General features: G+C 70.2%; 55 protein-coding genes, 1 tRNA gene, 1 pseudogene and 1 riboswitch (1 of these 58 cut by a window edge). Of the genes and pseudogenes, 36 read left to right on the forward strand and 21 right to left on the reverse strand.

What is annotated here, in order from left to right:
* From H483_RS33205 to H483_RS33250, 10 genes are all read left to right on the forward strand, one after another.
* Positions 1-1,446 (forward strand): CTP synthase (locus tag H483_RS33205; protein WP_017837667.1); only part of this gene is annotated, 1,446 nt, incomplete at its 5' end.
* Between the two features lie 6 nt (positions 1,447-1,452).
* The gene (locus tag H483_RS33210) at positions 1,453-2,022 is read left to right on the forward strand and encodes an NUDIX hydrolase (RefSeq protein WP_017837668.1); all 570 of its coding nucleotides are present in this window, start codon (positions 1,453-1,455) and stop codon (positions 2,020-2,022) included.
* A 54-nt stretch (positions 2,023-2,076) separates the two neighbouring features.
* Entirely contained in the window at positions 2,077-3,027 is a 951-nt protein-coding gene (locus H483_RS33215) for a site-specific tyrosine recombinase XerD (RefSeq protein WP_017837669.1), read from the forward strand.
* A 75-nt stretch (positions 3,028-3,102) separates the two neighbouring features.
* Entirely contained in the window at positions 3,103-3,978 is an 876-nt protein-coding gene (locus H483_RS33220) for a ParA family protein (protein ID WP_017837670.1), read from the forward strand.
* Positions 3,975-4,868: a ScpA family protein gene (locus H483_RS33225; RefSeq protein ID WP_081615214.1), complete on the forward strand. Its 894-nt coding sequence runs from the start codon at positions 3,975-3,977 to the stop codon at positions 4,866-4,868. Before H483_RS33220 ends, H483_RS33225 begins: the two co-directional genes overlap by 4 nt.
* Positions 4,859-5,584: an SMC-Scp complex subunit ScpB gene (gene scpB / locus H483_RS33230; protein ID WP_031265045.1), complete on the forward strand. Its 726-nt coding sequence runs from the start codon at positions 4,859-4,861 to the stop codon at positions 5,582-5,584. Before H483_RS33225 ends, scpB begins: the two co-directional genes overlap by 10 nt.
* 7 nt (positions 5,585-5,591) lie before the next feature.
* Positions 5,592-6,350 carry a pseudouridine synthase gene (locus H483_RS33235; RefSeq protein WP_017837673.1) on the forward strand — a complete coding sequence of 253 codons (759 nt, stop codon included), beginning with the start codon at positions 5,592-5,594 and terminating at the stop codon, positions 6,348-6,350.
* On the forward strand, positions 6,347-7,090 hold the full coding sequence (cmk, locus tag H483_RS33240) for a (d)CMP kinase (RefSeq protein ID WP_017837674.1): 744 nt from the start codon (positions 6,347-6,349) through the stop codon (positions 7,088-7,090). Before H483_RS33235 ends, cmk begins: the two co-directional genes overlap by 4 nt.
* Positions 7,087-8,544: a ribosome biogenesis GTPase Der gene (gene der / locus H483_RS33245; RefSeq protein ID WP_017837675.1), complete on the forward strand. Its 1,458-nt coding sequence runs from the start codon at positions 7,087-7,089 to the stop codon at positions 8,542-8,544. Before cmk ends, der begins: the two co-directional genes overlap by 4 nt.
* A gap of 68 nt (positions 8,545-8,612) precedes the next feature.
* Positions 8,613-8,686 (forward strand) — tRNA-Pro (locus tag H483_RS33250).
* Positions 8,687-8,777: 91 nt separating this feature from the next.
* Here H483_RS33250 and H483_RS33255 read toward each other — a convergent pair.
* A complete protein-coding gene (locus tag H483_RS33255; protein WP_081615215.1) occupies positions 8,778-9,500 on the reverse strand; it encodes a hypothetical protein in 723 nt (240 codons plus the stop codon).
* Positions 9,501-9,730: 230 nt separating this feature from the next.
* Here H483_RS33255 and H483_RS33260 point away from each other — a divergent pair, with 230 nt between their 5' ends.
* A complete protein-coding gene (locus H483_RS33260) occupies positions 9,731-10,870 on the forward strand; it encodes an ATP-binding protein (RefSeq protein ID WP_017837677.1) in 1,140 nt (379 codons plus the stop codon).
* Between the two features lie 36 nt (positions 10,871-10,906).
* Here the strand turns inward: H483_RS33260 and H483_RS33265 are convergent, their stop codons facing one another.
* Positions 10,907-11,593 (reverse strand): HEAT repeat domain-containing protein, encoded by a 687-nt coding sequence (locus H483_RS33265; RefSeq protein ID WP_017837678.1) that lies wholly within the window; start codon positions 11,591-11,593, stop codon positions 10,907-10,909.
* Positions 11,594-11,721: 128 nt separating this feature from the next.
* Positions 11,722-12,306, reverse strand: a complete 585-nt coding sequence (locus tag H483_RS33270) for a TetR/AcrR family transcriptional regulator (protein ID WP_017837679.1) — start codon at positions 12,304-12,306, stop codon at positions 11,722-11,724.
* A 123-nt stretch (positions 12,307-12,429) separates the two neighbouring features.
* Between H483_RS33270 and H483_RS33275 the strand changes: the two are divergent.
* From H483_RS33275 to H483_RS33330, 13 genes and pseudogenes are all read left to right on the forward strand, one after another.
* A pseudogene (locus tag H483_RS33275) lies at positions 12,430-12,816 on the forward strand (DUF1304 domain-containing protein).
* Positions 12,817-12,873: 57 nt separating this feature from the next.
* Complete coding sequence (locus tag H483_RS33280; protein WP_017837682.1) at positions 12,874-13,917, forward strand: NADP-dependent oxidoreductase; 1,044 nt, start codon at positions 12,874-12,876, stop codon at positions 13,915-13,917.
* Positions 13,918-14,007: 90 nt separating this feature from the next.
* Complete coding sequence (locus H483_RS33285) at positions 14,008-15,156, forward strand: hypothetical protein (RefSeq protein ID WP_017837683.1); 1,149 nt, start codon at positions 14,008-14,010, stop codon at positions 15,154-15,156.
* An 89-nt stretch (positions 15,157-15,245) separates the two neighbouring features.
* Positions 15,246-17,543, forward strand: coding sequence for an accessory Sec system translocase SecA2 (gene secA2, locus H483_RS33290; protein WP_017837684.1), 2,298 nt, complete (start codon positions 15,246-15,248; stop codon positions 17,541-17,543).
* Positions 17,540-18,304, forward strand: coding sequence for a CDP-alcohol phosphatidyltransferase family protein (locus H483_RS33295; protein ID WP_017837685.1), 765 nt, complete (start codon positions 17,540-17,542; stop codon positions 18,302-18,304). The genes secA2 and H483_RS33295 overlap by 4 nt, the downstream gene beginning before the upstream one ends.
* Before the next feature lie 9 nt (positions 18,305-18,313).
* Complete coding sequence (gene gcvH / locus H483_RS33300; RefSeq protein WP_193746889.1) at positions 18,314-18,757, forward strand: glycine cleavage system protein GcvH; 444 nt, start codon at positions 18,314-18,316, stop codon at positions 18,755-18,757.
* 121 nt (positions 18,758-18,878) lie between these two features.
* Positions 18,879-19,298 (forward strand): FHA domain-containing protein, encoded by a 420-nt coding sequence (locus H483_RS33305; RefSeq protein WP_031265046.1) that lies wholly within the window; start codon positions 18,879-18,881, stop codon positions 19,296-19,298.
* Positions 19,295-20,029 (forward strand): MerR family transcriptional regulator, encoded by a 735-nt coding sequence (locus tag H483_RS33310; RefSeq protein WP_017837688.1) that lies wholly within the window; start codon positions 19,295-19,297, stop codon positions 20,027-20,029. Before H483_RS33305 ends, H483_RS33310 begins: the two co-directional genes overlap by 4 nt.
* Positions 20,030-20,099: 70 nt before the next feature.
* Positions 20,100-20,600 (forward strand): bifunctional nuclease family protein, encoded by a 501-nt coding sequence (locus H483_RS33315; RefSeq protein WP_042329984.1) that lies wholly within the window; start codon positions 20,100-20,102, stop codon positions 20,598-20,600.
* A gap of 290 nt (positions 20,601-20,890) precedes the next feature.
* On the forward strand, positions 20,891-21,493 hold the full coding sequence (locus tag H483_RS33320; RefSeq protein WP_031265047.1) for a MerR family transcriptional regulator: 603 nt from the start codon (positions 20,891-20,893) through the stop codon (positions 21,491-21,493).
* A 34-nt stretch (positions 21,494-21,527) separates the two neighbouring features.
* Positions 21,528-21,624, forward strand: a riboswitch (glycine riboswitch).
* 175 nt (positions 21,625-21,799) lie between these two features.
* Positions 21,800-24,694, forward strand: a complete 2,895-nt coding sequence (gene gcvP / locus H483_RS33325; RefSeq protein ID WP_017837691.1) for an aminomethyl-transferring glycine dehydrogenase — start codon at positions 21,800-21,802, stop codon at positions 24,692-24,694.
* 71 nt (positions 24,695-24,765) lie between these two features.
* Positions 24,766-25,593 carry a hypothetical protein gene (locus H483_RS0119875; protein WP_017837692.1) on the forward strand — a complete coding sequence of 276 codons (828 nt, stop codon included), beginning with the start codon at positions 24,766-24,768 and terminating at the stop codon, positions 25,591-25,593.
* 28 nt (positions 25,594-25,621) lie between these two features.
* On the forward strand, positions 25,622-26,473 hold the full coding sequence (locus H483_RS33330) for an alpha/beta fold hydrolase (protein ID WP_017837693.1): 852 nt from the start codon (positions 25,622-25,624) through the stop codon (positions 26,471-26,473).
* Here the strand turns inward: H483_RS33330 and H483_RS33335 are convergent.
* Positions 26,448-28,028 carry a fatty acyl-CoA synthetase gene (locus H483_RS33335; RefSeq protein WP_017837694.1) on the reverse strand — a complete coding sequence of 527 codons (1,581 nt, stop codon included), beginning with the start codon at positions 28,026-28,028 and terminating at the stop codon, positions 26,448-26,450. The two genes, H483_RS33330 and H483_RS33335, sit on opposite strands and share 26 nt — an antisense overlap.
* A 407-nt stretch (positions 28,029-28,435) precedes the next feature.
* On the opposite strand from H483_RS33335, the gene H483_RS33340 reads away from it, so the two are divergent.
* Positions 28,436-28,780, forward strand: a complete 345-nt coding sequence (locus tag H483_RS33340) for a YchJ family protein (RefSeq protein ID WP_017837695.1) — start codon at positions 28,436-28,438, stop codon at positions 28,778-28,780.
* On the opposite strand, the gene H483_RS33345 is transcribed toward H483_RS33340, so the two are convergent.
* The 7 genes from H483_RS33345 to H483_RS33375 all read right to left on the reverse strand — a co-directional run bounded on the left by H483_RS33345 (position 28,777) and on the right by H483_RS33375 (position 36,042).
* On the reverse strand, positions 28,777-29,319 hold the full coding sequence (locus H483_RS33345) for a hypothetical protein (RefSeq protein ID WP_017837696.1): 543 nt from the start codon (positions 29,317-29,319) through the stop codon (positions 28,777-28,779). The genes H483_RS33340 and H483_RS33345 overlap by 4 nt on opposite strands.
* Before the next feature lie 57 nt (positions 29,320-29,376).
* Positions 29,377-30,330 (reverse strand): hypothetical protein, encoded by a 954-nt coding sequence (locus tag H483_RS33350; protein ID WP_017837697.1) that lies wholly within the window; start codon positions 30,328-30,330, stop codon positions 29,377-29,379.
* Between the two features lie 63 nt (positions 30,331-30,393).
* Positions 30,394-31,221: an NUDIX hydrolase gene (locus H483_RS33355; RefSeq protein ID WP_017837698.1), complete on the reverse strand. Its 828-nt coding sequence runs from the start codon at positions 31,219-31,221 to the stop codon at positions 30,394-30,396.
* A gap of 61 nt (positions 31,222-31,282) precedes the next feature.
* Positions 31,283-31,909, reverse strand: coding sequence for a TetR/AcrR family transcriptional regulator (locus H483_RS33360; RefSeq protein WP_017837699.1), 627 nt, complete (start codon positions 31,907-31,909; stop codon positions 31,283-31,285).
* The gene (locus H483_RS33365; protein WP_017837700.1) at positions 31,906-32,364 is read right to left on the reverse strand and encodes a DUF3817 domain-containing protein; all 459 of its coding nucleotides are present in this window, start codon (positions 32,362-32,364) and stop codon (positions 31,906-31,908) included. The genes H483_RS33360 and H483_RS33365 overlap by 4 nt, the downstream gene beginning before the upstream one ends.
* Positions 32,365-32,518: 154 nt before the next feature.
* The gene (locus H483_RS33370) at positions 32,519-35,065 is read right to left on the reverse strand and encodes an RNA helicase (RefSeq protein WP_017837701.1); all 2,547 of its coding nucleotides are present in this window, start codon (positions 35,063-35,065) and stop codon (positions 32,519-32,521) included.
* 41 nt (positions 35,066-35,106) lie between these two features.
* On the reverse strand, positions 35,107-36,042 hold the full coding sequence (locus H483_RS33375; protein WP_017837702.1) for a PAC2 family protein: 936 nt from the start codon (positions 36,040-36,042) through the stop codon (positions 35,107-35,109).
* Between the two features lie 265 nt (positions 36,043-36,307).
* Between H483_RS33375 and H483_RS33380 the strand changes: the two genes are divergently transcribed.
* Positions 36,308-37,375, forward strand: coding sequence for a DUF4192 domain-containing protein (locus H483_RS33380; RefSeq protein WP_017837703.1), 1,068 nt, complete (start codon positions 36,308-36,310; stop codon positions 37,373-37,375).
* A gap of 16 nt (positions 37,376-37,391) precedes the next feature.
* On the opposite strand, the gene galE is transcribed toward H483_RS33380, so the two are convergent.
* Both galE and H483_RS33390 read right to left on the reverse strand, forming a co-directional pair.
* The gene (gene galE / locus H483_RS33385) at positions 37,392-38,378 is read right to left on the reverse strand and encodes a UDP-glucose 4-epimerase GalE (protein ID WP_017837704.1); all 987 of its coding nucleotides are present in this window, start codon (positions 38,376-38,378) and stop codon (positions 37,392-37,394) included.
* The gene (locus H483_RS33390; RefSeq protein WP_017837705.1) at positions 38,375-39,064 is read right to left on the reverse strand and encodes a metal-dependent transcriptional regulator; all 690 of its coding nucleotides are present in this window, start codon (positions 39,062-39,064) and stop codon (positions 38,375-38,377) included. The genes galE and H483_RS33390 overlap by 4 nt, the downstream gene beginning before the upstream one ends.
* A 225-nt stretch (positions 39,065-39,289) precedes the next feature.
* Here H483_RS33390 and H483_RS33395 point away from each other — a divergent pair, with 225 nt between their 5' ends.
* Both H483_RS33395 and H483_RS33400 read left to right on the forward strand, forming a co-directional pair.
* Positions 39,290-40,522, forward strand: coding sequence for an acetoin utilization protein AcuC (locus H483_RS33395; RefSeq protein ID WP_017837706.1), 1,233 nt, complete (start codon positions 39,290-39,292; stop codon positions 40,520-40,522).
* A gap of 59 nt (positions 40,523-40,581) precedes the next feature.
* A complete protein-coding gene (locus tag H483_RS33400) occupies positions 40,582-43,353 on the forward strand; it encodes a GNAT family N-acetyltransferase (RefSeq protein ID WP_017837707.1) in 2,772 nt (923 codons plus the stop codon).
* Between the two features lie 140 nt (positions 43,354-43,493).
* Here H483_RS33400 and H483_RS33405 read toward each other — a convergent pair whose 3' ends face one another.
* From H483_RS33405 to H483_RS38830, 4 genes are all read right to left on the reverse strand, one after another.
* Positions 43,494-44,462 carry a sigma-70 family RNA polymerase sigma factor gene (locus H483_RS33405; RefSeq protein ID WP_017837708.1) on the reverse strand — a complete coding sequence of 323 codons (969 nt, stop codon included), beginning with the start codon at positions 44,460-44,462 and terminating at the stop codon, positions 43,494-43,496.
* 140 nt (positions 44,463-44,602) lie between these two features.
* Positions 44,603-45,091: a D-aminoacyl-tRNA deacylase gene (dtd, locus tag H483_RS33410; protein WP_031265051.1), complete on the reverse strand. Its 489-nt coding sequence runs from the start codon at positions 45,089-45,091 to the stop codon at positions 44,603-44,605.
* The gene (locus H483_RS33415) at positions 45,088-46,704 is read right to left on the reverse strand and encodes a methyltransferase (RefSeq protein WP_017837710.1); all 1,617 of its coding nucleotides are present in this window, start codon (positions 46,702-46,704) and stop codon (positions 45,088-45,090) included. The genes dtd and H483_RS33415 overlap by 4 nt, the downstream gene beginning before the upstream one ends.
* The gene (locus H483_RS38830; RefSeq protein ID WP_017837711.1) at positions 46,701-47,219 is read right to left on the reverse strand and encodes a DUF3099 domain-containing protein; all 519 of its coding nucleotides are present in this window, start codon (positions 47,217-47,219) and stop codon (positions 46,701-46,703) included. Before H483_RS38830 ends, H483_RS33415 begins: the two co-directional genes overlap by 4 nt.
* A 57-nt stretch (positions 47,220-47,276) precedes the next feature.
* Here H483_RS38830 and H483_RS33425 point away from each other — a divergent pair, with 57 nt between their 5' ends.
* Together H483_RS33425 and H483_RS33430 are read left to right on the forward strand one after the other, a co-directional pair.
* Positions 47,277-47,522, forward strand: a complete 246-nt coding sequence (locus tag H483_RS33425; protein WP_017837712.1) for a DUF3039 domain-containing protein — start codon at positions 47,277-47,279, stop codon at positions 47,520-47,522.
* A complete protein-coding gene (locus H483_RS33430) occupies positions 47,512-49,359 on the forward strand; it encodes a DEAD/DEAH box helicase (protein WP_371204660.1) in 1,848 nt (615 codons plus the stop codon). The genes H483_RS33425 and H483_RS33430 overlap by 11 nt, the downstream gene beginning before the upstream one ends.
* An 82-nt stretch (positions 49,360-49,441) precedes the next feature.
* Here H483_RS33430 and H483_RS33435 read toward each other — a convergent pair whose 3' ends face one another.
* Positions 49,442-50,827, reverse strand: coding sequence for an RNA polymerase sigma factor (locus H483_RS33435; protein ID WP_017837714.1), 1,386 nt, complete (start codon positions 50,825-50,827; stop codon positions 49,442-49,444).
* A gap of 181 nt (positions 50,828-51,008) precedes the next feature.
* A complete protein-coding gene (gene ppgK / locus H483_RS33440) occupies positions 51,009-51,854 on the reverse strand; it encodes a polyphosphate--glucose phosphotransferase (RefSeq protein ID WP_017837715.1) in 846 nt (281 codons plus the stop codon).
* A gap of 157 nt (positions 51,855-52,011) precedes the next feature.
* On the opposite strand from ppgK, the gene H483_RS33445 reads away from it, so the two are divergent.
* Entirely contained in the window at positions 52,012-52,899 is an 888-nt protein-coding gene (locus H483_RS33445; RefSeq protein ID WP_017837716.1) for an inositol monophosphatase family protein, read from the forward strand.
* Here the strand turns inward: H483_RS33445 and cei are convergent.
* On the reverse strand, positions 52,889-53,527 hold the full coding sequence (gene cei / locus H483_RS33450) for an envelope integrity protein Cei (RefSeq protein ID WP_017837717.1): 639 nt from the start codon (positions 53,525-53,527) through the stop codon (positions 52,889-52,891). The genes H483_RS33445 and cei overlap by 11 nt on opposite strands.
* 206 nt (positions 53,528-53,733) lie before the next feature.
* Between cei and H483_RS33455 the strand changes: the two genes are divergently transcribed.
* Complete coding sequence (locus tag H483_RS33455) at positions 53,734-54,036, forward strand: DUF4193 domain-containing protein (RefSeq protein WP_017837718.1); 303 nt, start codon at positions 53,734-53,736, stop codon at positions 54,034-54,036.
* A gap of 4 nt (positions 54,037-54,040) precedes the next feature.
* Here H483_RS33455 and H483_RS33460 read toward each other — a convergent pair whose 3' ends face one another.
* Entirely contained in the window at positions 54,041-54,547 is a 507-nt protein-coding gene (locus H483_RS33460) for a DUF3093 domain-containing protein (protein ID WP_052308385.1), read from the reverse strand.
* A gap of 53 nt (positions 54,548-54,600) precedes the next feature.
* Between H483_RS33460 and dut the strand changes: the two genes are divergently transcribed.
* The 4 genes from dut to H483_RS33480 all read left to right on the forward strand — a co-directional run.
* On the forward strand, positions 54,601-55,080 hold the full coding sequence (gene dut / locus H483_RS33465) for a dUTP diphosphatase (protein ID WP_017837720.1): 480 nt from the start codon (positions 54,601-54,603) through the stop codon (positions 55,078-55,080).
* A 79-nt stretch (positions 55,081-55,159) separates the two neighbouring features.
* The gene (locus H483_RS33470; RefSeq protein WP_017837721.1) at positions 55,160-56,035 is read left to right on the forward strand and encodes a DUF3710 domain-containing protein; all 876 of its coding nucleotides are present in this window, start codon (positions 55,160-55,162) and stop codon (positions 56,033-56,035) included.
* Between the two features lie 27 nt (positions 56,036-56,062).
* Positions 56,063-56,461, forward strand: a complete 399-nt coding sequence (locus H483_RS33475) for an OB-fold nucleic acid binding domain-containing protein (protein ID WP_017837722.1) — start codon at positions 56,063-56,065, stop codon at positions 56,459-56,461.
* Positions 56,462-56,583: 122 nt separating this feature from the next.
* Positions 56,584-56,889: the 5' portion of a DUF3159 domain-containing protein gene (locus tag H483_RS33480; protein WP_042329992.1), read on the forward strand. It continues 294 nt past the right edge of the window; 306 of the gene's 600 nt are visible here — the first part of the coding sequence; the start codon lies at positions 56,584-56,586; the stop codon falls past the right edge of the window.

Consider the following 56,889-nt stretch of genomic DNA (forward strand, 5'->3'; position numbering starts at 1 on the left):
CAGGTGATCCCGCACATCACCGACGCGATCAAGGAGCGCATCATCGCGATGGGCGCTCCCGACGAGCAGGGGCGCCGCCCGGACGTCGTGATCACCGAGGTCGGTGGCACCGTCGGCGACATCGAGTCGCAGCCCTTCCTGGAGGCCTGTCGGCAGGTCCGCCACGAGGTCGGTCGCGAGAACATCTTCTTCCTCCACGTGTCGCTGGTTCCGTATCTCGCACCCTCGGGCGAGCTCAAGACCAAGCCCACCCAGCACTCCGTGGCGGCGCTCCGGTCCATCGGCATCGTCCCCGACGGCCTGGTCCTGCGCTGCGACCGCGAGGTGCCGGACGGACTGAAGTCCAAGATCGCGCTCATGTGCGACGTGGACCTCGAGGGCGTCGTCTCGACCCCCGACGCGCCCAGCATCTACGACATCCCCAAGGTCCTCTTCGGCGAGCACCTCGACACCCACGTCATCCGCAAGCTCAATCTCCCCTTCCGGGACGTCGACTGGACCGTGTGGGGCGAGCTGCTCAGGCGGGTGCATGAGCCCCGCGAGGAGGTCGAGATCGCCCTGGTCGGCAAGTACATCGACCTGCCCGACGCCTACCTCTCGGTGACCGAGGCCCTGCGCGCGGGTGGCTTCGCCCACCGGGCGCGGGTCAACATCCGGTGGGTGGAATCCGACGCCTGCGCCACCGAGGCCGGCGCGCGGGAGGCCCTCCGGGGAGTCGACGGCATGCTGATCCCCGGCGGCTTCGGCATCAGGGGGATCGAGGGCAAGCTCGGCGCGATCTCGTGGTCCCGCAGGAACGGGATCCCCTTGCTGGGCCTGTGCCTGGGACTGCAGTGCTCGGTGATCGAGGCGGCCCGGTCGGTGGGACTCGAGGGCGCGTCCTCGACGGAGTTCGAGCCCGACACCGAGCACCCGGTGATCTCCACGATGGCGGACCAGGTCGACGCCGTGGCGGGCAACGCCGACCTGGGGGGCACCATGCGCCTGGGCGCGTACCCGGCGGTTCTGAGCAAGGGGTCGCTGGTCGCCGAGGCGTACGGCGCCACCGAGATCTCCGAACGGCACCGGCACCGGTTCGAGGTCAACAACGCCTACCGGGACAGGGTCGCCGAGTCCGGTCTGCGGTTCTCGGGCACCTCGCCCGATGGTCACCTGGTGGAGTTCGTCGAGTACCCGCGGGAGCAGCACCCGTTCTTCGTCGCCACGCAGGCTCATCCGGAGTACAAGTCGCGGCCCACCCGCCCGCACCCGTTGTTCGTCGCCTTCATCAAGGCGGCCCTGGACTACGAGAACGAGATGCGGCTGCCGGTCGAGCCGTGGCGGGCCGACCAGTCGGGGGAGTCCGCTCCGGCGACCGTCGCCGCGCCGGACGCCGGGACGTCCAGCGTGCGCGTCGATGACGTTGCCGCCGAACTGACCTCCGACGTGCGCGCCGACGGGAGCTGATCACCGGTGGCCGACTTCGGCGCCCCCGGGTCGCACGACTACCGAACCGTCGCCAGCCGGGAGGTCTTCGACGGCCGGATAGTCCGGTTGCGTGTGGACACCCTCACCATGCCGGGCGGGGGGACCGCCCAGCGTGAGATCTGCGGGCATGACGACGCGGTCGCGGTGATCGCGCTCGACGACGCCGATCAGATCACGCTGGTCCGTCAGTACCGCCACGCGGTGGGGGAGCGACTCTGGGAGCTGCCGGCGGGGCTGTGCGACGTCGAGGGGGAGCAGCCCGTGGAGACCGCACAGCGTGAGCTGGTCGAGGAGACCGGGTTGGAGGCGCGGTTCTGGGAGCCTGTCATCTCGATCGTCCCGTCACCGGGTTTCTGTACCGAGCGCGTCCACGTGTTCCTGGCCAGGGAGCTGAGTGAGGTGGATCGTCCGGAGGCCCATCACGAGGAGGCGGACATGGAGGTCACTCGGATCCCGTTCACCGACGCCGTGGACGCCGTGCTGGACGGGCGCATCGTCAACGGCATCGCCGTCGCCGGCATCCTCGCCGCACGGGCGACACTCGCCGGGCGCTGACCGGGCGTCAGCGATGAGGCCGGCCGTCCCCCCGATGACGCTGTCCGTCCCGCGATGACACCTCACGACGGCGCCGCGGTCCAGATCCGCGGTTACCTCGACCACCTCGCCGTCGAACAGGGGGCCTCCGCCCACACCCTCGCCGCCTACCGGCGTGACCTGGAGAAGTACCGGCGCTACCTGTCGGAGGCGGGGATCGGGGATCTCGGGGCCGTGACCGAATCGCATGTCGAAGAGTTCCGGGCGGGGCTCGCCACCGCTGACCCGGACGTCGGCAGGAGAGCGCTCGCGCCCAGTTCTGTCGCCCGTGCGCTGGCCGCGGTCCGGGGACTGCACCGGTTCGCTACGAGGGACGGTGTGACCCGTGTCGACGCCGCGGCCGCCGTGACCCCGCCGCGGCCGCCGCGGCGACTTCCCAAGGCGCTCCCCGTGGACCGGATCATCGCGGTGATCGAGGCCGCCGGCGCAACCGAGGTGGACACCGATCCCGCCCGCCTGCGGGACCGGGCGATGCTCGAGCTCCTCTACGCGACCGGGGCGCGAGCGGCCGAGCTCGTCGGTCTCGACGTGGACGATCTCGACGGTCTGGACCGCCCGGACGGGGGCACGGTGATCCTGCGCGGGAAGGGGGGCAAGGAGCGGGTGGTCCCCGTGGGGCGCCCGGCCTGCAACGCGGTCGGCGCCTACCTGGTGCGCGCCCGACCCGCCCTGGCCGTTCGAGGTGGGCCGGCGCTCTTCCTCAACGCCCGCGGCGGGCGCATCACCCGGCAGAGTCTGTGGAACGTGGTCTCGGCGTCCGCCCAGAGGGCGGGCGCCGGGTCTGAGGTCTCCCCGCACTCGTTCCGGCACTCCTTCGCGACCCACCTGCTGGACGGCGGGGCTGACATCCGGGTGGTCCAGGAGCTGTTGGGGCACGCCTCGGTCACCACGACCCAGGTCTACACCCTCGTCACCGTCGAGACGCTCCGCGAGGTCTGGGCCGAGTGTCACCCCCGGGCACGGTAACGTGACCGGGGACCGGCCTGGGCGCAGGCGACGACGCAGCGAGAGGAGACGCGGGTGGCGCAGGACTCTGGGACAATGGATCCCGCACTGTTCTCCCGCGCGGAACTCCTGGGCGCCGACGACCCGGCGGCCGGCGAGGGTTTCTCGGCGATCCCTGAGCCCCAGCCGCTCACCTCCCACGGTCCCGCGGTGGTGCTCTCGATGTGCAACCAGAAGGGCGGGGTGGGCAAGACCACCAGCACGATCAACCTCGCCGCCTCGCTCGCCGAATACGGCCGGAGGGTCCTCGTGGTGGATCTCGACCCCCAGGGTGCGCTGTCGGCGGGTCTGGGCATCCCGCACCACCAGCTGGAGCTGACGGTCTACAACCTGCTGGTGGACACCACCGTGTCGACCGAGGAGGTGCTGGTCCGGACCCGGGTGGAGGGGGTGGACCTGATCCCCGCGAACATCGACCTGTCCGCCGCGGAGATCCAACTGGTCAACGAGGTGGGTCGGGAGCAGGCGCTGGGCCGCGCGCTGTACCCGGTGCTCGACAGGTACGACTATGTGCTGATCGACTGCCAGCCGTCGCTGGGCCTGCTCACCGTCAACGCGTTGGCCTGCTCGGACGGGGTGCTGATCCCGATGGAGTGTGAGTACTTCTCGCTGCGCGGGCTCGCACTGTTGACGGACACCATCGAGAAGGTCCGTGACCGGATCAACCCGCGCCTGCACCTGTCCGGCATCCTCATCACCATGTTCGACCGGCGGACGGTCCACGCCCGCGATGTCCTCGGCCGAGTGGTCGAGGTGTTCGGTGACAAGGTCTTCGACACCCTCGTCACCCGGACGGTCCGGTTCCCGGAGACCACCGTCGCCGGCGAACCCATCACCACGTGGGCGCCCAGATCCGCGGGAGCGCAGGCCTACCGGGCGCTGGCTCGCGAGGTCATCCAGCGCGGTAGATGAGCGCTCCGGTGACCGGTCCGGTGAGTGGCGTCGGGGACACGCCCGAGGACCTGCCCGGGGCCCCCTCCGGGGACGGGGACGGAGACGGGGTCGCCGAGGCCGGGGAACCGCGCGCGTTCACCGTCCACCTGGCCAACTTCACCGGCCCGTTCGACCTGCTCCTGGGACTCATCGACTCGCGCCGCCTCGACGTGACCGAGGTCGCGCTCCACATGGTGACCGACGAGTTCATCGCGCACGCCCGCGAGCTGGGCCGGGAGGCGGGCCTCGAGGAGGTCACCGAGTTCCTCGTGGTGGCGGCCACCCTGCTCGACCTCAAGACGGCGCGGCTCGTGCCGTCCGGTGAGGTCCAGGACCCGGAGGATCTGGCGCTGCTCCAGGCCCGAGATCTGCTCTTCGCGCGGCTCCTGCAGTTCCGGGCGTTCCGCCAGGTGGCCGAGCTGTTCGCCGAGCTGGACAGGACCGCCCGTCACTCCCATCCGCGGACGGCCGGCCCGGACGACGAGTTCCTGGACGTGTTGCCCGAGGTGGAGCTGGGGGTGGATGTGGAGCAGTTCGCCACCATCGCCGCCGTGGCGTTTCGCCCCCGGCCCGTGGAGGAGGTGGGGGTCTCCCACGTCCACACCCCGACCGTCTCCGTCCCCGAGCAGGCCGCCCGCGTCCTGGAGCTGCTGAGATTCCGGGGACGGGGCCAGTGGGTGGACTTCCGGGACCTGGTCTCCGGGTGCGGCGACTCCCTCGTCGTCGTCGCCAGGTTCCTCGCCCTGTTGGAGTTGTACAGGGCGCGCGCGGTCGCGCTCGCCCAGGACGAGGCGCTCGGTGACCTGTCGGTGAGTTGGACGGGTGAGGAGGCCGCCGAGGTGACACGCGGGAGGGACGAATGGATGTGACTGACGACGACGACACGCGCGCGGGCGGCGCGGTGGGAGACGACGGGCTCGACGACGACGAACTCGGCAGCGACACGTCATCGCCGCTGCGGTCCCGACTCGAGGCGCTCCTACTGGTCGTGGACCAACCGACCGCCGAGGGGGCGCTCGCTGAGGCGGCGGACTCGACACCTGCTGAGGTGGCGGCCGAGCTGCGCGGCTGGCGGGACGACCTCACGGCCCGCGGCAGCGGGATCGACCTGAGGCGCACCGAGGAGGGATGGCGCCTCTACACCCGTCGGGAGTTCGCCCCGTACGTAGAGCGGCTGCTCACCGATGGCACCCGGTCGACCCTCACGCGGGCTGCGCTCGAGACGTTGGCGGTGATCGCCTACCGGCAGCCCGTCACCCGGTCACGCGTGGCGGCGGTCCGCGGGGTCAACGTGGACGGGGTCATGCGGACCCTCGTGGCCCGTGGTCTGACCGTGGAATGCGGCACCGACCCGGACACAGGGGGCCTCCTGTATAGGACCACGGAGCTCTTTCTGGAAAGATTGGGGCTGACGTCGCTCGACGAGCTCCCGGACATCGCCCCGTTGCTGCCGGATGTCGACCTGGTCGACGAGATGAGCGACGACCCCGCGGAGGACCCGCGGATACCCCTGGGGCGGCGCAGAACCGCAGCGCCCGACCCCGACCCCGACCTCACCAACGACCACCAGAACGAAGAGATGTGACTTACTCATGACAGAGTCCGCTGGCCGAGACGGCTCACCGGTACGACTCCAGAAGATCCTGGCCCAGGCCGGGATCGCCTCCCGCAGGGCCTCGGAGGACCTCATCGCCCGTGGGCGCGTGGAGGTCAACGGGAAGATCGTGCGCGAGATGGGCGTGAAGGTCGATCCCGCCACGGCCGTGATCAGGGTCGACGGCACCCGGATCGTCCTCGACGACAACCTGGTCTACCTGGCGCTCAACAAGCCCCGCGGGTACCACACCACCATGTCCGACGACATGGGTCGTCCCTGCGTGGGCGACCTGGTCGCCGATCGCGTCGACGCCGGTCAGCGGCTCTTCCACGTGGGTCGCCTGGACGCCGACACCGAGGGGTTGTTGTTGGTGACGAACGACGGCGAACTCGCGCACCGGCTGATGCACCCGTCCTACGAGGTGTCCAAGACCTACATGGCCACCGTGACGGGCGTCGTCGGCAAGGGTGTCGGCAAGACTCTGCGCGAGGGGGTCGAACTCGAGGACGGTCCCGCGAAGGTCGACCAGTTCTCGGTGCTCGACGTCCACGAGGGGCGGTCGCTGGTCAAGGTCGTGCTGCACGAGGGGCGCAAGCACATCGTCCGCCGTCTGCTGAGCGAGGTCGGCCACCCGGTCGAGTCGCTGGTACGGACTCGTTTCGGAGCCGTCGCGCTGGGGGACCAGCGCGCGGGCAGCTTCCGCAAGCTGGGCCGCAAAGAGGTCTCGGATCTCTACGCGGCGGTGGGCCTGTGAGCGCGCCGGCCGGACCGACCGTGCCGGACGGCCCCCGTCGGCGCCGGATCGCGATCGACGGTCCCGCGGGCACCGGAAAGTCCACCCTGGCCCGCCTGCTCGCCGAACGGCTCGGCGGGGCCTACCTCGACACCGGTGCGATGTACCGGGTGGCCACCCTCCAGGTGCTGCGCGCCGGGATCGACCCGGAGGACGCCGCGGCGGTGATCGCCACGTCCGCCGACCTGCCGATGGAGATCGGCACCGACGCGGGATCCGAGCGGATCCTGCTCGCCGGTGAGGACGTGAGCGACGAGATCCGCACCGCCCGCGTCACCGCAGGCGTCTCGGCGGTCTCCGCCGTCCCGGAGGTCCGGGCCAACCTGGTCGGCCTGCAGCGGCGCCTGGCGTCCGGGGGCGGCACCGTCGTCCTCGAGGGCCGCGACATCGGCACGGTGGTGCTCCCCGACGCCGAGGTCAAGGTGTACCTCACCGCGAGCCCGGAGATCCGGGCCCGCCGCCGAACCGACCAGGATCGCCTCGCGGGACGCGACGCCGACTACGACGAGGTGCTGGCAGCGGTGATCGAGCGTGACCGCAAGGACTCCACCCGCGCCGCGAGCCCGCTCCGCCCCGCGGACGACGCGATAGTCCTCGACACCTCAGACCTCACCCTCGACGAGGTGCTCGACCGGTTGGTCGCACTCGCGGAGGGCACCGACGCGTCGCACGGCGACGCCGCAGAAGGGAACACACGATGACCAGCAACGAGGACTTCGACCTGCCCACCGGACCGGTCGAGGAGACCGTCGAGGACGGTTGGAACGACGACACCGACTGGGACGCCGTGGCCGAGGAGTGGGCCGACGAGATCGGCGCCGAACTCGACGGGGTGGAGATCCTGCCCACCGTCGCCATCGTGGGGCGCCCCAACGTGGGCAAGTCCACGCTGGTCAACCGGATCATCGGCCGCCGCGAGGCCGTGGTGGAGGACGTCCCCGGCGTGACCCGGGACCGCGTCTCCTATGAGGCCCTGTGGAACGGCCGCACGTTCATGGTCCAGGACACCGGTGGGTGGGAGCAGGACGCCAAGGGCATGCACCGCTCCATCGCGCAGCAGGCCGAGATCGCGATGGGCACCGCCGACCTCATCGTCTTGGTGTGCGACGGGACCGTGGGCATCACCGCCGCGGACGAGACGGTGGCCAAGAGCCTGCGCCGCTCGAAAACCCCGGTGATCCTGGCGGTCAACAAGGTGGACAGCGAGAAGGCCGAGCTCCAGGCGGCCGAATTCTGGGGGCTGGGGCTCGACCAGCCCTATGCCATCTCCGCCGCGCACGGCCGGGGCACCGCGGACCTGCTCGACGAGATCCTGCGCCAACTCCCGTCCAAGGCCCGGATGCGGGAGACGACCGACGTGCCGCGGCGCGTGGCGCTGGTCGGCAAGCCCAACGTCGGGAAGTCGAGCCTGCTCAACAAGCTCACCGGCGAGGAGAGGTCGGTGGTCGACAACGTCGCCGGCACCACCGTCGATCCCGTGGACTCGCTCGTCGAGCTGGGTGGCAAGACGTGGCGCTTCGTCGACACCGCCGGCCTGCGACGCAAGGTCAACCAGGCCTACGGGCACGAGTACTACGCCTCGCTGCGGACCCGCGGGGCCATCGAGGCCGCCGAGGTCGTGGTGCTGCTGCTGGACGCCTCGGAACCGATCACCGAGCAAGACCTGCGGGTGATCTCCATGGTCGCCGACGCCGGTCGGGCGCTCGTGATCGCCTTCAACAAGTGGGACCTGGTGGACGAGGACCGCCGGTACGACCTGGACAAGGAGATCGACCGGGAACTGTCCAAGATCCTGACCTGGGCCTACCGGGTGAACATCTCGGCCACCACCGGGCGTGCCCTGGCCAAGCTGGTGCCGGCGATGGAGGGCGCACTCGACTCCTGGGACAAGCGCATCCCCACGGGTCCGCTCAACACGTGGATGAGCGAGGTTGTAGCGGCCACCCCGCCGCCGATGCGCGGCGGCAAGCTGCCGCGGATCCGCTTCTGCACCCAGGCCACCACCCGGCCGCCCACGTTCGTGTTCTTCTCCACCGGGTTCCTGGAGGCCGGCTACCGGCGGTTCCTCGAGCGTCGCCTGCGCGAGACCTTCGGTTTCGACGGCTCTCCGGTCCGGGTGAACGTGCGCGTCAAGGAGCGCCGACAGCGCAAGTGACCAGGCGATTGGAGTGCGCCGATAGCCGTGCGCTAGTCTGATCCAGTCGCCGCGAGAGCGGTGGCGGGCGGGCTGTGGCGCAGCTTGGTAGCGCACTTGACTGGGGGTCAAGGGGTCGCAGGTTCAAATCCTGTCAGCCCGACGCAAAGATGACGATCTCAGGGGCGGTTTCCCACTCGGGAGACCGCCCCTGAGTCATGTGCGCCCACGGTTGTTCCGCTCCGACATCGCTCCTAGGCGACGGGCTCCGACGAGTGCGCGATTGGGCTGCGTCCCACGGCGAGCCAGATTCCGGTGACGACAAGCCAGAACGGCATGAGGATCCCGGGGAGTCCGGGGACCCCGGACACCACCACGGCGCCGAGCGTCCCCACACCGAGGATCGCCGCGACCGTCCCGAGGATGCGGGAGACGTCCCGCTCTACCCACGCCATCCAGGCCAGCGCGAGCGCCGAGGCGATGAGCCCGGTCCACGGGATGTACGCGCCGAAGTCGGTCAGCATGTAGTAGACGAACAGTCCCTCCTCGCCGTACGCGCCCGCCTCCGGGCCGAGGTAGTTGGCCAGGGCACCTCGCCACCCGTACCCCAGGATGAGCGCCCCCGCGGACGCGATCAGGCCGATGCTCACGACCCTGGCGGCCGTGGAGCGGGTGAACCGGGTCTCGACGTGTCGGCGCCAGGCTGCGGCGAAGACAATCAGGGCGAAGACGGCGAGCAGGCCCGCCAGGAATCCGATCCGGCCGATCGCGGGATCGAGGCCGATCATGTCGGCCGGGACGACGGCGTGGCTCTCGCCGCGGTTGATCGCCTCCACCTCAGCGTCGGGTCGGAGGTCTGTCGCGACGGTCCCGACCAGCCCGGCCGCACCGGCGAGCACCGCCCAAAGGGGCCATGCGGTGAACCGGCCGGGGTTCGCTGACGCTGTGGGGTTGTCGATAGGGGGCGTGGAACTCATGGAGTGACCTTTCGTGGGTCGGCGGGGCGCGGCGGCCACGAGCGGCAGCGGCGGCCCTAGTCCAATCATTCCCACCTGACCGGCCCCGCGGAAGACCTTCGATGCCTTACCACCGGGGTTGGATGGGGGGGCGTCGGACCGATGGAACCCACGATCTCGGGTCTCTGCAGTCTCCCGAGGAGCAACTGATTTGTGGGTTACGCTGGGCAATTAAAACGAATGGAGACAGAATGACCGGGCTCGTGATCGGTTCGGGCGTCGATGTTCCGGGGGAGCCCGTGACCCTCGACGCCCGTCGCTTCAATCGCCACACCTTCTGGTGCGGGCAGAGCGGTAGCGGGAAGACCTACGCGTTGGGAGTTGTCCTGGAGCAGTTGCTGCTGCACACCGAGCTCCCGATGGTCATCCTGGACCCGAACGCGGACTTCGTCAGGCTGCCCGAGGCCCGCGAGGATGCCAGCGCGGCGGAGGCGGCCCGGCTCGCGGAGCTCGACATCCGGGTGCTGCGCTCATCGGGCGACTCGCCGGGCGACTCGTCAGGCAGCTCGGGGGATGGCTCGGGGAAGAGTCCCGCGGGGCGGCTGCGCGCCCGCTACGTGGACCTGACCCCGGCGTCGAAGGCCGCCCTGCTCCAACTCGATCCGATCGCGGACGCGGAGGAGTACAACGTCTTGTTGCGGGCGGAGGTCCGCGCCGAGAACTTCGACTCGGCGGGCGCGCTCGCGGCGTTCCGGCAGTCGTCCGACCCGGGGGAGGTCCGGCTGTCCTACCGGATGGAGAACCTCCAGGTGCTCGAGTGGGACCTGTGGTCCAGGGGCGCAGGTTCCGTCGTCGACGTGATCGATCAACGACCACGCGCTACGGTGATGGACCTCGGAGGCTTCACTCACCCGGCCGAATCCAAGGTCGCGGCACTAGCGGTCCTGGAGCACCTGTGGACACGGCGCGAGGACCGGAAGCCGATCCTCATCGTGATCGACGAGGCGCACAACATCTGCCCACCAGACCCTCAGACCGATGTCGAGCGTGCCCTCACCCGGCAACTGGTCCAGATCGCCGCGGAGGGCCGCAAGTTCGGCTTGTGGTTGTTGCTCTCCACCCAGCGACCCAACAAGATCCACCCCAACGTGCTCTCCCAGTGCGACAACCTCGGCCTCATGAGGGTCAACTCGCCCAGGGACCTGAAGGAGCTCGCGGGGGTGTTCGGGTTCGCAGGCGAAGACCAGATCCGACGCTCGGCGTCGTTCGCCCAAGGGCAGGCGCTCTTCGCCGGGGGGTTCCTCTCCGAGCCGACGTTCGTGCAGATGGGCCGCCGCATCACCGAGGAGTCGGGCGGGGACGTGGGGGTGCCGCTCCGCGGCGGCAGGTGAGATGACGGACGGCTCCCGTCCCCGGGAGGGCAGCAGTCACAGCAGCGCCGACAGTCGCTTCTTGCGCAGATTCTGCGTGACGATCCACTGGACGTCGGGGTCGTCGGTCGGCAGCTCCTGAAACGCAGTGAGCCCGGGCTCGGGATCCGCTGCCACGGCGACACTCCAGCAGTACCCCAACGCCTGGCGGAGGTTGCGGACCGCGGGGTCTTTGCGCTGCGCCGGCGGCAGCGCCGTGAGGTGGTCCGTGCAGCGCCGGCACACCTCGATGGCGACGGCCGCCGCCGGGGCGGTGCGCAGGAGGCGGGGTTCGCAGATCGCCACCACGGCGACGCGCTGGACATAGGGCTCGGGATCCTCGGCCCACCGCCGGACCAGCTCGATCAGCACCTCGGGTGTGTCGTCTCCGAGGAGCTGCAGGCCGATGGCCACCCCCTCGCGAACCCGCCACCGGTCATCCGTCGCGAGCGCCCGGGCACGCTCCTCGCACTGCGTGGAGCCCGCTCTCACTCCGAGGGCCGCGGCGGCGCACGCCACGGGATACTCGTCGCCGTCGGCCAGCATCGCCTCGATGGCGCGCTCGTCCGCCAGCCTGGCGGCGACAGTGAGTAGCGAGAGGTTGGCGCGTGGCCCGGGGAGGCCGGACCGGGCCGAGAGGTACTCCGGCCACTCGTCCGGTTCCAGAGCGTGGAGATCGTTGCGTGATGACTGAACAGTCCCCATCGGCTGACGGTACGTCCGACGCGGTGCCCCTCGCGGGGGTATGGCGCCGCGTGCCCACCGTTGGGGTGTGGCTCGCCCGTTGACCGTCGTCGGGCGGCCCGGGCGCGTCGGCATGAGGCGCCCCGGCATCAGGTGTGATCGTCGAGGAGCCGGATCGCGGTGTCGATGCACTGCAGCGCGGCCACATTGTCGACGCGGGTGAGCGCGAAGGCCGCGACGATCATCGCGGTGCAGGCGTCGGCGAGCCGGGCGTTGGCATCCGTGTCGTGCGTGGGGCGGTGGGCGAGGACACCGCGGCCGACGGCGGCCCGCAACTCTTCGCGATACGCGGCCACCACCTCGCGCACGGCCGCGTCCCGCGCGATCGGCGAGGTTGCCGAGTTGATGAGCAGGCACCCGTGGGCGAACGCCGGGGAATCGGAGTCGAGGAACGTGCTCCGCAGTCTGCCGAGGTAGTCGACGATCGCGTCGGGCGCGACCGGGGTCTCGGCGAACGGCCGGAGCATCGGACGGACCACCTCGTCGAGATAGCTCTCGACCGCCGCGTCGAAGAGACCGCGCTTGCTGCCGAAGGCGTTGTAGATGCTGGAGCGATTCAACCCGGTGGCGCGTTCGAGGGTCGGGATGGCCGCGTCCTCGTACCCCGATTCCCAGAACACCTCACGCGCAGAGCGAACGGCGGCGGCGGTGTCGAATGCCTGCGTGCGAGCCATGGTCGGCCTCCTCTTGTGAAATGCCCGGTTTGTCAAATGCCAGGTTTGTGAAACGCCCGGTCCAGTATATAGTGGAACGATCAGTTCAGAACTCCCGCCCCATCGATCCGACGAGGTCAGCCCATGCTCATCTTCTCCCTTGTTCTCGCCGCGCTCGCGGCGCTGGTGCACGTCATCATCTTCGCGCTCGAATCGCTGATGTGGACGAGCGCCCGCGCCCGTCGGGTCTTCGGGACGAGCCCCGAGGAGGCGAGGGCTACCGAACAGATGGCCTTCAACCAGGGGTTCTAGAACCTCTTCCTCGCCATCGTCACGGCGGTCGGCATCGGGATCGTCCTGGCCGGCGTCGTGCCCGTGGGGGCCGCGTTGCTGTTCGCCGGTGCCGGTTCCATGGCCGCGGCGGCGCTCGTCCTGTTCTGTTCCGCTCCCGACAAGCGGGGGGCCGCCCTCAAGCAGGGTCTGCTCCCGCTGCTCTCGGCCCTCGCCCTGGCCCTCGCGCTCGCGCTGTAGCAGCCCGCGCCGCTGCCTTCCCGCACCCCGCACGCACCCTCACCAGAAAGCCGAACCATGACCCACGTCAAACACACCGCCACCGACTCCGCAACCAGCACCCAGATCCAGCTCGCCGCCCGCCCCACGGGGTGGCCGACGCACGAGGACTTCCGCACCGCCACCGTCACCTACGGGCCGGTCGGGCCGGGCGAGGTCCGGGTCTCGAACCTCTACGTCTCCGTCGACCCCTACATGCGGGGCCGGATGAACGACGTGCGTAGCTACACCGCCCCGTACGCCGTCGGCGCGACCATCACCGGCGGCGCGGTCGGCCGCGTCACCGCCTCCACCGACCCCGCCGTCCCCGTGGGCAGCGTGGTGCTCCACCAACACGGGTGGTCGGACGTCGTCCAGGCCGACGCCTCGACCTTCACCGTCGTACCCGAGCTGGAGGGAGCCCCGCTCTCGCTGTACCTCGGCATCCTCGGCATGACGGGACTGACCGGGTACGTGGGACTCACCGCGATCGCCGGCCTGAAGCCGGGGGACACGGTCTTCATCTCCGGCGCCGCCGGCGCGGTCGGCACCGCGGCGGGGCAGATCGCGCGACTCCTGGGTGCCGGTCGCGTCATCGGATCCGCGGGATCGCCCGAGAAGGTGCGGCTGCTCACCGAGAAGTACGGCTTCGACGCCGCGCTGAACTACAAGGAGGCGCCGGTGCGCGATCAGCTCGGCGAAGTGGTCCCGGAGGGCGTCGACGTCTACTTCGACAACGTCGGCGGCGACCACCTTCAGGCGGCGCTCGACGTGATGAACGACGGCGGGCGAATCGCGATGTGTGGGGCGATAGCGAGCTACAACGTCGAGGGCAGGACACCCGGCCCGGACAACCTGGCCACCATCATCACTCGGGGACTGACTCTCACGGGCTTCACCCTCGGCCGCTACCTCGACCTGCGCACCGAGTTCACCGACCGGATGACGACCTGGTTCGCCGGCGGAGAGATCGCCTACGACGAGACGGTGGTCGACGGCATCGAGAACACGGTCGACGCGTTCCTCGACATGATGCGCGGGGCCAACACCGGGAAGATGGTCGTGCGGGTCACGTCCGAGTAGCACTGGAGGCGTGCGATCGGCGGAGCGGGCATCATGGAAGCATGATGTCCATCGGCGGTGACCGCCGGCGCAGGGGAGAGGTGCTCGAGTATGACCAGTCGCGATCAGGACGGTGACGGCGAGGACGCCCGCGCCCGCCTGATCCGCCGCGTCGACGACCTGTGCACGGGCAAGGCCTCCACGAGTCGGGGGGAACTCTCCGACCGGGCCGCACTTCTGATCGCCTGCGGACTCGTCGAACCCCGGATCGCGGGGATCGTGCTGGCGCGTCTGCACCGTAACCTGCCCTTTCCCACGATCGGCGGCTTCCACCAGCTGCGGGTGATCGAGGAGCAGCGTCACGACCTCCGGCGTCAGCTGGGGACCCCGTTGCCGTCGGTCCTGAGGATGGCGTTGCGCACCCGGCTCGCGGAACTCGATCGGAAGTACGTCAGCCTGCGCACCGGGTTCACTCGTGGCGCCGGAGTCTTCGCCTATCGGATCAAGGACATCCGCGCGGACCGTAAGCGCGGCGTTCATCTGGACCCCGAGGACCGGGGCCGGCTCTTCGACGCCCTCGCCTCCACCCCGACGATGGCGCCGGTTCCGATGGTGCCCAGGACCATGGTCGAGTTGGGGACCGCCGCCGCGGCCTACGGTCAGCGTGAGATGGGCCGGGTCGTCCTGCCACACCGTGTCCAGGCGGTGGTGGATTCGCTGCCGTCGCTCCCGCGGATCCGTGCGGACAGCCGGCGCCTCCCTGAGATGTACACGGCGCTACTCATGGACGCCGGCGGGATGTACGACCGGCTGATCCGGGCCTACGTGCGCGGGGGGCGGTCCGTCGAGGAGATCCGACTGCAGTTCGACGCGGAGACCGAGCTGATGGGGCTCGCCGGAGATCTGTGCCGCCTGCGCGAGACGGCGTCGACTCCGGGTTTCTCCACCGCTCGGGACGGGTTCACCCTCCTGACCGGGATGGGAGCCGCGATCGACGAGGTCTGGGCGGAGGTCGTGGAGCGAGCGGTCGCCTTCCGCGAACTGGTGGAGTCCGTGGAGAACCGTGCCGAGGCCGCGGTCTCCGAGGCCGCGCGGCTCAACGACATCGCCCGGGAGAACGGGGTGCGGCCCCCGTCCACCGTGCACGCGCCCAGTCCCGCGGACCTCACGGCCGAGCACCTGGCCGCCCGTGCCGGTGACCGGATGCTGTCCACGGAGGCGATGCGGAGGCTGCGCGGGCAGATCGACCCGAATCGCTGACGCGGCGACCGGCGGGGTCGGCCGCCGATCGGCTCGGCCGCTGCGTACGGTGGCATCAACTGTTCGATTGACCGGGAAGGACTCCTCGCGTGGGATTCGCCAACCGCTTCTGGAAGCTGATGGGCTCCACCCAGGGCCGGGACACCTCGCGCGCGCAGAGTGCGGTCGAGGCGTCACACGGGTTCGACGAGTGGGCCTCGGGGGTGGCGGACGGCGATTTCGCGGACGAAGCCCACGGCCTGGAGCTGTTCGGTGAGTCTCCCGAGGACCTCGCCCGGTTCCTGGCTCTGGCCAGGGAGGCCGCGACCCGCGCTGTGGGCCTGAGGCCGTTCGACGTCCAGCTCCAGGGCGCCCTGCGGATGTTCGCGGGCGATGTGGTGGAGATGGCGACCGGTGAGGGCAAGACCCTCGCGGGTGCGGTCGCGGCGGCCGGATACGCCCTCCAGGGCCACACCGTCCACGTCATCTCCGTCAACGACTACCTCGCCGCGCGGGACGCGCGGTGGATGGGGCCGATGTTCGAGCTCCTGGGCCTGACGGTGGGTCACGTGACCGAGTCGTCGACGCGCGAGGAGCGTCGCCGGGCCTACGCCTGCGACATCACCTACGGGTCCGTCTCCGAGATCGGGTTCGATGTGCTGCGGGAGCAGCTGGTCACCGACCCGGCGGATCTCATCGCTCCCACCACGGACGTCGCCCTGGTCGACGAGGCGGACTCGGTGCTCGTCGACGAGGCGCTGGTCCCGCTGGTCCTCGCCGGGTCGACGTCCGGGGAGGCGCCCACGGGGGAGATCCTCTCCGCGGTGCGCAAACTGCGGCCGGGTCGCCACTACGAGACCGATTCCGAGCGGCGCAACATCTTTCTCACCGACGACGGCGCCGAGGCCATCGAGGGGGAACTGGGGATCGGTGACCTCTACGACGCGGAGCACGTGGGCACCACGCTGGTCCAGGTCAACGTGGCACTGCACGCCTGCTTTCTGCTGAGGCGGGATGTGGACTACATCGTCCGTGACGGCCGGGTCCAGCTGATCAACGCCTCGCGCGGTCGCGTCGCCGAGCTGCAGCGGTGGCCGGACGGGTTGCAGGCGGCCGTCGAGGCCAAGGAGGGCGTCGCGGTCTCCGAGGCCGGGCAGATCCTCGACAGCATCACGGTCCAGGCGTTCATCGGGAGGTACGACCGCGTGTGCGGCATGACGGGGACGGCTCTCGCCGCGGGGGCACAGCTCCGGGAGTTCTACTCGTTGGGTGTGTCCCAGATCGACCCCAACACCCCCTGCGTCCGGTTCGACGAGGCCGATCGGACCTACATCGACGGCGACAGCAAGACCCGCGCCGTCGTCGAGCACATCGCCGCCATCCACTCGACCGGCCAACCCGTGCTGGTGGGGACCCATGACGTCGCCGAGTCGGAGGAACTCGCCGCACGCCTGTCCGACAGGGGCGTGGACTGCGTCGTGCTCAACGCCAAGAACGACGAGGAGGAGGCCGCCATCATCGCCGAGGCGGGCGACGTGGGCAACGTCACCGTCTCCACCCAGATGGCCGGCCGGGGCACCGATATCAGACTGGGCGGGTCCGACGAGGCCCGCCGCGACGAGGTCGTCGCACTCGGCGGACTGCACGTGGTGGGGACCGGGCGGCATCGGACGGAGAGGCTCGACAACCAGCTCCGAGGTCGCGCCGGACGTCAGGGAGACCCCGGCAGCTCGGTCTTCTTCGCCGCCATGGACGACCCGGTGGTGACCTCGGCGCTGGAGCCCGAGAAGATCCCCACCGCGCACGACCGGATGAGTGGGCTGCTCAAGGGCAACCGAGGACGCGACGCGGTCGACCACGCGCAGCGGGTCACCGAGGGACAGATGCTCGCGATCCACTCGAACACCTGGCGGTACAGCCGACTACTCGCCGAGCAGCGGTCGATCCTCGCCGAGCGGCGCGCGGCGCTGCTGCTCACCGAGAAGGCGTTCGAGGAGCTGACCTCCCACGATCCCGATCGCAGTGCCGAGCTCGTGGAGGCCCACGGCCGCGACGCCGTGGTGCAGGGGTGCCGCGACATCATGCTGTGGCATCTCGACCGGGGGTGGGCCCGTCACCTGGAGACGATGAACGACGTGCGCGAGTCCATCCACCTACGCGCCCTCGGACGGGAGAACCCCCTGGACGAGTTCCACCGCATCGCGATCGACCACTTCAGGGACCTCGCCTCGGACGCCGTCCGTGAGTCGGAGACGACGTTCGCCGAGATCGAGTTCACCGATTCGGGGGTGGATCTGGTGGCCAACGCGATGGCGCGGCCCACCTCGACGTGGACGTACATGGTCCACGACAACCCGATGGCGGCCGGCGGGAACGTCTTCTCCGGGATGATGTCGACCTTCCGATGAGTGGGGCGCGGGAGGGCAGGCGGGAGACCGATCTGCGGGAATGGCGGACGGGTGAGGGCAAGGTCCTCGGCGCACGCATCCCGCCCCCGCGGGACGGACACCTCTCCGCCGCGGTGCCGCCCGGCCTCGGGTACGAACCGCCGCTCCGCGACCCCGAGGTCAGCGACAGGTTCTGGACGCTCCCCAACGTCATCTCGCTGGCGCGCATCGCTCTGATCCCGGTGCTCGTGATGAGCATCCTGGTCTGGGACGATCCACCCCTGGCACTGTGGCTCCTCGGCGCACTGGTGGTCTCCGACTGGCTCGACGGCAAGATCGCCCGCTTGTGGAACATGCGGTCGACGTGGGGCGAGCGTCTCGACCCCCTCGCGGACCGCCTCCTGGTGGCGGCCGTCCCGGTGGCCTTCGCCGTCGCCGGGTACATCCCCGTCTGGGTGGTGGTGATTCTGCTGGTCAGGGACGCCTTGTTGGTGGGGACCATGCCGGTCTACCGGAGGCGCGGGATCGACCCCGAGGTCACCTACCTGGGCAAAGCGGCCACGTTCGCACTGTTCTGGTCGCTGCCGCTGCTGCTCGCCGGGTACGCGGGGGTCCCCGGAGGGGAGGGGTTGATGATCCTGGGCGAAGCCTGCCTGTACTGGGGCGTGGGCCTCTACTGCTGGAGCGGCGCGATTTACCTGTGGCAGGCCTGGAGGATCGCCCGCTCCGTCCCCCCGCGCCGCGGCCTATCTACTTCAGTGGAGCCGCCCGGCGGTGTGTAATGTCGCCACATGTACACGCCAAGTGAGCCACGCGAGAAGGGCACGTCAGTGAGCGACCAGAACATCCCCGACCAGCTCCGGTACACCGACGAGCACGAGTGGGTCGAGCGGGTGTCCGATACCCGCGTTCGCATCGGCATCACCGAGTACGCGCAGTCCAAGTTGGGGGACATCGTCTTTGTCCAGCTCCCTGACGTGGGCGGGGAGACCGAGTCGGGTGAGCCGTTCGGCGAGGTCGAGTCGCCCAAGAGCGTCTCCGACCTGTACGCCCCGCTCAGTGGGAAGGTCGTCGAGGTGAACACTGCCCTCGAGACCTCACCCGAACTGGTCAACTCGGATCCCTACGGTGAAGGGTGGATCGTCGTCCTCGAGATCCCGGACGTCGACGATCTCGAGACGCAACTCGAGCAGACCCTGGACTCGGACGGGTACTCCAAGATCACGGAGGGCTGAGGGGGAGGGACCGCCCCCGGCCCCGCGGCCGGACGGTCCGACATAGAATCGCAGGCACCGCATGGTGAGCCCCACGCCCGGGCTCGGACGAGGAGAGACGAACGTGACCGAGAACAAGAACATGCCCGAGGCCACCGCCGAGACCACCTCGGTGTTCCGCGCTGAGCTTCTCAACGAGTCCGATCAGCAGGCGGCTCAGTCCGAGCCCGCCGTCACCGGTGTCGAGGGCCTGCCCGAGGGGCAGGCGCTGCTGGTGGTCAAGCGGGGGCCCAACGCGGGCTCGCGGTTCCTCCTGGACCAGTCGACCACGTCGGCCGGCCGGCACCCGGACAGCGACATCTTCCTGGACGACGTCACCGTGAGCCGTCGCCACGCCGAGTTCAGGACCGAGGCCGGCACCTTCACCGTCGTCGACGTGGGATCCCTGAACGGCACGTACGTCAACCGTGAGCCCGTGGACTCGGCATCGCTGTCGAACGGCGACGAGGTGCAGATCGGCAAGTTCCGCCTCGTGTTCCTGACGGGTACGCCCGGGCAGTGACCGCCGCCGGACACGGCGCCGCCGAGGAGAAGCACCTCTCCATCGGTGGCGTCATCGCACTCCTGAGTCCGGATTTCCCGGATCTCACGGTGTCGAAGGTCCGGTTCCTCGAGAACGAAGGCCTGGTCACCCCCGAGCGGACCGCCAGCGGGTACCGGCGGTTCAGTGTCGAGGACCGTGAGCGACTGCGTTATGTGCTCACGGCGCAGCGGGACCGGTACCTGCCGCTCAAGGTGATCCGGGAGGAGTTGGAGGCGCTCGACTCCGCCATCGCGGACGGTTCCACCACTGCCCTGCTCCCGCGGCACGGTGCGGACGGGGTGCCGGGGTCGACCCCGGACGATTTCCGGAGCGACACCGTCCTGCGTCTCACCCGCGAGGACGTTGTGACGCAGTCGGGGGTGGACGCGGAGTTCGTGGGGTCGCTCATCGACGCCGGGCTCATCGTGCCGGGCGCGGGTGGCTTCTTCGACCCGGAGGCGGTCCTGGTCGCGCGGACCGCACACGATCTCGGCGGACACGGTGTGGACGTCCGTCATCTCCGGGGGTTCCGGACCGCCGCTGACCGGCAGACGGGGTTGATCACCCAGATCGCCGGCCCGGTGGCCCGTCAGGGGGACGCGGATGCCCGCGACCGCGCGGCCGAGTTGGCCCGGGAGATCGCGGCGCTGTCTGTGGCGTTGCATTCCACTCTGGTCACCGTCGCCGTCCGTCACGCGTTGGAATCCTGACGCGAGCGCCCGCGGGCGGTTCGGGACTAGGCTGGCAGGCGTGCGAGAGGCGGAGGACATGGGACAGAACATGCGCGAGGTGAGCGTCGTCGGTATCCGTTTCGAGGAACCGGAGTACGCGCCGGTGTTGATCCTGCACGAGAAGGACGGGGGCAGGTACGTGCCGATCTGGATCGGCGCGTCCGAGGCCGCGGCCATCAGTCTCCACCAGCAGGGGGTGCAGCCGGGCAGGCCGCTGACCCATGACCTCGTCGCGACGCTCCTCGACACCTTCTCCCACCCGCTCGAACAGGTGGAGATCGTGGGGGTCTCCGAGGGGACGTTCCTCGCCGAGCTCGTCTTCGAGGGTCGACGGGTGTCCGCTCGCCCGTCGGACGCCGTGGCGGTCGCGCTGAGGACGTCCTCCCCGGTTCTCGTCAGCCGGGAGGTCCTCGACGAGGTCGGCATCTCACTGGTGGAGCAGGGCGAAGAGGAGGTCGAGGCGTTCCGGGAGTTCCTCGACCAGGTGAACCCGGACGACTTCCTCGGCGGGGGCGACGCCCCGCGGGAGCCCGGCGGCCGCACCTCCTGACCATCGCGACCAGGTATTTCGGTTCTCCCAACAGTCACTTCAGCACCAGTTGGCAGGTCGCAGCCATGTCTCAAGTTCAACTTGAGGTTGAGGTTTACCGCGTGTCCTATTGATCGCAGCCCCGAGCGGGCCTAGCGTTGCTCCCAGTGAACTACACCGATGGTGTTCACACGTTCAGGAACCGGGTCCGTCAGGGCCTGGCACCGTGCCGTCGCGACAGCGGAGGCACCCCACAGCTTGAGGGAGCAATCGTGGCCGACCACACCCGGGATCCGGAGTCGTCCTCCATCGTGACGCAGACGGAGGGTCTCTTCGGAGGCGACGTCGAGGCCACCCAGGCCACGTTCGACGAGGTGCAACCGGGACTGTTCCCCGACGACGGGATCCCGGACGGGACGAGTGGGTACCGGGTCCCGATCGCCTGCCAGATCGCCGGCATCACCTACCGGCAGCTCGACTACTGGGCCCGGACCGATCTGGTGGTGCCGTCGATCCGCAACGCCGCCGGGTCCGGGAGCCAGCGCCTGTACTCCTTCAAGGACATCCTCGTCCTCAAGATCGTCAAGCAGCTGCTCGACACCGGCATCTCGCTGCAGAACATCCGCAAGGCCGTGGACCAGATCCGCTCCCGCGGGGTCAAGGACCTGGCCACCATCACCCTGTTCTCCGACGGTCGCACGGTGTTCGAGTGCACCTCCAAGGAGGAGGTGTTCGACCTCCTCCAGGGTGGGCAGGGGGTCTTCGGTATCGGGATCGGCGGCGCGATGCGGGAACTCGCCGGGTCGATCTCCGAGTTCCCCGCCGAGACCGTCTCGGCCGAGGACGTGATCGAGCCCCTCGAGGACGAGTTGGCGGCCCGTCGGCGTGCCCGCGCCTCGCGGCGCACGGGCTGATCGGCGGGAGTCGTCTAGACTCGGCGGTGCGTTCACGCGACTCACGGGAGAGTTCCGCGGCTGCAGCTGCGGGCGCCGAAGGAGCAACTCCTCTCCGAGAATCTCTCAGGCACCCGGACCGTGCAGTCGTCTAACGCCTCTGGAGAGTGGTGGAACAGACCACCCGCCCACGGGGAAAGCGCGGCTCGCAGGTGGGCCCCGTGAATCTCTCAGGCGCCGGCGTCAGCCGGTTGGGGACAGAGCGGAGAGGGTAGCACCGGCCCGCAGGCCGCCCGCCCGGGCGGCCCCGCCCTTCGAGGAGCACCTGTGACGACGACCCCGCACACCGCCCGGACCGGAGGCGAGTTCGTCGCCCGCCATCTGGGACCCGATACCGACGGCCTGGCCCACATCCTGCGCACCATCGGCGTGGACTCGCTCGACGAGCTCGCCGAACGCGCGTTCCCCTCGGTCATTCTCGACGAGGTGGGGCCCGACGGACGGGCAGCCGGAATCGACGCGCTCCCCGAGCCGTTGTCCGAGGCCGACACCCTCGCCGCCCTGCGGGTGCTCGCCGACGGCAACGAGGTCGCGGTCTCGATGATCGGCCAGGGGTACTACGACACACTCACCCCGGCGGTCATCCGCCGCAACGTCGTCGAGAGCCCCGCCTGGTACACGGGCTACACGCCGTATCAGCCGGAGATCAGCCAGGGCCGGCTCGAGGCGCTCCTGAACTTCCAGACCATGGTGGCCGACCTCACCGGCATGGACATGGCGGGCGCCTCCATGCTGGACGAGGGCACCGCGGCCGCCGAGGCCATGACGATGCTCCGTCGGGCCAACCGGTCCTCCAAGAGTCCCCGCTTCGCGGTGGACACGGACGTCTTCGGCCAGACCGCCGCGATCCTCGCCACCCGCGCGGAACCACTGGGCATCGAGATCGTGACCGCGAACCTGATCGACGACGGATTACCCGAGGGAGACTTCTTCGGCGCACTCGTGCAGACGCCGGGCGCCTCGGGGCGGGTCGCCGACGTCGCCGGGCTGATCGAGCAGTGCCACGACCGGGGTGTCCTCGTGGCGTCGGGCGTCGACCTGCTCGCCGCCTCCGTCCTCACGCCGGCGGGGGAGAAGGGGGCGGACGCCTGCTTCGGTTCCTCCCAGCGCTTCGGCGTGCCCATGGGTTTCGGTGGCCCGCACGCGGGATTCCTCGCCTGCCGCACCGCGCACGCCCGCAACCTCCCCGGCCGCCTCGTGGGCGTGTCCACCGACGCCGACGGTCGGCCGGCCTACCGGCTGGCCCTGCAGACGCGGGAGCAGCACATCCGGCGCGACAAGGCGACGTCCAACATCTGTACCGCGCAGGTCCTGCTCGCGGTGGTCGCCGCCATGTACGCCTCGTACCACGGCGCCGAGGGTCTGGCGGCGATCGCCCGGCGCGTGCACGCCCACGCGGCCGTCCTGGCCGACGGCCTCGTGGCGGCCGGTGTCCAGGTGATCCACGCCGACTTCTTCGACACCGTCCTGGCCCGGGTGCCGGGCCGCGCTTCCGAGGTGCTGGCCGCCGCCGCCGAGCGGGGGGTGAACCTGTGGAAGGTCGACGACGACCACGTGTCCATCGCCTGCGACGAGGCCACCACCGGGGACCACGTCGCGCTCGTCCTCGAGGCGTTCGGCGGAGATGTGGCCGACGTCGCGGACGCAGGCGAGTTGGAGGTCCTGGTCGACCCCGCCTACGGCGACCGGACCTCGCCGTTCCTCGAGCACGAGGCGTTCGTGAAGTACCGGACCGAGACCGCGATGCTGCGCTATCTGCGCGCCCTGGCGGACAAGGATCTCGCCCTGGACCGCACCATGATCCCGTTGGGGTCCTGCACCATGAAGCTCAACGCGACCACGGAGATGGAGCCCATCACGTGGCCCGAGTTCGCCGGGCTCCACCCGTTCGCGCCGGCCGAGCAGACCCGCGGCATCCGCCGGCTGGTGGCCGACGTCGAGCAGTGGCTCGTCGACATCACGGGCTACGCCGCGGTGAGCCTGCAGCCCAACGCGGGCAGCCAGGGCGAGTACGCGGGACTGTTGGCGATCCGGCAGTACCACCGCTCCCGCGGCGACGAGGACCGCAGGGTGTGCCTGATCCCGTCCTCGGCACACGGGACCAACGCCGCGTCCGCGGTGATGGCCGGGATGAAGGTCGTCGTCGTCGGCTGTCGGCCGAACGGTGACGTGGACGTCGACGACCTCAAGGAGAAGGTCGAGCGGCACGCTGCCGAGCTCTCGGCCATCATGATCACCTACCCGTCGACGCACGGGGTGTACGAGCACGACATCGAACAGATCTGCGCGATCGTGCACGACGCCGGGGGGCAGGTCTACATCGACGGGGCCAACCTCAACGCCCTCGTGGGGGTGGCCCGGCCGGGGCGGTTCGGCGGCGATGTGAGCCACCTCAACCTGCACAAGACCTTCTGCATCCCCCACGGGGGCGGCGGTCCCGGGGTCGGCCCGGTCGCGGTGGCAGAGCACCTGCGCGAGTTCCTGCCGGGCCACCCGTACGAGGAAGGTCTGGGGTCGGGCGCGGTGGTCTCGGCCGCGGCGTTCGGGTCCGCATCGATCCTCCCCATCACGTGGGCCTACGTCCGCATGATGGGCGCGGACGGACTGCGTCGCGCCACCCTCACGGCGATCGCGAGCGCCAACTACCTGGCCCGCCGGATCGGTCAGGACTTCCCGGTGCTGTACTCCGGGGACGGCGGGTGGGTCGCCCACGAGTGCATCCTCGATCTCCGGCCGCTCATCGACTCGGTGGGCATCTCGATCGACGACGTGGCCAAGAGACTGGCGGACTACGGGTTCCACGCCCCCACGATGAGCTTCCCGGTCCCCAACACCCTGATGGTGGAGCCGACGGAGAGTGAGGACCTGGCCGAGTTGGACGCGTTCTGCGACGCGATGGCGGCGATCCGCGCCGAGATCGCCCGGGTCGAGGCGGGGGAGTGGACCGTGGAGGACAACCCGCTACGGGGAGCTCCCCACACCGCCGAGAGCGTCTCCGCGGACCAGTGGGATCACGCCTACCCCCGCAGCCTCGCGGGATACCCGCTGGGGCCGGCCTGGCGCCCGAAGGTCTGGCCCGCGGTGCGTCGGATCGACGGTGCCTACGGCGACCGCAACCTGGTGTGCTCGTGCCCTCCGCTGGACGCGTTCGCCGAGGACTGAGCCGAGGCGCCCCGGGGGGGCCGGGCCGACCGGCGTTCCGGGGTGTCGTACCCACGTGAGACCGTGCGGGCATGACGACGACCGGATCCCGTCCCATCCCGGACCTGCCCTCTTCGTGTCTCAGATGGTGCCGTGCCCAGCCCCCGGCTCTGCTGGTGGCGGACGAGTACGTGGAGATCGACCTCGACCTGTGGAACCTCAGGTTGGCGGAGCGCCGCGTCGACCTCCGCCTGGTCGCCGGTGGGCCGGACGGTGGCCGTGTCGAGTCCGGATCCGGATACCTCCGCAGGAGCGACCTGTGGGCGGCGGGTCGCCGGGCGCGGGGAAGCCTGGAGGAGTCGGTTGTCGCGCTCTACATGTGCGCGGCCTGGCTCACCGGTCACCCACTGAGATCCGGAGTGCGTCGGGGGCTACCGGACTTCCGCGTGCCCGAGCGGGACCGGTCCGGGTGGCGTTCGGTCTCCTCCCACGGTTATCCCCTGGTCCTACACGAGGCGGCGAACTGGCTGGACACGCCGGGGGAGGCCATGAACCTCCTGCGCAACGGTGCACCACACGGCAGGGCAGGTAGGGGAGTGCCCGATCTCGGGTTCCCTCTCGCGTCGCTCTACCTGTCGTCGCTGGGCATGGCGTGGTCGCAGCAGCACATCGTTCCCGTCGACCCGGCCGGGATCGGCACTCTCGTCCACGCCGGATGGACGGAGATCGAATCGATCGGCCGGATGACGCCCCGCAGGTACCAGTGGTACCTGGAGTTAGTCTCCGCGTGGGCGGAGGAGGCCGCCGTGGACCCGCTCGTCGTGGAGATGTGGCTGGTGCACGACTGGTGCGAGCGACGGTCTCTGGTCGCACCCACGGGCTCGTCCGCCCACAACCCGCCGGGAGGTCGGCTGCGGTGACTCCCTGACAGGGGCTAGGGTCTGATTCATGGAACCGCAGCACATGACCGTCGATATACCGGTCGGCACGCTCGACGTCCTGGAGTGGCGTGCGATCGGAGCGGAGCGGGGGACCGTGCTGGCCCTGCACGGCTTCCCGGAGTCACCGTGGGAGTGGGAGGCCGTCGCCGGGATGCTGACGCGGCAGGGCCTGCGGGTCGTCGCCCCGGCTCAGCGTGGCTACTCGACCGGTGCCCGTCCGGAGGACGTCGGGGAGTATGCGATCGAGCACCTGAGTGCGGACGCGCTCGCGGTCGTCGACCAGTTGGGTCTGGAGTCCGTGCACGTGCTCGGCCACGACTGGGGGGCATCGGTCGCGTGGTGGCTCGCCGGCCACCACCCCGAGCGGGTGACCAGCCTCACGGTGGTGTCCGTGCCCCACCTGACCGAGTTCGCCCGGGCTCTGGAGTCGGACCCGGACCAACGGGCACGGTCGGCGTACTTCGCACTGTTCCGCCAGGAAGGGAAAGCCGAGGACGTCCTCCTGGAGGACGGGGCCCGGCGGCTGCGGGAGATGTTCGACGAGCACGTGTCGGAGGAACTCGTGGACAGGCACCTCGAGTTGGTCGGCTCCCGGGCTGGACTGACGGGCGCGCTCAACTGGTACCGCGCGATGCGGCGGTACGACCTGCCGGCCATATCGGTTCCCACGACCTATCTGTGGGGACGGGACGACCCGGCGATCGGGCGCACCGGTGCGGAGGCCACCGCCTCCCGGATGACCGGGGAGTACCGATTCGTTCCGCTGTCGGCCACAGGGCACTGGATCCCGGAGCAGGCTCCCGACGTGGTGGCCGCGGAGGTTCTTGACCGGGTCAGCTCTGACGCAGCTCCCGCTTGAGGAGCTTGCCCGACTGGTTACGCGGCAGTTCGTCGACGAAGACCACACGTTTGGGCACCTTGAACGGCGCGAGATGGGCGCGGGTGCCCTCGATGATCTCGGACTCGCTGGCATGCGCGTCGTCCCTGAGCACCACCACCGCGGTGACGGCCTCGATCCACTTGGCGTCCGGCGTTCCGATCACCGCCACCTCCGCGACACGGTCATCCTTGTACACCGCGTCCTCGACCTCCCGGGACGCCACCAGGACCCCACCGGTGTTGATGACGTCCTTGATCCGGTCGACGACCTCGATGAACCCCTCGGCGTCCCGCACCACGAGATCGCCGGAGTGGAACCATCCGTCGCGGAACGCCTCTGCCGTGGCGTCGGGCTTGTTCCAATAGCCCTGGCACAACTGCGGAGAGCGGTAGACCACCTCGCCGCGGTCGCCGTCCGCGACCTCGGCACCCGTCTCGTCCACGACCCTGGCTTCGACAAAGAAGACGGGGCGGCCGGCGCTCGCCGGACGGGCCTCGTGCTCCTCGGGGCGCAGGACGCTGGCCAGCGGACCGATCTCCGACTGCCCGAAGCAGTTGTAGAACCCGAGCTCGGGATACCTGCCCCGGAGTCGCTGGAGCACCGTCACCGGCATGATCGAGGCACCGTACTGAGCCTTGCGCAGACTCGACAGGTCCCGTGACTCCAGGTCGGGGTGTGAGGCCAGGGGTACCCAGACCGTAGGCGCGAGGAACAGCGAGCCGATCCTGTCGACCTCGATCCGTCGCAAGATCTCCGGGATGTCCGGGGCCGCCATGAGGTGGACCGTCGCACCCAGGGACAGATAGGGGAGCGCGAAGACGTGCATCGCGGCCGAGTGATAGAGGGGCATCGTCACCAACGGCTCGTCGTCGGCCGTGAAGTCGAGGGCGAGGATGCAGCTCACGTACTCGTGTACCAACGCCGAATGGGTCATCATCGCGCCCTTGGGACGCGAGGTGGTCCCCGAGGTGTACAGGAGCTGCGCCAGGTCGGTGCCGGTGGCCGGGGACTGCATCACCGCGCACGGAGAGTCGTCGAGGGCGGACCCCAGGACGGTGCCGTCCGCGGGCTCCCCCGCGTGGGGCAGCAGCGCGAGGGAGCGCACCCCGGGCAACGTCTGGAGAACCTCGGCCGAGGTGGGCGCTTGTGCCGGGTCCACCAGGACCAGCGACGACCCAGAGTCGGTCAGCAGATACTCCAGCTCGCCCCCGGTCAGGGCGTAATTGACGGGTACGTGGGTGAACCCGGCACGCGACGCGGCGAGGAAGGCGATGAGATAGGCGTCGGAGTTGACCCCGTAGGCGGCCACCCGGGCCTTGTCCTCCAGGCCCTGGTCGGAGAGCATATGGGCCACCCGGTCGACAGCCGAGTCCAGGGCCGCGTAGGTCCACCGGCGGTCGGCGAAGGTCAGTGCCACCCGGTCCGGGAACCGGGCGGCCGAGCGGCGCAGGACGGCATCGATGGTGCTGGAGCTCACAGCGGGATCGACGGAGGGGCCCGTGGGGGAACCGGTGGATCGAGGGGTGGTGGTCATCCGGCCAGCCTAGAGGCCGACCGGTGCGGTCATGGTTCGGCTCTGATGATCCCCAACACCTCCGGGGGTACCGCCCCGCTGCTGTCCCGCGGAGTCCAGTGCTCGCTCGGGACCCACTGCGATCCGCAGCCACGGCAGGCGAACATGGGCTCGCCGCGGCGCTCCGCCGGCGTCCTGGACCACTGGCACAGGTCCCGACACGAGCGGACCCGCAAGGGGGCGTTGTCGGGATCGGACCGGCGACCGGCGCTGAACGGGAGGGCACTGAACCTGGACATGTCTCCGCCGAGCATAGCCGGACTGCGGGTGGGTAGCCTGACCGCGGACCCGGGTGGAATGAGGAGGCGCACGTGAGCGAATGCCCCTGCGGGAGCCCGCGCGCTCTCGGAGACTGTTGCGGTCCGCTCGTGGACGATGGTGTCCCGGCCGAGACGGCCGAGCAGCTCATGAGATCCCGGTACACGGCCTTCGTCCTGGGTCGGGAGGATCATCTCTGGCGCACCTGGCACCCGCGGACGAGGCCGGCCCGTGTGGAGGGCGGAGACGTGGAGTGGGTCGGGCTCACGATCCTCGACGTGGTGTCCGGTGGTGCCGACGACCGGATCGGGATCGTGGAGTTCGAGGCCCGCTACGTCGGGCCCGGCGGGCCGGCCGTCCTGCGTGAACGGTCCGAGTTCGAGCGCCGAGGTGGTCGCTGGACCTATCTCGAGGGCTCTGCTCCGCCCGAGGGCCGGGGCCCTCTCGTGTCCTAGGAGGCCGCCGGGTCCTCCGGCTGGCGGGTCACGGTGACCGAACCGATGGTCCTCGGGGTGACCACGTCGATCCGACCGATCCGGTGCCCCCGGGGCATCGTCCAGGCGACCATCCCGCGGATCTCCTCGCCGGGGAAGCTCAGGACCGACGGCACCAGGGGGTCGTCGACCGTCCCCGCGGGGTTCTCGATCCGCTCGAAGGGCCTTCCCGCCGGGTCGAAGGCCGAGAAGTCCCCGGGGCCCAGTTCCGGCTGCCCTGACGCCTGCACCACCCGGACGTCCACCACGACCACGGCGTCCGAGTACACGGTGGAGGGCACGATCCGCAGGCCGGACAGGGTCAGGGTGGCGTCCCAGTCGTCACCGGCCACGGGGAACGGCCTGTCGAACTGCTGCGACGACGGCAGGGGGCCCGACTGCTCACCGGCCTGCACCGGGACGCCCGCGGAGTCGTCGTCGCCGAACAGGGACGCCGGCGAGCAGGCCGGTGCGGACACGGCCGCGCTCACGATCACTACGGCGAGGACGGCGCGACGCATTCTGGCGCTCCTGGGGCGAGGTCTCATACCGGGCACGTCCCGGCACGGTCCCAGATCTTACTGTTCCCGCGGTCTGTGGTCGTCCGCGGCGCGCAGGTCACGCCATCGTCGGCCCGTGACCCGGTGCGCGAGATCGGAGTAGACGTCGTCGAGCTCGGCGGAGATCTCGGCCAGGTGGATCTTGAAGTTGACCGGGACGAACACCCTGTCGACGAATTCCGCCTCCGCGGAGATCGTCTCGCCGTCGAAGACGTACCGGCACCACAACGAGTCGCGATTGAGGATCGCGACCTCGGTCTCCGCGGCCGCGGGGTCCTCCACGGACGACACGAGCGGGCTCCGGAACACCACGAGCGGAAGCGATCGGTGTGCACGGATGAACAGCAGCACGTACCCGGCGGGAACGGTGAACACGTCGTGCTCGTCGGGCGTGATACGCCTCTGGTACACCTCCGACAGGGCCGACTGCAGGGCCCTGGTCGCCTCGTCGGGGGTGGCGATGGTCAGGGGACGGAAGTCGACCTCCGCGGGCGCGGGGTCCTCTGAGTGGCCCGTCGACGGGCCCTGCGGCTCGGACACAGACGGGTCCTGCGGCTCGGACACATCGTGGAGGAAGACCGGATGGGGGATTCCGAAGACCCGCTCCATCGTGCCGGCGACGAGGTGCGCCACCTCCGGTGCACGGTCGACCGGGAACGTCAGGCCGAGCCCCGATTCCGCGGATGCTCCCGGCGCCCACCCGTGCGCGAGGAGCTGCCGGAGCCGAACCGGCCCCAACGGTTCCGGCGAGTCCTCGGACCCCCCGCCGGAGACCTCCGCATGGATGCTGCCGTCGCCGGCGGCGGTGAAACGCACGTATGGGGTCCGGGTGGACGGGGAGCCCAGCACGGGGACGGCCAGGTCGAACGTCGCTCCCGGGACGAGGTCACGCAGCAGTTCGGCCAGGCGGGCCGCGAAGCGATCCCACCCGGCGGCGATCGACGTGTCCACGTCGAACTCGAACTCCGGCATGAGAGGCAGTCAACCACCGCACAGCCGGGTGCGTCGGCAGTTCGAGATGTCCGGTGGTGGCGATCAGCGCCCCGACTCCGGACGGCCGGCCTGGTAGTCGGACCAGTACTCGTCCGAGCCGTCGAAGCGCACGCGCACCCCGCCTCGGTGTTCGACGACCTCCGGTTGCACGGGTGTGATGGCGCGCTCGGCGGCCAGAGCAGCCGTCACGTCCGCGTATTCGGCGAGGACCCGGAGCTGGGTCCACGTCGGGGGCAGGAGCATGGAGCGTCCGGACCGGAAGTCGGAGAGGAGGTCGACGGGACGGGCCCACATGGTCAGGTCGACCTCGGTCGTGAGGTCGTCGGGTTCCTGCCCCTCCGGCAGCGCGGCGAGGAAGAACCGCGTGTCGTACCTCCGCGACTCCACCGCGGGCGTGATCCAGTGGTCGTGGGGACGGAGTCTGCCCGCAGCGAGGGAGAGCCCCTCGTCGGCGAGGAACCGGCTGAAGGTCACCCGGTGGCTCTCCAGTTCCTCGCGACTCGAGTGGTATCGACCCGCGTCCGCGACCGGGGATCCGTCGGCGTGGTCGGCGAGGAGCACGCCACATTCCTCGAAGGTCTCCCTGGCGGCCGCACACACCAACCGGCGCGCCCGCGGCACGTCGCAGCCGAACCGCTCCGCCCACCACTCGGGCGCGTTGCCGGTCCACGCGAGTTCAGGATCATCGTCCGTGGCGTCCACACCCCCTCCCGGGAACACCGTCATGCCCCCGGCGAAGGCCATTCCCCGGACCCGGCGCGCCACGAACACCTCGGGCCCGCGGTCGGAGTCACGTACCACCATCACCGTGGACGCGTCCTTGATCGGGCGGGTCACGGGGTGGGTGTCGGTGTCGTTGCCATCAGTCATGCGGACAAGTCTCACCCGGCGGGGTGCGGTGCCCGTCGTCGGGGTGTCCCGGACGAGGGTGTCAGTACGCGCGGTCTGGCGCGACCCGACGGGCGAGTGCACCGTGCAGGACCCGCTCGACATGCTCGTGCAGGTCGGCTCGGTGATCGCGGCCCGGCGACCGATCGATCCCCGAACGAACGATGCACATGTACAGGACATCGAAGACCGTCTGGGCGGCGCCGTCGAGATCCGGAGCCTCCTGCAGACCCGGGGAGTGCCGGGCCAGGATCAGTCCGATGATCCCCCGCAGCTCGCGGAGGATGCGCTGCGCCTCCGCACGGTGGGGCCCGGGCTCCCCGAACACCGTCTCGCGGTGGTAGGCGACGATGTTCTCCGGGTGGTTCTCGAGGGCGGTGAACAGGGGGCCGCAGAGCGCGACCAGGTCCTCGACCGGATCCCCGGTGTCCGGAACGGTCTCCACCATGGCACGGAACTCCTCGTTGGCCACCATGCACAGCAGCTCGCCTTTGGACCGGGCGTACCGGAACAGCGTCCCGGTACCCACCTCCGCCTTCTCGGCCACCTCCTGCGTGGTGACCGACGAGTACCCGTTGCGGAAGAACAGGTCTCGGGCGGCGGCCAGGATCCGACGCTGCTTGTCCGCCTTGTTGAGCTCCCGGCGTCCGGGCCCACGGTCAGGGGTCACGAGATCCACTCCGTGGGCTTGCCCGCCACCAGGAGCAGGGTGAAGACCACCGCCACCACGACGAGGGTCACGATCAGGGCGACCACCGGGGACCGGAGCGCGAAGGCCAGGACGCGCTCGGCGGGGGAATGAGGCTGGTCGCTCCCCGGCCCGAGCCGCCACTGTCCCTCGAGGAGTCCGCGGCGTTCGACGGACCTCTCGAACGGCACGGTGGCGTAGGGCACGACGGCGGACAGCAGGCCCAGCAGGCCCGTGCCCGCGGACCAGCGCTTGTCCGTCCACACCGCGATGGTCGCCACGGTGTAGCACAGGAACACGAAACCGTGGATGCTGCCACCGACCGTGGTGGCCCAGTCGAGCCCGAAACCGTACTTGCCGATCATCCCCAGGATGAGCAACGTCCAGGTGATCACCTCCGCGAACGCGAGCCTCTTGTACAGGATGCGGGGGGTCACAGATGTCCTCCAGGGTCGTCCAGGGTCGTCCGGGGGTCGTTCAGGGGTCGGTGCGGTGTTCGTCGGTCATCGTACGGACACCGGATCCGCGGCCCGGTTCAGCCTCCCTGCTCGGTCACCCGGCTCGGTCACCGGGATCGATCAGTCGGCTCGCTCAGCCGGCGAGCGTCAGAGACGCGAAGCGGACCTCCCCCGCCTCGTCGCTGGCGCCCAGGTCCACGACGGCCTCGACGGCCCAACCGTGGTCGTGCTCCGGATCGTCCAGCACTTGCCGGACCCTCCAGGTCCCCGGTTCCACCCCGTCGCCCGATTCGGCGACGGAGAACAGTGCGGGCCCGCGTGCCGCGGGCCCGGTGCCGATCGCGTCGTACTCGTCCCAGTACGCATCGATCTCGGTGTCCCAGTCGGGATGGACGGGGACGTCGGCGTCGAGTCGGGCGAGCGTGTCGATGTCGTCCCGCGCCAGCAGTTCGACCCGTCGGAACATCGCGTTGCGGACCATCACCCGGAACGCCCGCAGGTTGGCGGTGACGGGTCGGGTGGTGCCGGTCGACTGCCCGAAGGCGAGCTCCGCCACCTGATCCGGCGAGACCTCCGGGTCGGTGAGCAGCTCCCATTCGTCCAACAGGCTCGAGTCGACCTGGCGGACGAGTTCCCCGAGCCATTCCACCAGGTCGTCGAACTCCTCGGTCCGCAGCTCTGCGGGAACGGTCTGCCGTAGTGCCCGGTAGGCGTCGGTGAGATAGCGCAGGACTGAGCCCTCGGACCGGCTGAGGCCGTAGGCGGAGACCAGATCGGAGAACGTCATCCCCCGCTCGACCATCTCTCGGATGACCGACTTCGGCGACGGTTCGATCCCCGCGACCCACGGGTGCCCGGCGCGGTAGGCATCATAGGCGTCGGCGAGGAGGTCCGCGAGGGGCGTGGGCCACGTGATGTCTTCGACGAGTTCCATCCGCTCGGAGTACTCCACCCCCTCGGCCTTGAGGGCCCCGATCGCCTCACCACGGGCGGCCCGCTGCTGTGCGTAGAGGATCGGGCGCGGGTCGTCGAGAACGGATTCGATCACCGAGACCAGGTCCAGGACCGGGGTGGGGGAGTCGGGGTCGAGGACCTCCATCGCGGCGATAGCGAACGGGGCGAGGGGCTGGTTGAGGGCGAAGTCCCGTTGCAGATCCATTGTCAGTCGGACGTGCCGACCCTCGTCGTCCGGCTCCGTCATCCGCTCGACGATGCCCGCCGTCTCGAGCCCTCGGAAGAGCTCGATGGACCGCAGGACGTGGTGCCGGACGCGGGCCCTGGTCTCGTGTGAGGACAGCAGCAGATGCCGCATGTGGGTGTAGCAGCTCCCGGGCCGTGAGATCACGTTGAGCAGCATCGCGTTGTTGACCTCGAAGCGACTGGTCAGCTGCTCGGGCTGGGCACCGACGAGCTTGTCGAACGTGGCGCGGGTCCAGTTGACGAATCCCTCCGGAGGCTTCTTCTTGGCCGCCTTGCTTTTCTTCTTGGGGTTGGCGGCGGTCTTGGCCGCCGCCTTGGCGTTCTCCACCTCGTGCTCGGGTGCCAGCACCACCACCAGGCCCTCGGTGTCGAATCCCGCGCGGCCGGCGCGGCCGGCGATCTGGTGAAACTCCCTGGCCTTGAGGACCCGCTGTCGGCGGCCGTCGAACTTGGTCAGGCCCGTGAACAGCACGGTCCGGATGGGGACGTTGATTCCGACGCCGAGGGTGTCGGTCCCACAGATGACGGTGAGCAACCCGTCCTGGGCGAGCCGTTCCACGAGGCGGCGGTACTTCGGGAGCATGCCCGCGTGGTGCACGCCGATCCCGTGCAGGAGCAATTTGCGCAGGTTCCGACCGAAGGAGGTCGTGAACCGGAATCCGCCGATCTGCTCGGCGATCGCGGCCTTGCGCTCCTTGGAGGACACGGCCACCGAGGTCAGCGCCTGCGCCTGTTCCAGGGCGGAGGCCTGCGTGAAGTGGACGATGTACACGGGGGCCTTGCCGTCGCGGAGCAGCAGTTCGACCGATTCGTGGACGCTCTGCAGCGCGTAGTCGAACGTCAGCGGGACCGGCCGCTCGGTCCCCCCGACGAGCGTGCACTCCCGTCCGGTGCGGGTGCGCAGGTCCTCGATGAGCCAGTCGACGTCCCCGAGGGTCGCGGACATGAGGAGGAACTGCGTGTCGGGGAGTTCGATCAGCGGCACCTGCCAGGCCCAGCCCCGGTCGGGCTCGGAGTAGTAGTGGAACTCGTCCATCACCACCTGGCCGATGTCGGCGTCGGCGCCCTCCCTCAGCGCGATGTTGGCCACGATCTCCGCGGTCGCGCAGACGATCGGCGCATCGGCGTTGACGGCGGCGTCGCCGGTGAGCATCCCCACGTTCTCCGCGCCGAACACCGCGCACAGGGAGAAGAACTTCTCGCTGACCAGAGCCTTGATCGGCGCGGTGTAGTAGCTCCGCGTGCCCCTGGCCATCGCGGAGAAGTGCGCACCCAGCGCGACCAGGGACTTGCCCGATCCCGTCGGGGTGGCCAGGACGACGTGGCTCCCCGCCGTCACCTCGAGCACTGCCTCCTCCTGCGCCGGATAGAGCGTCAGGCCCTGGGCGTCGGCCCATGCCACGAAGGCGTCGAACACCGCCTCCTCCAGGAGATCGGAGGGGACGTCGTCCAGGTCGGCGAGGAGGTCGGGCAGGTGCACCAGACCGAGCCTAGCCGCCCGGCCGCTCCCGCCTGCCTGCGCTACTGGGCGCCGGGCCCGTCGTCGCCGGTCTGCTCCGCGAGGAACCGCTCGAACTCCGCGCCGATCTCGTCGCCGGACGGCAGGGGGGTGCCGCCGGGGTTGAGCGAGTCGGAACCGTGGCGGCTCTCCATGAACTCGTCGTACTGCTTCTCCATCAGCTCCACCGCGGTCCGGATCTCCGGACTGTCGGCGATCTGGGCGGTGACCTGTGCGGTGAAGTCCGCAGCCGCGGACTCAAGCTCACCGGACGGCAGCTCGAGCTGGGAGATCTGCGCGATGTTCCCGACCAGGTTGAGGACCGCCGCGGGGTAGGCGGTCTGCGACAGGTACTGGGGGACGTGGACGGTGAAGCCCGCGGAGGGGATCCCGTGCTCTGCCATGCGGAGCTCCAGCAGGGCGCTCACGTTCCCCGGGACGGAGAACTCCCCGGGCCAGGCGGTGAACCCGCGGATGAGGTCGACGTCACTGGCGTGCGCGCTCGACTGGGTGGGGCGGGTGTGCGGCACCCCGAGGGGGATGGCGCCGAGGCCGATCGACATCCGGGCCCCGAACGACCCGGCGAGGTCGATCACGGATTCGGTGAACCCGTCCCACTTCAGGTCCGGCTCAAGACCGGAGAGCAGGAGGAATGGCGTCCCGTCCGCGTCCTTGACGGCGTGCATCTGGATGGTCGGTTCCGAGTACCCGGCGAAATGGTCGAACGAGTACCGCACCTGCGGGCGACGCGAGCGGTAGTCGACCAGCTGGTCCGCGTCGAACTCCACGATCAGCTGGGAGTCCAGGCTCCCCTTGATGTGTTCGGTGACGCCCTGGATCGCCTGGCCTGCGTCGGAGAACCCCTCCAACGCGTGCACCAGCACCGGGCCCTGTCCGGACTCCGACCGCAGATCGGGGACGGGCTCGATCAGTCGGTACAGATCGCTGTGCCTGGCCATGTCGACTCCTCTCGTCGCGACACCCCGAATCGTCCGCACCGGTCCGAATGGATCGTCCCACCGGGACGGGGTTTCACCTCTGTGCCAACGACAGCGGGCCGCAGATGATTCCCCATCATTTCTCGGGCTCCCCAGCGGCCCGTTCAGCGCCGGTTTCCGGGCGCCCGCCGTCGGCGCCGTGTCCGAAGGTTGATCCGGTGCACCGGCACCCACGGTTCGCCCGGTCGGCGGAGCGGACGTGAGACGAGGAGACGGGTGGACGGCGATGACGGGGAACGGACGGATCGGTGGAGACGGGATTGATGATGCTCCGACGGTGGTGATCACCTCCCCCGAGGAGCTCATCGCGTCCATCCCGTCGATGTTGGGCTTCCCGCCGGGCACGGGATCGGTGGTGATCGTCTGTGGACGCACCGCCGGAGGCCGCGCCGGTCCGGTCGTCAGGATGGATGTCGACGGACTGCTCGGAGGTGATCAAGACGTGCTCTCCGGGCCGGACGAGTTCCCACCGATGACGGTCGACGACGGCCCGGCGCGCGGGTTGGCACGGTTCTGCGCTCGAGAGGGAGTGACGGGCGTTCATCTGGTGGTGGTCCACGAGAACTGTGCGGACGGGGAGACCGCCGGCCTCCGGGCGGAGGACGTCGCCGCGGCGTTCGAGTACTGGCTGGGGCTGTCCGGGACGCGGGTCGTCGGTGCGTACGGGGTCGGCGAGTTCGCGCACGGCTCGCCGTGGGTCGACCTGTTCGGAATGGTCCGGGGCACGCAGGTGGACCCTGATTCGACGGAGATCGCCGCGGTCCACGCGTTCGACGGTCGGATCCGGGCCGGGTCACGGGGCGAGATCGAGGACCTGTATCTGGTGCGTGACGACGACGCGTGTGACGACGACCCGCACGGCAGCGCACCGGTCAGGCTCGGTGGCTCCCGCGAGGTCGACCGCGCGGTGGAGGCGCACGAGGACGCGGTACGGAGCCTGGAGGTGGGGGAGGAGATCGACGACGACGACCTGGCGGGGATCGGACGCGCCCTGCTGGACATCGCGGTGCGGGACGAGGTCTACCGGCGTCTGGCCCAGCGAGGTCTGTGCGATCAGGACGGTCGTCGTCTGCTCTGGTGGTCGCTCGCTCGCCGCAGGCCCGGCCGCGAGCGCTCGGTAGCGCTGCTGTTACTGGGAGCCGCGGCGTACTTCGCCGGTGGCGGGGTCCACGCCCGGGCCGCCCTCGAGGCCGCGGTGTCCGCGGATCCGGCGAATTCTCTGGCGCGTCTGCTCCTCCACGGTCTGGAGCAGGGGCTCGCCCCGGAGCGGCTCCGCCGGGCGGCCGCGGCCTGAGGATTGCCGCCCCGGTCTACCGGCGCGCGGAGTGCGCCCGGTCTCCCAGAGCCGAGGTGAACGCCCATGCATCGCGGACGATGGTGTGGAGATCGGTCCGGGTGGGAGTCCACCCCAATTCGGTCATCGCCTTCTCGCTCGAGGCGACGAGTACCGCCGGGTCGCCCGCCCGGCGTGGCGCGACCACGTCCGGGATGGGGTGCCCTGTGACCTCGCGGCACACGTCGATCACCTCCCGGACGGAGAATCCCTCCCCACTCCCGAGATTGAGAATCCGGTGGACGCCGGGCCGGTTGGATTCCAGGGCCAACAGGTGGGCATCGGCGAGGTCGGCGACGTGGATGTAGTCGCGGACACAGGTCCCGTCGGGCGTGGGCCAGTCGTCTCCGAAGACCTTGATGTCGGATCGGTGCCCGAGGGCCACCTGCAGCACCAACGGGATGAGGTGGGTCTCCACGACACGGTTCTCGCCCACCGGACCGTGGGCCCCGGCCACGTTGAAGTAGCGCAGGCTCGTGGCCGCGAGTCCGTGGGCCGCGGCGTACGAGGTGATGGCGTGATCGATCGCCAACTTGGTGGCGCCGTAGGTGTTGGTCGGCCGGGTGGGCATGTCCTCGGTGATCGGGATCTGCTCCGGCTCGCCATAGGTCGCCGCGGTGGAGGAGAAGACGAGGTTGGACACGTCGGCAGCGCGCATCGCGTCGAGGAGCGCGAGGGAGGTCACCACGTTGCCCTGCCAGTACTCCCCGGGCTTCTCCACCGATTCCCCGACGAGCGAGCGGGCGGCGAAGTGCACCACGCCGTCGAAGCCGGGCCCCGACCGCAGGACCTCGCCCGCCAGGTCGGCGACGTCCCCCTCGATGAACGTCGCCGCCGAGGGGACGCCGTCCCTGTTGCCGGTGGAGAGGTCGTCGAGGATCACCACCTCGTGTCCGCGCTCGACGAGGACCGTCGCACAGACCCCGCCGACGTACCCGGCTCCTCCTGTGACGAGCAGTCTCACGGGAGGATCTCGACCTGGATCGCGTGCGCGTGATCGCCGTCGAGCTCCACAGTGTGGCCGTCACCGGAGTCGAGTTCGACGAGGTGGCCCCGCCGGGTGGCGGTCACGGTCTTCAGCGGCTCGACGCCGGCCGCGCGGAGCTCGGAGATCAGGTCGGTGTCGATCTGGACGTTCTCGCCGATCGCCTGTATCCGGACGCTGTGCGGGATGTCCGTGTCCAGGGCGGACAGACGGGTGAACGCGGTCTCGTCGGCCATCGCGGTGGCGTAGCCGATCTTGTCGAGTCCCGGGATCGGGTTGCCGTACGGGGACGTCCTCGGATCCTCGAGTACCTCGATTAGACGCCGTTCCACGTCGTCACTCATCACGTGCTCCCAGCGGCACGCCTCGGCGTGGACCTTCTCCAGCTCCAGCCCGATCACGTCGACGAGCAGCCGCTCGGCCAGACGGTGCTTGCGCATGACGTCCACGGCCAGGTCCCGGCCGCTGGTGGTGAGTTGGAGATGCCGGTCGGGTGCCACGTGCACCAGGCCGTCGCGTTCCATCCGCGCGACCGTCTGGCTCACGGTCGGTCCGCTCTGCTCGAGTCGCTCCGCGATGCGGGCACGGAGCGGGATCACACCCTCCTCCTCGAGCTCGTAGATCGTGCGGAGGTACATCTCGGTGGTGTCCACCAGGTCTTTCACGCTGAATCCTCCACGTCGGATCGTCGCAGGTAGGTGCCCCGGTGGTCGACGATCCCCTCCGGGTTCACAGACGAGACTACCGCCGGTCCTCGAACCGGGGTGGGGAGCGGGCAATCGGGGGCCGAGTCAGGTCTCGCCGCGTAGATTCGTGGGGCGTACATCTCGGTGATCCCACCGGATGTGGGTGGCCGGGAGCGTCCCGGTGAGAGGGGAGGACGGGTGGCAATGGCCGGTATCCGGGACGGCGTCGCCGCGGCGGTGGTGTGGAGTCCGTCGCTGATGGAGTACAAGCATTCCGCCGACCATCCCATGAGCCCCCGCCGACTCGATCTGACGATGTCTCTCGCCACTGAGCTGGGGGTTCTGCAGGGCGTGGAGATGCTCGACCCCGGTTCGGCGAGTGATGAGGAGCTGCTGCGCGTCCACACCTCGCGCTACATCGGCGCGGTCAAGGCGGCCGGCGACCTGCCCCCCGGTGAGCACTACGGGATGAGCCACGGACTCGGCACGGCGGACAACCCGACGTTCCCGGCCATGCACGAGGCGAGCGCCGCGGTGGCGGGTGGGACCCTCGCGGCCGCGCGCGCGATCGCCAGCGGCGCGGCGACCCGGGCGGTGTCCGTGGCGGGCGGCATGCACCACGCCATGCCCGCCGCCGCGGCCGGGTTCTGCGTGTACAACGACGCCGCGGTCGCCATCAGCTGGTTGCTGGACAACGGGTACGACCGCATCGCCTACGTCGACGTCGACGTCCACCACGGGGACGGTGTCCAGGCGGCCTTCTACGAGGATCCGCGTGTGCTGACGGTGTCCCTGCACCAGCACCCCGCCACGCTGTGGCCGTCGACCGGGTGGGCGTCGGAGACGGGTGTCGGGCGGGCGGAGGGCACCGCGGTGAACCTCGCGTTCCTGCCCGCGGTCACTGACGGGTTGTGGCTGAGGGGTTTCCACGCCGTCGTCCCCGGGGCCCTGCGTGCGTTCGAGCCGCAGATCATCGTCATGCAGGCCGGGTGCGACTCGCACCGGGAGGACCCGCTGGCCGACCTCTCTCTCACCGTCGACGGGCACCGGGAGTCCTACCTCCAGGTGATCGCGCTCGCGGAGGAGCTCTGCGAGGGGCGGATCATCGCGATCGGCGGAGGCGGGTACGAGCTGGTCCGGGTGGTTCCGCGGTCGTGGACCCATCTCATCGCCGCGATCCTCGGGGCCCCCGTGGATCCGGGGACCCGGGTGCCGGAGGAATGGGCGGCCATGGCCGCGCGGTACACCGTTCCGGACAGGGTCCCGCGGACGATGAGTGACGGCGCCGCCCCCGCGCACACGCCGTGGGAGCCCGCCGGCGCCGATCGCGGTGGAGAGGTCGACCGGACGCTGGCCCGACTCGACCAGTCGATCCTCGACACCCGCCGTTCCGTCTACCCCCTTCTCGGGCTCGACCCGGACGACCCCCGGGACTGACCGCCACGCCCGCGCGCGGGTGCCCACCATCCACCACTGAAGTCTCTTGGAGGACCACGATGGCCAACCCCGGTGACGGAACGACCGACGTCGGCACCCCCGAGGGCGCCACCCCCGAGGGCGGCACCCCCGAGGGCGATGCGCCCGTCGTCACTCCGCCGGAGCACGCCTCCACCGACACGACGGTGGACGAGTATCCGGAGGGGTACCCCCACGAGTGGGCGGCCGACGTCCTGGGTTCCGACGGCCGGGCGGTGCGGATCCGCCCGGTCCTGCCCAACGACTCGGAGAAGATCGCGCGCTTCCACTCGAGTCTCTCCGAGCGGACGCGCTACCTGCGCTACTTCGGTTCCCATGACGTCTTGTCGGCCAAGGAACTGCAGCGGATGACCCATGTCGACTACCGCGACCGCATGGCGTTCGTCGCGGAGCTGGGAGCGGAGATCATCGGGATGGCGATCTACGAACGCCTTCCCGACTCGACCTTCGCCGAGGTGGCGTTCACCATCTCTGACCAGCACCAGGGCAGGGGGCTCGGATCGATCTTCCTGGAGCACCTCGCGGGGTCCGCCGCCGAGTGCGGGATCGACCACTTCGAGGCGGAGGTCCTGTCCGAGAACCGGTCGATGATCCAGGTGTTCCGTCGGGCGGGGTACGAGATCTCCCGCTCCTTCGACGGATCCACCCTGCACCTCGAGTTCGCGATCGACCCCACCGAGGCCCTGACGAACGTCCGCAACGCGCGCGAGACGGCGGCCGAGGCGCGCAGTGTCGCGAGGGTTCTCACCCCCGCGTCGGTGGCGGTCATCGGCGCCTCCGACCAGATCGGCAAGATCGGCCACACCGTCCTGCGCAACCTCATCGGCAACGGGTTCTCCGGTCCGGTGTACCCGGTCAACTCCGATGCGACCTCGGTGCAGTCCGTCCGCGCCTATGCCAGCGTCCGCGACATCCCCGACCCGGTCGACCTCGCCGTCGTGGCGGTCCCGGCCGCGTCCATGTCCGAGGTGCTCAACGACTGCCTGTCCAAGGGCGTGTCGACGCTCGTGGTGATCTCGGCCGGGTTCTCCGACGTCGGCAGCGCAGGCGTGGTGTCCGAGCGTCGTCTGGTGAGCGAGGCCCGGGCGCACGGGATGCGGGTGGTGGGCCCCAATGCGCTCGGGGTGATCAACACCTCCGCCGACGTCCAACTCAACGCCACCCTCGCCGAGGTGGTCCCCGGACCCGGACGGGCCGGGTTCTTCTGCCAGTCCGGTGCCCTCGGCATCACCATCCTCGCCGCCGCCGCCCGCCGCGGTCTGGGGCTGTCGACCTTCGTCTCCGCGGGTAACCGCGCCGATGTCTCCGGCAACGATCTACTCCAGTACTGGGACACCGACACCGGGACCGAGGTGGTCCTGCTCTACCTCGAGAGCTTCGGCAACGCCCGCAAGTTCTCCAGGATCGCGCGCCGGGTGGCCCGCAACAAGCCGGTCGTCGTGGTCCGGAGGGCCGTCGACGACCTGGAATCCGGGGTACGGGGTCTGACCGCCTCGGCCATCCGTGGACTGTTCCGCGACTCCGGCCTCATCCAGGTGGACTCCATCACCGACATGTTCGACACCGCGACGTTGCTCGCCTACCAGCCGCTGCCCGCGGGCGGACGCCTGGCGATCGTCGGGAACTCGACGGCCGTCGGCCGTCTCGGCGGGGACTCCGCGCGGTTGCAGGGATTCACGGTGGCGGACTCGGTGGACCTGGGAGCCGGGGCTCTTCCCGAGGACTTCCGCACCGCGATAGCCGACGTTGTCGCCCGGGACGAGGTGGACTCGGTCCTCACGGTGTTCGTGCCACCGGTGGCCACCGAGCCCGACGCGTACGCCGAGGCCATCCGCGCCGCGGCGTCCGGCAGCTCCAAGCCGGTCGTGAGTACGTTCCTGGCCGGCGAGGGGCTGCCGGAGGGGCTCACCGTCACCGACGACTCCGGCGTGGCCGCGCGGGGGTCCATCCCCTCGTACCCGTACCCCGAGCGTGCGGTGTCGGCCCTGGTCCGTGCCCGCCGCTACGCCGAGTGGCTGGACCAGCCCGCCGAGGAACCCGCCGAGTACGACGACATCGACCGCGCCCGCGCACGGGACCTCGTGGACTCGCTCTGCCACTCGAACGCCGGACGCACCTCGTTCGAACTCACCCAGGGGCAGGTCCGGAGTCTGCTCGAATGCTACGGGGTCGGGATCGTGGACTACTTCGTCGTGGCCGGGGTCGAGCAGGCGGCCATGGCGGCCGAGGAACTCGGGTACCCGGTGGCCGTCAAGGCGATGGGGGAGAAGTGGCGGACCCGCAGTGACCAGTCCGGCGTCCGTTTGGACCTGACCGATGCGGCGGCGGTGCGGCACGCCTTCGAGGACCTCCAGGCGACCACCGGGTCGCCGTCACTGCACGTGCAGAAGATGGCCACCAAGGGGGTCGCCGTGACCATCCGGGTGGCGGACCACCCCATCTTCGGCTCGCTCATCTCGTTCGGGGTGTCCGGGATGCTCTCGGACCTCCTCGCCGATCGCGCGTTCAGCACCCTGCCGGTCTCCCCCTCCGAGGCCCGATCGCTCCTGGATCGCCCGCGCGCCGCGCCCATTCTCGACGGGTACGCCGGGGACACACCGGCTGACCGGGAGGCACTGGTGGAACTCATGGGCCGGGTGTCGTGCCTGGTGGAGGACGTCCCGGAGCTGCGACGCCTGTCCATCGACCCCGCGCTCGCCGCCCCCGACGGGGTGGCGGTGTTGTACGCGCAGGTGCACCTGGGCCCGCCCCCGAGGTCCAGTGGGGACGAGGGCCCCCGGCGACTGCGCTAGCCGGTGAGGGCCCCCGGCGACCGCGCTAGCCGGACACGGAAGCCGGGGCCCATGCGCAACGCAGCCCCGGCTCCCTCGGCGGGGTGAACCCGCTCCGGCGGCCGGGGCTGCGTCGTGTCCCCGTGTGACCCGTCCGTCCCTCAGACCGCGTAGGAGCGGAGCTTGTCGGCGCGGCGCCCCTCCCGGAGCTTCGCCATGACCTCGCGCTCGATCTGACGGACACGCTCTCGCGAGAGACCGAAACGCTTGCCGATCTGGTCGAGCGTGCGCGGTTGGCCGTCGTCGAGCCCGAAGCGCAGGGTGATGACCTGCTGCTCGCGCTCCTCGAGCGTGGACAGCACCGCGCGCACGTCCGAGTGCATCACGTTGGTCACGACCGTGTTCTCGGCGCTGGTGGCCTCGGCGTCCTCGATGAAGTCGCCCAGGGGCGCTTCCTCGTCGGCGCCGACCGGCATGTCCAGGCTCACCGGGTCCCGGGAGTGGTCGAGCAGCTCCTCGATCTTGTGTGCGGGGATTCCCGACTCTTCCGCCAGCTCATCCAGGGTCGCCTCGCGTCCGAGCTGCTGGTGCAGCTCCCGCTTGATGCGGGCGAGCTTATTGACCTGTTCCACCAGGTGCACGGGGAGCCTGATGGTGCGGGACTGGTCGGCCATGCCCCGGGTGATCGCCTGGCGAATCCACCACGTGGCGTAGGTCGAGAACTTGAACCCCTTGGCGTAGTCGAACTTCTCCATGGCACGGATCAGTCCGAGGTTGCCCTCCTGGATGAGATCGAGCAGCGGCATACCGCGACCGGTGTAGCGCTTGGCCAGGGAGACCACCAGTCGGAGGTTGGCCTCGAGCAGGTGTGCACGGGCCGCCTCCCCCTCGGCGACGATCACCTTGAGGTCCGCCTTCTTCGTGGGACCGATCCGCTTCTTGGTGGCCAGGAGGTGGGAGGCGTACAGACCGGCCTCGATACGCTTGGAGAGCTCGACCTCGTCCTCCGCGTTGAGGAGGGCGGTCTTGCCGATCCCGTTGAGGTAGACGCGGACGAGGTCCGCACTGGGGCTCTGGCCTTCCGACTCCGCCTCCGTCCGACGGTCCGATCGGGTGGTGGCTGACGTCATGTCTCCTCCTCCTGCCGGCCCGGGGAGATCAGAGCCGGCGGTCGGTTGCTGATGGACGGAACGGGCGCGTGTCCGGGTCACGGTCACGTACTGCTACAACGGCGGGGCCGCCGGGAATGTTCCCGGGATGATGACACCCGTCACGAGGCGCGGGACCCCGAGGTGTCGACGAGGACGGTGAACGGGCCGTCGTTGACGGAACTGACCTGCATCATCGCTCCGAACTTCCCGGTCGCGACCTCGAGCCCACGCTCCCGGAGCCCGCGGACCACCGCATCGACAGCCGCTTCGGCCTGCGCGCCGGGGGCGGCGTGGGACCACGACGGCCTGCGCCCCTTCGCCGTCGACCCCATGAGGGTGAACTGGCTGACCACCAGGACGGGTGCGCCGACCTCGACCGCGCCCACCTCGACCGGGGAGTCCCGGACCGCACCGGCCTCATCCGCGCCCGACCGGCCCCGCAGGATGCGCAGTTCCGCGATCTTGCGGACCATCGTGGAGATGTCCGTCTCGTCGTCGTCGGTGGACACGCCGAGCAGGACCAGCAGTCCGGCGCCGGGGAGCGCGGCCACCACGGCCCCGTCCACGGTCACCGACGCCTCGGTGACCCGGGAGATCACGGCTCTCATCGGTCCGCGGGCCCCGCGCACACCGCGGCCCGGACGCCGGGCGGGAGCATCCCGGGAACCCCGGCGGGGACCATGACACCGTGGAGGAACAGGTCGGACACGACCTTGCGCACGGGGTCCGCCAGTGTCGCCGGGTCCTCGCCCGCCCCGGCGGCGGCCAGGAGCACCAGATCCTCGAGGGGCAGCGCGCCCATCCGTGCGCCCCGCAGGACGGTCGCGGTCAGGGGGTCGATCTCGTGGCGCCAGCGCGCACCGGTGACGCGTTCGACGATCACTGATCCGGTCCGCGCCTCGGAATCGGGATCCTCTTCTGCCGGGGGATCGGGGTCCGGCGCCAGGCTCTCCGAGGAGTGGAGATAGACATCGGGGGAGACCGTGAACACGGTCGTGTCCAGCGCGCGCGCCTGCCCGCCCTGCTGGTGCGTGGCCGACCGCAGCCACGCCGACCGCGCGAAGTAGGCCTCGGCCTCGTCGCCGAGCCCCTCGTCGAAGGGGTGGGTCAGGTCCTCGCAGAGCACGGACGAGGCGCCGTCGATCCGCCGTAGGTAGACGTACCCGAACCCGATCCCGTCGACCTCGTGGTCTCCGAGATGATCGAGCCAGTTCTCGGCGGCGAGGGCGGTGGACTCGTCCCGCGGATCCATGCCCTCGTCGGTGAGCCATGTCCACACGTAGAGCTCGGGGTCCGAGCGGTCGCGACGCAGCACCCAGGCCTCCACGCCCTCCGAGGGGATCCACGATGCCACGTGGGTCCTCCAGTCGGTGTGTTGACGCTCCACCCACGAGGCGAGGATGACCGCGGTGCCGTTCTCGGTCAGGTGGCCGTGGGCCCCGGAGACGACCGTCTGACTCGCACCGTCGAGGGAGAGACCGGATTCCCGGTACGAGTGCCCGGGATCCGCGGGGCCCACCACGAACGGTGGGTTGGCGACGACGCGGTCGAATCGTCGGTGAGCCACGGGCTCGAACCAGGGGCCGGAGAGAAGTTCCCCGTCCAGCCCGTTGATCGCGAGCGTGGCGGCGGCCAACGCCAGGCACCGCGGGGTGATGTCGGTGCCCGTCGCCGTCGCCGCGGTCTCGAGGGCGTGCACCATCTGGATGCCGCAGCCGGTGCCCAGGTCGAGAACCGAGTCCACCCGGGAGGTGGGGGTGATCCTCAGGAGGGACAGCGTGGCCTGACCCACTCCCAGAACGTGATCGGACCTCGTCGGGGAGTGCACCATCGACCCGTCGATGTCGGCGAACACCCATCGCGTGCCGTGGCCGGTGTCCACCGGGCGGAGGTCGAGGAGTGCACGAAGGGTTCCTCCGGGGGCGGACGGGCGCGTCCACAACCCGGCATCGATCCCGTCCTCGGCGTCCACCCCGGGCAGGGCCAGGACGACCTCGCTCTCGGGGACCGCGTCGTTCAGCACGAACAGACGGACCAACGTCCCGGTCGGTCCGGCTGTGCGGGCGTGCCTCCGGACGGATGCCGAATCAGAGCGCGCGAGGGCCGCGATCGCCGCCGGCCCCAGTGCATTCTCCAGCCCGGGGACCGTGAAGTGGTGCTCTCGGAAGGCCTCCGCCAGGAGCGGCGCGAGCCGGGTGAGCGTCGGGACTGCAGGGGTCACCGGGCGTCGTCGCTCTCGTCGGGGAGGTCGGCGCCGCCCGGGGAGTCGGGGCCTTTCGGGGAGTCGGTGCCCTCCGGGGCCCCGTCGCCGGGCGCGGACCGCTCGGGTACCGGGTCCTCACCCACCGGGCCCTGCAGGGAGAGGGTGGGACGCGAGGAGATGCCCGCGAGTCCCGGCGGCACGACGGACGGTGTGTTCGCGGACAGGGCACCCGCGGTGTAGAGACGCGCCTGTCCCTTGGGTAGCGGAGGCCTGTCGTTGGCGCTGAGCACGGCGATCCACGGGATCGGGATGGACCCCGCGACGATGGCCAGCGCGATCCACGGGTTGTTCCACAGAGCCAGGGAACCTGCGGCCAGGAGCAGCGCGGGGATCCGGACGGACATCAGGAGGAAGTACCGTTTCTTCCGCGCCGCGAGCTCGTCCCGGTAGGACTCACGCGCGGCGGTGATCAGAACGGGCCTCGCGGAACCGTCCCGATCCTCGGACCGCGTGCGACGGGAGTCGGGTGCCATGGCCCCAAGGTACTCCGGCGTTGGCGCCGCGGCCGTGGCGTGCGGCATCATGAGGGGGTGAGCACCACCCGGACCAAGACACTCGAGCGTCCCGAGGTCACCACGACCGAGGAGACGCAGGACGACGCGCCCAAGTTCTTCCACTACGTGGACAAGAGCAAGATCGCCGAGAGCGCGGTCATGGGCTCCTACGTGATCGCCCTGTGTGGCGAGGTGTTCCCGGTCACCCGGTCCGCCAAGCCGGGCTCTCCGGTCTGCCCCGAGTGCAAGCGCGTCTACGAGACCCTGAAGCCTGGTGAGTGATCCCGGCGCGGTCCCGGGCACCGAGGAGCAGACCGCAGATCCCGCCACCACCGCGGCCACCGGCGCACCACTGCGCGCGTGGCAGCGGACCGCCCTGCGCAAGTACCTCATGGCACGGCCGAAGGACTTCCTCGCCGTGGCCACCCCCGGCGCCGGTAAGACGACGTTCGGTCTGCGCGTGGCCACCGAACTCCTGGCCGACCGGACGGTCGACGCGATCACTGTCGTCGCCCCCACCGAGCACCTCAAGTTCCAGTGGGCCGAGGCCGCCGCGAGGGCGGGGATCGCGCTCGATCCCGAGTACTCCAATTCCTCCGGGGCCCTGGCACCGGAGTTCCACGGCGTGGTGGTCACCTACGCCCAGGTGGCCTCACATCCCTTCAAGCACCGCGAACGGACCGCGTCCCGCCGAACGCTGGTGATCCTCGACGAGATCCACCACGGCGGGGACGCCAAGAGCTGGGGCGACGGCATCCGCGAGGCGTTCGACGATGCCGAGCGTCGACTGTCGCTGACCGGGACACCGTTTCGTTCGGACGACAGTCCCATCCCGTTCGTCACCTACGAGCCGGACGGCCAGGGCCATCAGCGGTCCAGGGCGGACCACTCCTACGGCTACGCCGACGCCCTGGCCGACGGCGTCGTGCGGCCCGTCGTCTTCCTGGCCTACTCCGGCGAGGCCCGCTGGCGCACGAACGCCGGCGAGGAGTTCTCCGCCCGGCTCGGCGAACCGCTCAGCGCGGACCAGAACTCCCGCGCCTGGCGGGTCGCCCTGGACCCTCATGGCGACTGGATGCCGGCGGTACTCCAGGCCGCGCACACCCGGCTCCGGCAGATCCGGGCGGGCGGCGTCCCGGACGCCGGCGGGCTGGTGATCGCCACCGACCAGGAACGCGCCCGCGAGTACGCGGCACTGCTCACGGAGATCACCGGGCGGGCCCCCGTCGTCGTCCTGTCCGACGACCCCACCGCCTCGAGCCGGATCGGCACGTTCTCCGCCTCGACGGACGAGTGGATGGTCGCCGTCCGCATGGTGTCGGAGGGGGTGGACGTGCCGCGACTGAGCGTGGGGGTGTACGCCACCAGCGCCTCGACTCCCCTGTACTTCGCCCAGGCCATCGGGCGGTTCGTCCGGTCTCGCAGGCCCGGGGAGACCGCGTCGGTGTTCCTGCCGTCGGTCCCGGTCCTGTTGCAGCTCGCCTCGCAGATGGAGGCCCAGAGGGATCATGTCCTGGGCAAACCCCACCGCGAGGACGGGCTCGAGGACGAACTGTTGGCCCAGGCGAACCAGCAGCAGGACGAACCCGACACCGCCGACGAGGAGGACAAGGGATACATATCCCTCGGTGCGGACGCCGAGCTCGATCAGATCGTCTACGAAGGGTCCTCCTACGGCACGGCCACCTTCGCCGGGAGCGAAGAGGAGGCCGACTACATCGGGCTTCCGGGTCTACTCGGTGCCGATGACGTCAAGGCGCTCCTGCGCCAGCGGGAGAAGGAGCAGATCCGGCGGACCTCCGGCGAGGCCTCCGCGCCCGGGCCCGTCGCCGTGGTCGGCGTGGGAACGGATCCGGCCATCTCCGGCACCACCCTGCCGGGCAATGCCGGCGGCCCGGGGGCGCACGCGGGCGCGGCGGCCGCCCGGGTGGCGTCGGCGGCGGAGCTCAAGGACCTCCGGCGCCAACTCAACACGCTGGTCTCGGTGTACTCCGGCCGTCTGGGGAGGTCCCACGGCGCGATCCACACGCAGCTGCGCAACGCCTGCGGGGGTCCACCGGTGCCGATGGCCTCGGCCGATCAGATCCGTGAGCGTATCTCCTTGCTGCGGAGCTGGTGATCCGCGGTAGAACCGCGACTCCAACCCCCGGACACCGAAGAAGGGCCCCGCCACCGGCGGGGCCCTTTTTCCGTCTCGGAGCTCAGTCCAGGTAGTCGCGCAGGACCTGGGATCGCGAGGGGTGACGCAGCTTCGACATGGTCTTGGACTCGATCTGGCGGATGCGCTCGCGCGTGACGCCGTAGACCTGCCCTATCTCGTCGAGCGTGCGGGGCAGCCCGTCGGTGAGGCCGAAGCGCAGGCGCACCACGCCCGCCTCGCGCTCGGAGAGGGTGTCGAGAACGGAGCGGAGCTGGTCCTGCAGGAGCGTGAAGCTCACGGCGTCCACGGCCACCACGGCCTCGGAGTCCTCGATGAAGTCGCCGAGCTGCGAGTCGCCCTCGTCACCGATGGTCTGGTCGAGCGAGATGGGCTCTCGCGCGTACTGCTGGATCTCCAGCACCTTCTCGGGGGTGATGTCCATCTCCTTGGCGAGCTCCTCCGGGGTGGGCTCGCGGCCCAGGTCCTGGAGCAGCTCCCGCTGAATGCGGCCGAGCTTGTTGATGACCTCCACCATGTGGACCGGGATCCGGATGGTGCGGGCCTGGTCGGCCATGGCACGGGTGATGGCCTGGCGGATCCACCACGTCGCGTAGGTCGAGAACTTGTAACCCTTGGTGTAGTCGAACTTCTCCACGGCGCGGATCAGGCCGAGATTGCCCTCCTGGATGAGGTCCAGGAACGCCATTCCGCGACCGGTGTACCGCTTGGCCAGGGACACGACGAGGCGGAGGTTGGCCTCGAGTAGGTGGTTCTTGGCGCGGACCCCGTCCCGCTCGATCCACTTGTAGTCCCGTCGCTGGGCGGTGGTGAGCTTCTCGCCACGCTCCGCGACCTGCGCCATGAACCAGGTGGCGTAGAGGCCGGCCTCGATCCGCTTGGCCAGCTCGACCTCCTCCTCGGCGTTGAGCAGGGCGACCTTGCCGATCTGCTTGAGGTAGGCGCGGACGGAGTCGGCGGAGGCGGTGAGTTCGGCGTCCTTGCGGGCCTGGCGGAGGGCCTCGGACTCGTCCTCGTCCCAGACGAAGTCCCCCGACGCCTTGTCCTTGGCGGTGGGGCCGTCCTTGGTCTCCTCGTCGGCCTCCGTGTCCTCCACGTCGACGACATCGACCTCGACGTCCTCGAGCTCGGCGGTGTCCGGTTCGACCTCGAGGGCCTCGACGGGTGCGTCGTCGATCGACGCGGCGTCCGCGGGATCGCCCGCACCCGCCGTCTTCTTGGCCGCGGTCTTCTTCGCGGCGGTCTTCTTGGCCGCCGTCTTCCGGGCGGGAGCGGTCTTCTTGGCCGCGGTCTTCTTGGCGGCGGCGGTCTTCTTCCCTGGTGTCCTGCTCGCCGCGGTCTTCTTGGCGGGGGCCTCGCCCGTGACCTCGGTGTCCGACGGATCGCCGCTCATCGCGGAATCCGAACTGGTGGTCTTCGTGGCTGCCACAAACGCCCCTTCACAACCGGTGATTCGATGGGAAACGGGGATCGATGCCGCACAGTGTGCCGACTCGCGAGCCGTCCGCCTTGCGGTACCGGGCCCGTCCCCGGCCGGTAGGTGATCCCGGCCTGCGCCATTGTAACGAGGATCGGGCCCGGAGGTCGCATCAGGCGCTGTCGGCGAGGGATCAGCGGTCGGACGGGGACACCGTCGCGTCCAGGTCCAGCAGTCCGGTGCTCGCCGCCGCGTACAGGGCGGCGCCAATGATCCCGGCGTCGCCACGTCGGACCGCCACGCGAACCGGGGTGCGGTTCTCCAGCAGCGGGAACCACTCCTCGGCGGCCTCGCTGATCGCGCCCCCGATGACGAAGGCGCGAGGCCACAGCAGGTCCTCGAGGGACCGCAGGACGTTGGACACGTGCGGTGCCCACTGCTCGTAGGTCAGCCCGTCCCGGTGCCGCACCGCAGCGGAGGCGAGGTGTTCGGCCTCGTCGACCCCCCGGCCGTCGATGTCCTGGACCAGAAGGTGCCCGAACTCCGTGTTGGGGATCAGATGACCGTTCAGCAGCAACGCCGACCCGATGCCGGTGCCGAAGGTCAGGAGGATCACCAGTCCGTCCACGCCCTCACCGGCGCCGTAGTGCACCTCCGTGATCCCCGCGGCGTCGGCGTCGTTGAGCATCACCACCGGGCGTCCCGGGAGGTGCTCGGCGAACAGTGCGACGACGTCGCAGCCCACCCAGGAGCGGTCGATGTTGTGGGCGATCCGCGCGATCCCGTCGTGGATGACGCTGGGCAGCGCCACGCCCACCGGTCCGTCCCACCCGACCTCCTCGACCATCGAGCGGATGACCCCGGCGACGGCGTCCGGGGTCGCCGGCTGCGGGGTGGGGTGTGTCAGCCGGTCGCCGATGAGTTCGCCGGTGCCCAGATCGACCCGTCCGACCTTGATCCCGGTGCCGCCGACGTCCACCCCCACGCCGGTGGGGGTGTCCGATGCCTGGGTGCGCTCGGAGGGGCTGGTGGTCGGCATCTCTGGCTCCCGTGGGACGGGCCGCGGGGTCACGGCTGAGGGTTGGAGACCACCGGGCCGGCGGGGCACGATGGGGGCGGGCGAGCACCCGTTCGTCAGAGTATCCGCCCGGTGCGCCGGGGGACCGGGCCATTCGGTGATGACGAGGGGAGAAGACGTGTCGGAGCAGACGGTGGAGGGCCTCGCCGGACGAGACCATCCGGTGGATGTCGACGAGTTGAGGATGTTCGCGGACCGGCTCGCGGTCTCGGGCGGGGGCGTTGCCCGGCGGATGCTGGAGCAGTTCGACTCCACAGGGCTGGATCCACGCGCCAAGAGCTCGGCGACCGACCCGGTGACCGTCATCGACACCACCGTCGAGCGGCATCTGCGCGAGCTGGTTACCACCGAGCGGCCCGGTGACCGGGTCCTGGGTGAGGAGGGTGGCGAGGAAGGCGGTGAAGAGGGCGGCGAGGAGCCTCCCGCCGCCGGGCGGGGCGTGGTCAGGTGGGTGGTGGACCCGGTCGACGGAACGGTCAACCTCCTCTACGGGATCCCCTTCACGGCTGTCTCCGTGGCGGCCGAGGTCGACGGGGTGGTGCTCGCGGGGGCGGTGCACAACATCGTCACCGGCGAGACCTGGACCGCGGCGGTCGGCCGCGGATCGAGCCTACGATCCGCCGCGGGAACGGTGACCGGACTCACGGCGTCAGCGTGTGACGACCTGTCGATGGCGCTCGTCGGCACCGGGTTCTCCTACGACGCGGACGTTCGGGCGGAGCAGGGGCGAGCGGTCGCTGCCCTCCTCCCACGGATCCGTGACATCAGACGGTGCGGCTCCGCGGCGCTGGACCTGTGCATGGTCGCCACCGGCCGCATCGACGCCTACTTCGAGCGCTGCCTCAAGCCGTGGGACCACGCGGCCGGGGCGCTGATCGCCGCCGAGGCCGGCGCGATGGTGAGGGTCGCCGCCGACGACGAGGTCCCCACCGTCGCCGCCGCGCCCGGTGTGGCGGAAGACTTCCTGGCCGCGCTCGAGGGCCTCGGGGGTCCGGTCAGCAGTTGACCGAGCGCGCCGCGTCCAGCTCAGCGGAGATCGGTTGACGACCCAGCTTCAGCTCGTCGAGTGCGCCCACACTCTCCGCCGAATCCGACAGCCGGGAGAAGATCGTCCCCAGCACCAGGTCCACCGACGAATCGGTCCGCCCGTCGGCCACCAGCTGCATGCACGGCGCCGCGAGCGAGAGTGAGCGGGCGTTCGCCTGCCCGGCCTCCCCGTACCGGATCTGGCCGTGACACTCCAGATCCTGGGCGTACACGGGGTCGTTCCCGGTGGCATCGGCCCCCACCGGTTGGAATCCGCGCTCGACGAGCTGGGCGGCGACCGCGCCCGCCTGCCCGCTCTGCCCGTTCGCGTTGAGCACCCGGATCCTCGTGTCCGAGAGCACGGCCGGTTCGACGGAGTCGAGCGCGCCGGCGGGTTGCTCCTCCAGGCCCGCCTCCTGGGCGGCCGGCGTCACCGGGCAGGCGGCGGCCTGTGTCGCGGCATCGCTCCCCCTCAGGGCGGTCACCCACACGAGACCCCCGAGGACCAACGCGGCCACCACGAACAGGACGTAGGGGCTGCGCATCCGGCCGAACCCCCGAGCGGGGGTCGGACTGGGTGTCGCCTGGGCGCTGAGGTGGACGACCATGAGGGCCCTTCCTGCAGGGGAAACGGTGTCGGAGCCCGGCCCGGGTCCGCGCCATCACTGTAATCGCCGCGCGATCGGCGACCCGACGGGGACACGGTCCGCCAGCGCGGATGAAATCCCTGCTGGATTCCGCTAATATGCGGGCGCCGGTCGGTCCACGATCGCACCGTCCGCCCCTCGTCACCAGACCGCTAGAGAAGAGACACATGGCAACCGACTACGACGCACCCCGCCGGACCGAAGCCGATGAGCTGGCCGGCGATTCGCTGGAGGAACTCAAGGCCCGAAGGGCGGAGGGTGCCACCGGCGAGGTCGACGTGGACGAGACGGACACCGCCGAGTCCTACGAGCTTCCCGGGGCGGACCTCTCAGGGGAGGAACTCACCGTCCGCGTGATCCCTGAACAGGACAACGAGTTCACCTGCGGCGAGTGTTTCCTCGTTCACCACCGCAGTCGTTTCGCCCTGGAGAGGGACGGTCTGCCGATCTGCGTGGACTGCGCGGGCTGATCGTTCAGCTGTAGCGCGTGTCCGGCAGGGCGGCCGCGAGACCCTCCGGATCGCGGGTGCTGATCAGCCAGTAGGGCGTGGGGTCCAGCGGGTCGTCCAGAACGACGATCACCATGGTGGGGACGTAACCGCGATGCACGACGAACGCCTCCGGGTCGAGCTGGCGCCCCATCGCGGCCTGCTTGGCGGTCGCGGGCACGACGGCGCTCCGCGCGATCGCCTCGAACGGCAGCCGCGCCCGGCCCGCGTAGAGGGTTCCTCCGCCCTGACCGTCGGCCTCGACCTCGATACTCTCGCGACCGACGGTGACGAAGAGCCAGGCGAACAGGGCGGGCACGACAACGCACAGGAGCCACAGCCACCACGGGGCGCCCAGGATCGAGGCCACCGCGACGACGAGGGCGGTGACGGCGGCCAGCACGAGCCACCACCATCCCGGTACCCGCAATCGTTCCGAGTGAACGCGACGCGGGACACGGTCGGGAGACGGTCGGAGATCATCTTCGGTCACGAGATCAAGACTATCCATCACCCGGGCTCCGCCCGGCAGGAGGGCGTACAGCGATGAACAACCCGGATCACTCGCCCGGAGGGGGCGGACCGTTGCGTCTACGGAGGTTGGACCCGGGTCTCCCGGTGCCGTCCCGCGCACACCCCTCGGATGCGGGCATCGACCTCTACTCCGCCGAGGACCTCGTGCTGGAGCCCGGGCATCGTTCACTTGTGGGCACGGGGGTATCCGTGGCCATCCCGGACGGATATGCGGGACTCGTCCACCCCAGATCCGGGCTCGCCGCGCGTGCGGGGCTCTCGATCGTCAACGCGCCGGGGACCGTCGATTCGGGATATCGGGGCGAGATCAAGGTCAATCTCGTCAACCTCGATCCGTCCGAGCCGGTGCGGATCGGCCGCGGGGACCGGATCGCGCAGTTGATCATCCAGAGGGTCGAGCTCTGGGAGGTCCTCGAGGTCGACGAGCTCGATCAGACCGCCCGGGGCGACCGGGGTCACGGGTCGACCGGCGGTCACCACCGCCTGGCCTGACCGGCGCCATTCATCGTTGGGTAGCGTCAAGAGGCACGGTCCCGTCCGGGACCGGGTCGTACGCGGAGAGGATTCGACCATGTTCGGACGCAAGAAGTCGGTGACCGGGGACCGCGTCGCCGCCGCCCCCGCGGAGCCCGCGGACTCCGCACCGTCCACGACCGGTCCTCACGACCGCTCCTCGGTCGGGGACGTGGCCCGGTACTACACCGACCTCGGGTACGGACACATCGATCTAGGGTCCCTGGTGATCGGCGTCCCCAAGGGGCGCGATCTGAACGTCGCGCTGGACCCGAACGGTCAGCCGGAATTCCACGTGGTCACCTCCGTCTCCCGGGTCATCCCGCGCGCCTTCGCCGCGCCGAAGTCCGCAGGGCAGTGGCGGACCATGGTCGCGGGCATGCGCGAGCAACTCGAGGCGCAGGGAGCCGAGGTGACCGTCGTCGACGGCCCGTGGGGTCGTGAGCTGGTGGCCGCGATGCCGGGCGCGGTCTTCCGCGCCATCGGGGTCGACGGGCACCGGTGGACCGCCGAGGTGCGCATCATGGCCACCCCGGAGTTGGCAGAGCAGGCCGCCGAGGAGGGCCGGGAGGTGTTCGCGCACCTCATGATCAACCGTGGTGACGGGCCGATGCCCGTAAGCGAGGCGCTGCCGCTGACCATCCCCGACGAGATCCAGCAGGCGCTGGTCAAGGCGCAGTCGCAACTCGCGGCGCAGCAGCAAGCCCAGGCCTACCAGCAGCAGATGGCGGCGGGTCAGCAGGGCCAGGCCGCGCCGCAGGTGCGGCCCCAGGCCGCGCAGAGCCAGCCCCAGGCCGCACAGAACCAGGCCCCCTCGTCTCCCCAGGCGCCCGCGTCGACACCGTCGCCGGGGCAGGCCCAGCAGCAGCCCGGGTCGCCTCCTCGCAGAGACGCCGGCGCCATGGACCGACTCCGCACCTCCGACGACCTCTGACCCCGCCGACGCGCTGAGAGGCAAGCCATGTCCGTCTCGCGGATGTTCCGAGGACTCTCGTCCCGCCTGACCGCGCCGCTCGAGTCCCTCGACGCCGTGGACCTGGCCGGGCGGGTGCAGGGACTGTGCAGCTCGCCGGTCGAGAGTGCGCAGCGAGGTCAACTGGTGACCCTGGCCGGGCGGGTGCGCACGGTCCTGTCCGGCGGGGGAGAGCAGTTCCTGGGCGTGACCGCCGAGGTCTACGACGGCACGGGGGCTGTCGACGTGTGCTGGCTAGGGCGGCGATCGATTCCCGGGATCGACACCGGCCGGTTCATCAAGGTGACCGGCCGCATAGGGGTCCGGTCCGGCCAGAAGATCATATTCAATCCACGCTACGAGTTGCTCAGCGGACAACCGGGCGCGGGACGCGGAGGAGAAGCGTGACCGAGTCTGAACGCGCGGGGGATCAGGCCTCCACCGAGAACACCGGGGACGCCCCCGCCGTGGACACGCCACCTGAGCGGAAGTCCGCGTTCGGTGATCCGGACGCCTCGCTGCTCGAGCAGATGGGCGGTGTCCGCGGGCTCGTCTACTCCTCGATCCCGATCCTGACCTTCGTCCCGGTCAACGGGTTCTGGGGGCTGACGGTGGCGATCTGGGCCGCGCTCGGTGTGGCGGTCGCCATGCTGGCGTGGTCCCTGGTCAGACGGGAGAACCCCCAGCCGGCGATCTCCGGGTTCATCGGTGTCGCCATCGGTGTGCTGATCGCCTGGCGGACAGGCGACGCGAAGGGGTACTTTCTCTACGGCATCATCACGCAGGCGGTGTACGGCGGGGCTTTCGCGCTGTCCGCGCTCGTGCGCTGGCCGCTC

Source organism: Dietzia sp. UCD-THP, assembly GCF_000349585.1.
GTDB classification, from domain to species: Bacteria; Actinomycetota; Actinomycetes; order Mycobacteriales; family Mycobacteriaceae; genus Dietzia; species Dietzia natronolimnaea_A.

Excerpts from the sequence above, each read along its gene's own strand:
- H483_RS33375 (WP_017837702.1), bottom strand. The coding sequence starts at position 36,042 with ATGGCCAGGCACAGCGATCTGTACCGACTGATCGAGCCCGTCCCCGAT.
- H483_RS33270 (WP_017837679.1), bottom strand. The coding sequence starts at position 12,306 with ATGGCTCGCACGCAGGCATTCGACACCGCCGCCGCCGTTCGCTCTGCG.
- H483_RS33215 (WP_017837669.1), top strand. The coding sequence starts at position 2,077 with ATGACACCTCACGACGGCGCCGCGGTCCAGATCCGCGGTTACCTCGAC.
- der (WP_017837675.1), top strand. The coding sequence starts at position 7,087 with ATGACCAGCAACGAGGACTTCGACCTGCCCACCGGACCGGTCGAGGAG.
- H483_RS33470 (WP_017837721.1), top strand. The coding sequence starts at position 55,160 with ATGTTCGGACGCAAGAAGTCGGTGACCGGGGACCGCGTCGCCGCCGCC.
- H483_RS33285 (WP_017837683.1), top strand. The coding sequence starts at position 14,008 with ATGACCAGTCGCGATCAGGACGGTGACGGCGAGGACGCCCGCGCCCGC.
- cei (WP_017837717.1), bottom strand. The coding sequence starts at position 53,527 with ATGGTCGTCCACCTCAGCGCCCAGGCGACACCCAGTCCGACCCCCGCT.
- H483_RS33455 (WP_017837718.1), top strand. The coding sequence starts at position 53,734 with ATGGCAACCGACTACGACGCACCCCGCCGGACCGAAGCCGATGAGCTG.
- H483_RS33335 (WP_017837694.1), bottom strand. The coding sequence starts at position 28,028 with ATGACCACCACCCCTCGATCCACCGGTTCCCCCACGGGCCCCTCCGTC.
- H483_RS33330 (WP_017837693.1), top strand. The coding sequence starts at position 25,622 with ATGGAACCGCAGCACATGACCGTCGATATACCGGTCGGCACGCTCGAC.
- scpB (WP_031265045.1), top strand. The coding sequence starts at position 4,859 with ATGGATGTGACTGACGACGACGACACGCGCGCGGGCGGCGCGGTGGGA.
- H483_RS33400 (WP_017837707.1), top strand. The coding sequence starts at position 40,582 with ATGGCCAACCCCGGTGACGGAACGACCGACGTCGGCACCCCCGAGGGC.
- H483_RS33220 (WP_017837670.1), top strand. The coding sequence starts at position 3,103 with ATGGATCCCGCACTGTTCTCCCGCGCGGAACTCCTGGGCGCCGACGAC.
- H483_RS33380 (WP_017837703.1), top strand. The coding sequence starts at position 36,308 with ATGACGGGGAACGGACGGATCGGTGGAGACGGGATTGATGATGCTCCG.
- H483_RS33305 (WP_031265046.1), top strand. The coding sequence starts at position 18,879 with ATGCCCGAGGCCACCGCCGAGACCACCTCGGTGTTCCGCGCTGAGCTT.
- H483_RS33315 (WP_042329984.1), top strand. The coding sequence starts at position 20,100 with ATGCGCGAGGTGAGCGTCGTCGGTATCCGTTTCGAGGAACCGGAGTAC.
- gcvH (WP_193746889.1), top strand. The coding sequence starts at position 18,314 with ATGTACACGCCAAGTGAGCCACGCGAGAAGGGCACGTCAGTGAGCGAC.
- H483_RS33475 (WP_017837722.1), top strand. The coding sequence starts at position 56,063 with ATGTCCGTCTCGCGGATGTTCCGAGGACTCTCGTCCCGCCTGACCGCG.
- dtd (WP_031265051.1), bottom strand. The coding sequence starts at position 45,091 with ATGAGAGCCGTGATCTCCCGGGTCACCGAGGCGTCGGTGACCGTGGAC.
- H483_RS0119875 (WP_017837692.1), top strand. The coding sequence starts at position 24,766 with ATGACGACGACCGGATCCCGTCCCATCCCGGACCTGCCCTCTTCGTGT.
- H483_RS33295 (WP_017837685.1), top strand. The coding sequence starts at position 17,540 with ATGAGTGGGGCGCGGGAGGGCAGGCGGGAGACCGATCTGCGGGAATGG.
- H483_RS33350 (WP_017837697.1), bottom strand. The coding sequence starts at position 30,330 with ATGCCGGAGTTCGAGTTCGACGTGGACACGTCGATCGCCGCCGGGTGG.
- dut (WP_017837720.1), top strand. The coding sequence starts at position 54,601 with ATGAACAACCCGGATCACTCGCCCGGAGGGGGCGGACCGTTGCGTCTA.
- H483_RS38830 (WP_017837711.1), bottom strand. The coding sequence starts at position 47,219 with ATGGCACCCGACTCCCGTCGCACGCGGTCCGAGGATCGGGACGGTTCC.
- ppgK (WP_017837715.1), bottom strand. The coding sequence starts at position 51,854 with ATGCCGACCACCAGCCCCTCCGAGCGCACCCAGGCATCGGACACCCCC.
- H483_RS33280 (WP_017837682.1), top strand. The coding sequence starts at position 12,874 with ATGACCCACGTCAAACACACCGCCACCGACTCCGCAACCAGCACCCAG.
- H483_RS33395 (WP_017837706.1), top strand. The coding sequence starts at position 39,290 with ATGGCCGGTATCCGGGACGGCGTCGCCGCGGCGGTGGTGTGGAGTCCG.
- H483_RS33355 (WP_017837698.1), bottom strand. The coding sequence starts at position 31,221 with ATGACTGATGGCAACGACACCGACACCCACCCCGTGACCCGCCCGATC.
- H483_RS33255 (WP_081615215.1), bottom strand. The coding sequence starts at position 9,500 with ATGAGTTCCACGCCCCCTATCGACAACCCCACAGCGTCAGCGAACCCC.
- H483_RS33225 (WP_081615214.1), top strand. The coding sequence starts at position 3,975 with ATGAGCGCTCCGGTGACCGGTCCGGTGAGTGGCGTCGGGGACACGCCC.
- H483_RS33265 (WP_017837678.1), bottom strand. The coding sequence starts at position 11,593 with ATGGGGACTGTTCAGTCATCACGCAACGATCTCCACGCTCTGGAACCG.
- H483_RS33260 (WP_017837677.1), top strand. The coding sequence starts at position 9,731 with ATGACCGGGCTCGTGATCGGTTCGGGCGTCGATGTTCCGGGGGAGCCC.
- H483_RS33235 (WP_017837673.1), top strand. The coding sequence starts at position 5,592 with ATGACAGAGTCCGCTGGCCGAGACGGCTCACCGGTACGACTCCAGAAG.
- H483_RS33345 (WP_017837696.1), bottom strand. The coding sequence starts at position 29,319 with ATGCGTCGCGCCGTCCTCGCCGTAGTGATCGTGAGCGCGGCCGTGTCC.
- H483_RS33405 (WP_017837708.1), bottom strand. The coding sequence starts at position 44,462 with ATGACGTCAGCCACCACCCGATCGGACCGTCGGACGGAGGCGGAGTCG.